58 protein-coding genes, 1 tRNA gene and 2 pseudogenes (1 of these 61 running past the window's edge) are annotated in these 54,143 nt (G+C 61.3%); 21 read left to right on the top strand and 40 right to left on the bottom strand.

Features of this window, described 5'->3' with window-relative positions; genetic code table 11:
• The 4 genes in view from ccoP to ccoN are tightly spaced (at most 12 nt apart) and all read right to left on the bottom strand, a layout consistent with a single transcriptional unit that may run on beyond the window.
• Positions 1-718 carry the 5' portion of a cytochrome-c oxidase, cbb3-type subunit III gene (ccoP, locus tag NKI20_RS22730; protein WP_352607419.1) on the bottom strand. Its footprint begins 146 nt before the window's first position, so only the first 718 of its 864 coding nucleotides appear in the window; the start codon lies at positions 716-718; its stop codon lies beyond the left edge, outside the window.
• 2 nt (positions 719-720) lie between these two features.
• The gene (locus NKI20_RS22725) at positions 721-870 is read right to left on the bottom strand and encodes a CcoQ/FixQ family Cbb3-type cytochrome c oxidase assembly chaperone (protein ID WP_023759205.1); all 150 of its coding nucleotides are present in this window, start codon (positions 868-870) and stop codon (positions 721-723) included.
• 12 nt (positions 871-882) lie between these two features.
• Positions 883-1,614 (bottom strand): cytochrome-c oxidase, cbb3-type subunit II, encoded by a 732-nt coding sequence (gene ccoO / locus NKI20_RS22720; RefSeq protein ID WP_352834452.1) that lies wholly within the window; start codon positions 1,612-1,614, stop codon positions 883-885.
• A gap of 11 nt (positions 1,615-1,625) precedes the next feature.
• Positions 1,626-3,236 carry a cytochrome-c oxidase, cbb3-type subunit I gene (gene ccoN / locus NKI20_RS22715; RefSeq protein WP_023759204.1) on the bottom strand — a complete coding sequence of 537 codons (1,611 nt, stop codon included), beginning with the start codon at positions 3,234-3,236 and terminating at the stop codon, positions 1,626-1,628.
• A gap of 252 nt (positions 3,237-3,488) precedes the next feature.
• Between ccoN and NKI20_RS22710 the strand changes: the two genes are divergently transcribed.
• Complete coding sequence (locus NKI20_RS22710; protein WP_023759203.1) at positions 3,489-3,905, top strand: hemerythrin domain-containing protein; 417 nt, start codon at positions 3,489-3,491, stop codon at positions 3,903-3,905.
• Here NKI20_RS22710 and NKI20_RS22705 read toward each other — a convergent pair.
• Positions 3,902-4,630 carry a Crp/Fnr family transcriptional regulator gene (locus NKI20_RS22705; RefSeq protein ID WP_352834448.1) on the bottom strand — a complete coding sequence of 243 codons (729 nt, stop codon included), beginning with the start codon at positions 4,628-4,630 and terminating at the stop codon, positions 3,902-3,904. The two genes, NKI20_RS22710 and NKI20_RS22705, sit on opposite strands and share 4 nt — an antisense overlap.
• Before the next feature lie 156 nt (positions 4,631-4,786).
• On the opposite strand from NKI20_RS22705, the gene hemN reads away from it, so the two are divergent.
• The gene (hemN, locus tag NKI20_RS22700) at positions 4,787-6,136 is read left to right on the top strand and encodes an oxygen-independent coproporphyrinogen III oxidase (protein ID WP_352834476.1); all 1,350 of its coding nucleotides are present in this window, start codon (positions 4,787-4,789) and stop codon (positions 6,134-6,136) included.
• 14 nt (positions 6,137-6,150) lie between these two features.
• Here the strand turns inward: hemN and NKI20_RS22695 are convergent, their stop codons facing one another.
• From NKI20_RS22695 to NKI20_RS22675, 5 genes are all read right to left on the bottom strand, one after another.
• On the bottom strand, positions 6,151-6,582 hold the full coding sequence (locus tag NKI20_RS22695; RefSeq protein WP_023759200.1) for a potassium channel family protein: 432 nt from the start codon (positions 6,580-6,582) through the stop codon (positions 6,151-6,153).
• Positions 6,583-6,677: 95 nt separating this feature from the next.
• Positions 6,678-7,127: a group III truncated hemoglobin gene (locus NKI20_RS22690; RefSeq protein WP_352607409.1), complete on the bottom strand. Its 450-nt coding sequence runs from the start codon at positions 7,125-7,127 to the stop codon at positions 6,678-6,680.
• A gap of 20 nt (positions 7,128-7,147) precedes the next feature.
• Positions 7,148-7,954, bottom strand: coding sequence for an SUMF1/EgtB/PvdO family nonheme iron enzyme (locus NKI20_RS22685; protein WP_352834443.1), 807 nt, complete (start codon positions 7,952-7,954; stop codon positions 7,148-7,150).
• 134 nt (positions 7,955-8,088) lie between these two features.
• The gene (gene nirK / locus NKI20_RS22680; protein WP_352834440.1) at positions 8,089-9,192 is read right to left on the bottom strand and encodes a copper-containing nitrite reductase; all 1,104 of its coding nucleotides are present in this window, start codon (positions 9,190-9,192) and stop codon (positions 8,089-8,091) included.
• A gap of 237 nt (positions 9,193-9,429) precedes the next feature.
• Positions 9,430-9,876 (bottom strand): pseudoazurin, encoded by a 447-nt coding sequence (locus NKI20_RS22675; protein WP_352607403.1) that lies wholly within the window; start codon positions 9,874-9,876, stop codon positions 9,430-9,432.
• A 242-nt stretch (positions 9,877-10,118) separates the two neighbouring features.
• Here NKI20_RS22675 and NKI20_RS22670 point away from each other — a divergent pair, with 242 nt between their 5' ends.
• The gene (locus tag NKI20_RS22670; protein WP_352607490.1) at positions 10,119-10,823 is read left to right on the top strand and encodes a Crp/Fnr family transcriptional regulator; all 705 of its coding nucleotides are present in this window, start codon (positions 10,119-10,121) and stop codon (positions 10,821-10,823) included.
• Between the two features lie 2 nt (positions 10,824-10,825).
• Here NKI20_RS22670 and NKI20_RS22665 read toward each other — a convergent pair whose 3' ends face one another.
• From NKI20_RS22665 to NKI20_RS22650, 4 genes and pseudogenes are all read right to left on the bottom strand, one after another.
• Positions 10,826-11,035: a DUF1858 domain-containing protein gene (locus NKI20_RS22665; RefSeq protein WP_352607401.1), complete on the bottom strand. Its 210-nt coding sequence runs from the start codon at positions 11,033-11,035 to the stop codon at positions 10,826-10,828.
• Positions 11,036-11,128: 93 nt separating this feature from the next.
• Positions 11,129-11,466, bottom strand: a pseudogene (locus tag NKI20_RS22660) (DUF779 domain-containing protein).
• Between the two features lie 64 nt (positions 11,467-11,530).
• Positions 11,531-13,048: an aldehyde dehydrogenase gene (gene adh, locus NKI20_RS22655; RefSeq protein WP_352834435.1), complete on the bottom strand. Its 1,518-nt coding sequence runs from the start codon at positions 13,046-13,048 to the stop codon at positions 11,531-11,533.
• A gap of 145 nt (positions 13,049-13,193) precedes the next feature.
• Positions 13,194-14,162, bottom strand: a complete 969-nt coding sequence (locus NKI20_RS22650) for a GAF domain-containing protein (protein WP_352834432.1) — start codon at positions 14,160-14,162, stop codon at positions 13,194-13,196.
• A 558-nt stretch (positions 14,163-14,720) separates the two neighbouring features.
• On the opposite strand from NKI20_RS22650, the gene dusA reads away from it, so the two are divergent.
• Positions 14,721-15,710, top strand: coding sequence for a tRNA dihydrouridine(20/20a) synthase DusA (gene dusA, locus NKI20_RS22645; RefSeq protein ID WP_352834429.1), 990 nt, complete (start codon positions 14,721-14,723; stop codon positions 15,708-15,710).
• Between the two features lie 16 nt (positions 15,711-15,726).
• Here dusA and NKI20_RS22640 read toward each other — a convergent pair whose 3' ends face one another.
• Both NKI20_RS22640 and NKI20_RS22635 read right to left on the bottom strand, forming a co-directional pair.
• A complete protein-coding gene (locus NKI20_RS22640; RefSeq protein WP_352834426.1) occupies positions 15,727-16,431 on the bottom strand; it encodes a TIGR02281 family clan AA aspartic protease in 705 nt (234 codons plus the stop codon).
• A 7-nt stretch (positions 16,432-16,438) separates the two neighbouring features.
• Positions 16,439-16,672: a DUF1289 domain-containing protein gene (locus NKI20_RS22635; RefSeq protein WP_352605133.1), complete on the bottom strand. Its 234-nt coding sequence runs from the start codon at positions 16,670-16,672 to the stop codon at positions 16,439-16,441.
• A 197-nt stretch (positions 16,673-16,869) separates the two neighbouring features.
• On the opposite strand from NKI20_RS22635, the gene NKI20_RS22630 reads away from it, so the two are divergent.
• The gene (locus tag NKI20_RS22630) at positions 16,870-17,868 is read left to right on the top strand and encodes a nicotinate-nucleotide--dimethylbenzimidazole phosphoribosyltransferase (protein WP_352834471.1); all 999 of its coding nucleotides are present in this window, start codon (positions 16,870-16,872) and stop codon (positions 17,866-17,868) included.
• Positions 17,869-17,901: 33 nt separating this feature from the next.
• Here the strand turns inward: NKI20_RS22630 and NKI20_RS22625 are convergent, their stop codons facing one another.
• On the bottom strand, positions 17,902-19,422 hold the full coding sequence (locus NKI20_RS22625; RefSeq protein WP_023759186.1) for a sensor histidine kinase: 1,521 nt from the start codon (positions 19,420-19,422) through the stop codon (positions 17,902-17,904).
• A gap of 74 nt (positions 19,423-19,496) precedes the next feature.
• Between NKI20_RS22625 and NKI20_RS22620 the strand changes: the two genes are divergently transcribed.
• From NKI20_RS22620 to NKI20_RS22605, 4 genes are all read left to right on the top strand, one after another.
• Entirely contained in the window at positions 19,497-20,117 is a 621-nt protein-coding gene (locus tag NKI20_RS22620; protein ID WP_352834421.1) for a thermonuclease family protein, read from the top strand.
• Between the two features lie 43 nt (positions 20,118-20,160).
• On the top strand, positions 20,161-20,772 hold the full coding sequence (locus NKI20_RS22615; protein WP_352834418.1) for a glutathione S-transferase: 612 nt from the start codon (positions 20,161-20,163) through the stop codon (positions 20,770-20,772).
• Positions 20,712-21,392 carry a uracil-DNA glycosylase family protein gene (locus NKI20_RS22610; protein ID WP_352834415.1) on the top strand — a complete coding sequence of 227 codons (681 nt, stop codon included), beginning with the start codon at positions 20,712-20,714 and terminating at the stop codon, positions 21,390-21,392. Before NKI20_RS22615 ends, NKI20_RS22610 begins: the two co-directional genes overlap by 61 nt.
• Positions 21,393-21,589: 197 nt before the next feature.
• Positions 21,590-22,081, top strand: coding sequence for an Lrp/AsnC family transcriptional regulator (locus NKI20_RS22605; protein WP_023759182.1), 492 nt, complete (start codon positions 21,590-21,592; stop codon positions 22,079-22,081).
• 28 nt (positions 22,082-22,109) lie between these two features.
• Here the strand turns inward: NKI20_RS22605 and NKI20_RS22600 are convergent, their stop codons facing one another.
• The gene (locus NKI20_RS22600) at positions 22,110-22,676 is read right to left on the bottom strand and encodes a DUF3299 domain-containing protein (protein ID WP_502898150.1); all 567 of its coding nucleotides are present in this window, start codon (positions 22,674-22,676) and stop codon (positions 22,110-22,112) included.
• A 311-nt stretch (positions 22,677-22,987) separates the two neighbouring features.
• On the opposite strand from NKI20_RS22600, the gene NKI20_RS22595 reads away from it, so the two are divergent.
• Positions 22,988-24,343, top strand: a complete 1,356-nt coding sequence (locus NKI20_RS22595; RefSeq protein WP_352834408.1) for a DUF7986 domain-containing protein — start codon at positions 22,988-22,990, stop codon at positions 24,341-24,343.
• 59 nt (positions 24,344-24,402) lie between these two features.
• On the opposite strand, the gene NKI20_RS22590 is transcribed toward NKI20_RS22595, so the two are convergent.
• The 11 genes and pseudogenes from NKI20_RS22590 to moaA form a co-directional block, all read right to left on the bottom strand.
• Positions 24,403-25,104, bottom strand: a complete 702-nt coding sequence (locus NKI20_RS22590) for a DNA alkylation repair protein (RefSeq protein WP_352834405.1) — start codon at positions 25,102-25,104, stop codon at positions 24,403-24,405.
• 9 nt (positions 25,105-25,113) lie between these two features.
• Complete coding sequence (locus NKI20_RS22585) at positions 25,114-25,983, bottom strand: NAD(P)-dependent oxidoreductase (protein WP_352834402.1); 870 nt, start codon at positions 25,981-25,983, stop codon at positions 25,114-25,116.
• A gap of 112 nt (positions 25,984-26,095) precedes the next feature.
• Complete coding sequence (locus tag NKI20_RS22580; protein WP_352605147.1) at positions 26,096-26,917, bottom strand: ABC transporter permease; 822 nt, start codon at positions 26,915-26,917, stop codon at positions 26,096-26,098.
• Positions 26,914-27,633, bottom strand: coding sequence for an ABC transporter permease (locus NKI20_RS22575; RefSeq protein WP_352834398.1), 720 nt, complete (start codon positions 27,631-27,633; stop codon positions 26,914-26,916). The genes NKI20_RS22580 and NKI20_RS22575 overlap by 4 nt, the downstream gene beginning before the upstream one ends.
• A gap of 80 nt (positions 27,634-27,713) precedes the next feature.
• Positions 27,714-28,499 carry an ABC transporter substrate-binding protein gene (locus NKI20_RS22570; protein WP_352834395.1) on the bottom strand — a complete coding sequence of 262 codons (786 nt, stop codon included), beginning with the start codon at positions 28,497-28,499 and terminating at the stop codon, positions 27,714-27,716.
• Between the two features lie 157 nt (positions 28,500-28,656).
• Positions 28,657-29,166 (bottom strand): molybdopterin-guanine dinucleotide biosynthesis protein B, encoded by a 510-nt coding sequence (gene mobB, locus NKI20_RS22565; protein WP_352834468.1) that lies wholly within the window; start codon positions 29,164-29,166, stop codon positions 28,657-28,659.
• A 9-nt stretch (positions 29,167-29,175) separates the two neighbouring features.
• Positions 29,176-29,793, bottom strand: a pseudogene (gene mobA / locus NKI20_RS22560) (molybdenum cofactor guanylyltransferase MobA); the annotation flags it as partial.
• Between the two features lie 56 nt (positions 29,794-29,849).
• Positions 29,850-30,770: a DMT family transporter gene (locus NKI20_RS22555; RefSeq protein ID WP_352834392.1), complete on the bottom strand. Its 921-nt coding sequence runs from the start codon at positions 30,768-30,770 to the stop codon at positions 29,850-29,852.
• 121 nt (positions 30,771-30,891) lie between these two features.
• The gene (locus tag NKI20_RS22550; protein ID WP_352834389.1) at positions 30,892-31,251 is read right to left on the bottom strand and encodes a hypothetical protein; all 360 of its coding nucleotides are present in this window, start codon (positions 31,249-31,251) and stop codon (positions 30,892-30,894) included.
• Between the two features lie 135 nt (positions 31,252-31,386).
• A complete protein-coding gene (locus tag NKI20_RS22545; protein ID WP_352834386.1) occupies positions 31,387-31,860 on the bottom strand; it encodes a hypothetical protein in 474 nt (157 codons plus the stop codon).
• A gap of 57 nt (positions 31,861-31,917) precedes the next feature.
• Positions 31,918-32,913: a GTP 3',8-cyclase MoaA gene (gene moaA, locus NKI20_RS22540; protein WP_352729690.1), complete on the bottom strand. Its 996-nt coding sequence runs from the start codon at positions 32,911-32,913 to the stop codon at positions 31,918-31,920.
• A gap of 198 nt (positions 32,914-33,111) precedes the next feature.
• On the opposite strand from moaA, the gene NKI20_RS22535 reads away from it, so the two are divergent.
• Together NKI20_RS22535 and NKI20_RS22530 are read left to right on the top strand one after the other, a co-directional pair.
• Complete coding sequence (locus NKI20_RS22535) at positions 33,112-33,465, top strand: gamma-butyrobetaine hydroxylase family protein (RefSeq protein WP_352729688.1); 354 nt, start codon at positions 33,112-33,114, stop codon at positions 33,463-33,465.
• A gap of 127 nt (positions 33,466-33,592) precedes the next feature.
• Positions 33,593-34,204 carry a pyridoxamine 5'-phosphate oxidase family protein gene (locus tag NKI20_RS22530; protein ID WP_352834382.1) on the top strand — a complete coding sequence of 204 codons (612 nt, stop codon included), beginning with the start codon at positions 33,593-33,595 and terminating at the stop codon, positions 34,202-34,204.
• 19 nt (positions 34,205-34,223) lie between these two features.
• Here NKI20_RS22530 and NKI20_RS22525 read toward each other — a convergent pair whose 3' ends face one another.
• Complete coding sequence (locus tag NKI20_RS22525; protein ID WP_023759169.1) at positions 34,224-34,676, bottom strand: MarR family winged helix-turn-helix transcriptional regulator; 453 nt, start codon at positions 34,674-34,676, stop codon at positions 34,224-34,226.
• A 47-nt stretch (positions 34,677-34,723) separates the two neighbouring features.
• Between NKI20_RS22525 and NKI20_RS22520 the strand changes: the two genes are divergently transcribed.
• Positions 34,724-35,632, top strand: coding sequence for an alpha/beta hydrolase (locus NKI20_RS22520; protein WP_352605163.1), 909 nt, complete (start codon positions 34,724-34,726; stop codon positions 35,630-35,632).
• A 13-nt stretch (positions 35,633-35,645) separates the two neighbouring features.
• Here the strand turns inward: NKI20_RS22520 and NKI20_RS22515 are convergent, their stop codons facing one another.
• Positions 35,646-36,041 (bottom strand): rhodanese-like domain-containing protein, encoded by a 396-nt coding sequence (locus NKI20_RS22515; RefSeq protein WP_352605165.1) that lies wholly within the window; start codon positions 36,039-36,041, stop codon positions 35,646-35,648.
• A 53-nt stretch (positions 36,042-36,094) separates the two neighbouring features.
• A complete protein-coding gene (locus NKI20_RS22510; protein ID WP_352605167.1) occupies positions 36,095-36,709 on the bottom strand; it encodes a TetR/AcrR family transcriptional regulator in 615 nt (204 codons plus the stop codon).
• A 100-nt stretch (positions 36,710-36,809) separates the two neighbouring features.
• Here NKI20_RS22510 and NKI20_RS22505 point away from each other — a divergent pair, with 100 nt between their 5' ends.
• Both NKI20_RS22505 and NKI20_RS22500 read left to right on the top strand, forming a co-directional pair.
• Positions 36,810-37,556, top strand: coding sequence for a 3-oxoacyl-ACP reductase family protein (locus NKI20_RS22505; RefSeq protein ID WP_352834376.1), 747 nt, complete (start codon positions 36,810-36,812; stop codon positions 37,554-37,556).
• A gap of 208 nt (positions 37,557-37,764) precedes the next feature.
• Positions 37,765-39,642: a L,D-transpeptidase family protein gene (locus NKI20_RS22500; RefSeq protein ID WP_352834373.1), complete on the top strand. Its 1,878-nt coding sequence runs from the start codon at positions 37,765-37,767 to the stop codon at positions 39,640-39,642.
• A 3-nt stretch (positions 39,643-39,645) separates the two neighbouring features.
• On the opposite strand, the gene NKI20_RS22495 is transcribed toward NKI20_RS22500, so the two are convergent.
• Positions 39,646-40,128 (bottom strand): hypothetical protein, encoded by a 483-nt coding sequence (locus NKI20_RS22495; RefSeq protein WP_352834465.1) that lies wholly within the window; start codon positions 40,126-40,128, stop codon positions 39,646-39,648.
• A 360-nt stretch (positions 40,129-40,488) separates the two neighbouring features.
• The gene (locus NKI20_RS22490) at positions 40,489-40,746 is read right to left on the bottom strand and encodes a PepSY domain-containing protein (RefSeq protein ID WP_352605175.1); all 258 of its coding nucleotides are present in this window, start codon (positions 40,744-40,746) and stop codon (positions 40,489-40,491) included.
• A gap of 468 nt (positions 40,747-41,214) precedes the next feature.
• Here NKI20_RS22490 and NKI20_RS22485 point away from each other — a divergent pair, with 468 nt between their 5' ends.
• Entirely contained in the window at positions 41,215-41,724 is a 510-nt protein-coding gene (locus tag NKI20_RS22485) for a cupin domain-containing protein (protein ID WP_023759154.1), read from the top strand.
• Positions 41,725-41,840: 116 nt separating this feature from the next.
• On the opposite strand, the gene NKI20_RS22480 is transcribed toward NKI20_RS22485, so the two are convergent.
• Together NKI20_RS22480 and NKI20_RS22475 are read right to left on the bottom strand one after the other, a co-directional pair.
• A tRNA-Val gene (locus NKI20_RS22480) sits at positions 41,841-41,915 on the bottom strand.
• A gap of 139 nt (positions 41,916-42,054) precedes the next feature.
• Complete coding sequence (locus tag NKI20_RS22475) at positions 42,055-42,738, bottom strand: phosphoglycolate phosphatase (RefSeq protein WP_352605179.1); 684 nt, start codon at positions 42,736-42,738, stop codon at positions 42,055-42,057.
• A gap of 426 nt (positions 42,739-43,164) precedes the next feature.
• Here NKI20_RS22475 and rpiA point away from each other — a divergent pair, with 426 nt between their 5' ends.
• The 3 genes from rpiA to gor all read left to right on the top strand — a co-directional run bounded on the left by rpiA (position 43,165) and on the right by gor (position 45,987).
• A complete protein-coding gene (rpiA, locus tag NKI20_RS22470) occupies positions 43,165-43,896 on the top strand; it encodes a ribose-5-phosphate isomerase RpiA (protein ID WP_352834368.1) in 732 nt (243 codons plus the stop codon).
• Positions 43,883-44,482, top strand: a complete 600-nt coding sequence (locus tag NKI20_RS22465) for a DUF2059 domain-containing protein (RefSeq protein ID WP_023757794.1) — start codon at positions 43,883-43,885, stop codon at positions 44,480-44,482. Before rpiA ends, NKI20_RS22465 begins: the two co-directional genes overlap by 14 nt.
• Positions 44,483-44,595: 113 nt before the next feature.
• A complete protein-coding gene (gor, locus tag NKI20_RS22460; RefSeq protein WP_352834364.1) occupies positions 44,596-45,987 on the top strand; it encodes a glutathione-disulfide reductase in 1,392 nt (463 codons plus the stop codon).
• A 63-nt stretch (positions 45,988-46,050) separates the two neighbouring features.
• On the opposite strand, the gene mgtE is transcribed toward gor, so the two are convergent.
• Together mgtE and NKI20_RS22450 are read right to left on the bottom strand one after the other, a co-directional pair.
• Positions 46,051-47,415 (bottom strand): magnesium transporter, encoded by a 1,365-nt coding sequence (gene mgtE, locus NKI20_RS22455; RefSeq protein WP_352834361.1) that lies wholly within the window; start codon positions 47,413-47,415, stop codon positions 46,051-46,053.
• A 270-nt stretch (positions 47,416-47,685) separates the two neighbouring features.
• Entirely contained in the window at positions 47,686-49,578 is a 1,893-nt protein-coding gene (locus NKI20_RS22450; RefSeq protein ID WP_352834358.1) for an ABC transporter ATP-binding protein/permease, read from the bottom strand.
• Positions 49,579-50,179: 601 nt separating this feature from the next.
• On the opposite strand from NKI20_RS22450, the gene NKI20_RS22445 reads away from it, so the two are divergent.
• Positions 50,180-50,626, top strand: a complete 447-nt coding sequence (locus NKI20_RS22445) for a hypothetical protein (protein WP_352834355.1) — start codon at positions 50,180-50,182, stop codon at positions 50,624-50,626.
• A 36-nt stretch (positions 50,627-50,662) separates the two neighbouring features.
• Here the strand turns inward: NKI20_RS22445 and NKI20_RS22440 are convergent, their stop codons facing one another.
• Together NKI20_RS22440 and NKI20_RS22435 are read right to left on the bottom strand one after the other, a co-directional pair.
• A complete protein-coding gene (locus tag NKI20_RS22440; protein ID WP_352834353.1) occupies positions 50,663-51,343 on the bottom strand; it encodes a DsbA family oxidoreductase in 681 nt (226 codons plus the stop codon).
• Positions 51,344-51,359: 16 nt separating this feature from the next.
• Complete coding sequence (locus NKI20_RS22435) at positions 51,360-53,180, bottom strand: extracellular solute-binding protein (protein WP_352834350.1); 1,821 nt, start codon at positions 53,178-53,180, stop codon at positions 51,360-51,362.
• Between the two features lie 232 nt (positions 53,181-53,412).
• Between NKI20_RS22435 and NKI20_RS22430 the strand changes: the two genes are divergently transcribed.
• The gene (locus NKI20_RS22430) at positions 53,413-54,042 is read left to right on the top strand and encodes an invasion associated locus B family protein (RefSeq protein ID WP_352729659.1); all 630 of its coding nucleotides are present in this window, start codon (positions 53,413-53,415) and stop codon (positions 54,040-54,042) included.
• The last annotated feature ends 101 nt before the right edge of the window (positions 54,043-54,143 follow it).

Raw genomic sequence — 54,143 nt, 5'->3', positions numbered from 1 at the left:
AGATGGCATCGGTCAGATCCGGGGCGCCGAGCTCCTTGTTGCCCTTTGCATTGTCACCGTGACAGGCCACGCAGTTTTCCGCAAAAACCTTGGCGCCAGGCGCCAACATCGATTGATCGCCAACGGTTTCGGACAGGCTGGCCACATAGGCGCTGACCTGTTTGATCTGGTCGGCGGTGATGATGTCGCCAAAGGCCGGCATTTCTGAAAGGCGCGTATCCGGATCGGAAACGAAGCGGATGCCATGCGTGACCGTCTGTTGGATCTGATCCGTCTTGCCGCCCCACAGCCAGTCGTCGTCATTGAGGTTGGGGAAGCCCTTGGAGCCCTGGGCGCCGGAACCATGGCACTGGACGCAATTGACCTTGAACGCGGCTCCACCCGCTGCGACGGCGAATTCGCGGAGCGTATCGTCTGCCGCGATCTCCGAAACACTCTTCGATTGTATCGCGGCGACATATTTTCCCTTCGCCGCTTCAGCCGCCGACAGCTCGTTCTTGACTTCGTTGCGGCTCGAATAGCCGAGAACGCCCTTTGTTGCCGAATGCAGCAAAGGCCATGCCGGATAGGCGACGGTGTATCCAATCGCCCAGACAATCGTGATGTAGAACGTTATCACCCACCAGCGCGGAAGCGGGTTGTTCAACTCACGGATGCCATCCCATTCGTGGCCGGTGGTCGAAACGCCAGAGATTTCATCGATGTGCTCGTCGCTCATGATCACTCGTCCTCAAGGGGAATCCGGGCAGCTTCGTCGGCAAGCTTGCGGCTGCCGGGGCGTAGGGCAAAGGCGATCGCGCCGACAAAGAAAAGGGCCATGGCGACCAGCCCCCAGCTGTCGGCGAACTCTCGCATCAAATTGTAATCCATGGATAAAACTCCTCAGCGGTAGCCGGCGGCTTCGTCATAATTCTTGAAATCGACCAGCGTGCCGAGCATCTGCAGGTAGGCGACCAGCGCGTCCATCTCCGTCACCTGTTGCGGGTTGCCGTCGAAGTCGCCGATCTTGGCCTTTGGGTAGCGGGCCTCGAGGCCGGAGGTGTCGGCGTTGGGATCGGACTGCGCCATCAAATCGGCGTTCGCGTGTGCGACCATGTCATCGTTGTAGGGGACGCCTACACGCCTGTTGGCAACCAGGTGCGTCGAGAAGTCCTTCACCTCGATCGGCGTGTCTTTCAGGAACGCATAGCTCGGCATGATCGATTCAGGCACCACGGAACGAGGGTCCGTGAGGTGCTCGACATGCCAAAGATTGGAGTAGCGGTCGCCAACCCGGGCAAGGTCCGGGCCGGTACGCTTCGATCCCCACTGGAAGGGATGGTCATACATCGACTCGGCCGCCAGGCTGTAATGCCCATAGCGCTCGACCTCGTCACGGAACGGGCGGATCATCTGGCTATGGCACAGATAACATCCCTCACGCACATAGATGTTGCGCCCAACGAGCTCGAGCGGCGAATAGGGCCGCATGCCTTCGACCTTCTCGATCGTATTGTCGAGGTAGAAGAGAGGTGCGATCTCGACGATGCCACCCACGGTGACGACGAGAAGTGAACCTACGAGTAGAAGCGTGGCGTTCTTCTCGATCAGCGCGTGTTTGTCCATCAAGCCCATTTTCTGGCTCCTTATTCGGCAGGCTGAAGGGCGGGAACGGAGCCGGGCATCGGCTCTTCCTCGCGCTGGTATCCAAGGATGGTCATGGCGATGTTCCAGGCCATGATCAGGGCGCCGGAGAGGTACATGGCTCCGCCGATTGCGCGCATCACATAGTAGGGGTGCATGGCGGCGACCGTTTCGGCGAAGGAGTAGACCAGGAAGCCCTGCTCGTCGTATTCGCGCCACATCAGGCCCTGCATGATGCCGGACACCCACATGACCGAGGCGTAGACGACGATCCCGAGGGTCGCCAGCCAGAAGTGCCAGGTGACCAGCCGCAGCGAATAGAGACGGTTACGGTTCCAGAGCTTCGGCACCATATAATAGAGCGCGCCGAACGAGATCATACCAACCCAGCCGAGTGCGCCCGAATGGACGTGTCCGATGGTCCAGTCTGTATAATGCGACAGCGAGTTGACCGCCTTGATCGACATCATCGGACCTTCGAAGGTCGACATTCCGTAGAAGGCAATGGCCATAACCATCATGCGGATGATCGGATCGGTGCGGAGCTTGTCCCAGGCGCCCGACAGCGTCATCAGGCCGTTGATCATGCCGCCCCATGACGGCATCCACAGCATGATCGAAAACACCATGCCGAGCGTCTGCGCCCAATCGGGCAGGGCGGTGTAGTGCAGGTGATGCGGTCCGGCCCAGATGTAGAGAAAAATGATCGCCCAGAAATGAACGATCGACAGGCGGTAGGAATAGACCGGCCTGTTTGCCTGCTTGGGTACGAAATAATACATCATGCCGAGGAAGCCGGCGGTCAGGAAGAAGCCAACGGCATTGTGGCCGTACCACCATTGGGTCAGGGCGTCCTGGACACCGGAAAAGGCGGAGTAGCTCTTGGAACCTAGGAATGAGGCCGGCATCGACAGGTTGTTGACCACATGCAGCATCGCGATGGTGACGATGAAGGAGAGGTAAAACCAGTTGGCGACATAGATATGCGGCTCCTTACGTTTCAGGATCGTGCCGAGGAACAGGATGAGATAGGCGACCCAGACGATGGTCAGCCAGATATCCACATACCATTCGGGCTCGGCGTATTCGCGGCTCTCTGTGATGCCGAGCAGGTAGCCGGTCGCGGCCATAACGATGAAGAGCTGGTAGCCCCAAAACACGAACCAACCGAGATCGCCGCCGAATAACCGGGCGCGGCAGGTGCGCTGGACGACATAGAGGGACGTGCAGAGCAGCGCATTGCCGCCGAAGGCGAAGACGACGCCCGACGTGTGCAATGGCCGCAGGCGGCCGAAGTTGAACCAGGGCTGAATGTTGAGATCGGGGTAGGCAAGCTGCAACGCAATGACGACGCCGACCAGCATCCCGACGACACCCCAGAACATGGTGGCGATGGCGCCATAGCGGATTGGCCCATCCATATAGGCGGACGGGTCGATCGGAGCGGCGACCTTGAAATTCGTGTTGCGGATGAGGATGGCGACAAAGCCGAGCAGCACAAAAAACAGCACCCACATATGCTGCCGGAATGGCTCGTCCGCACCGAACCCGGCTGCCACAAGAGCCCCGAATGTGAACAGGCCCAAAGCGAAGATTTGCGTGCCGAACTTCATGACCTGTCCCCGACCTCCGATACCGATGCGCGGACGCCAATCCGCTTGACACCAATTCAGCAGTCGCGTTGTCGCCGCCTTGATCCAAGTCAAAGCCATTTGTTTTTGGATTGGGCAGCGTTGCTCGCGCAAACGATCAGGAGACAGTTTTTGAACAGGGAGAGGGAGCCGGGATCGACACTGTTCGAGACGAGCCGCGACGGCTCGATACTGACAGTTCGATCTGACAGAGAAGCGGTCCCGGCGACGCTGATGAAACGTGCGCATCAGGAAAAGCTGCAGCTCTGCGATGCCTTGGAAAGAATAGCCGACACCCTGCCCAGGGTCGACTGCCTGTCATGTCTGGCTGCAGCCAATGCGATCGTTCCGCTATTGCGCAACGTTCACCAATACGAAGAGACGGTCATCTTTCCGGTCTACGAGGCTGCTTCGACCAGCAGCGATGCCAACCGTGCTTCAATTCGTCGATTGCGTGCCGAACATGTCGAGGACGAATGCTTTGCCGGCGAGGTGACTGAAATCCTGCTGGCCATCGGCCATGGCGAGACAGTCGAGAATGCCGAGGCTATCGGCTTCATGTTGCGTGGCTTCTTCGAAGGCTTGCGCCGGCATATCGCCTTCGAACGCGAGCACGTCCTGCCGCTGATCGGGGTCGTCGATGCCGGTTAGGCGCCGGAGCGGCGTTCCAGCCGGCTCATGTTCTCCACAGTCACGTGCCGGTTGTTGTCGATCCGAATTACGCTGTCTGTTCGCAGCCTGGTCAGTTGGCGGCTGACCGTCTCGATCGTCAAGCCGAGGAAATCGGCGATGTCGGCGCGTGTCAGCGGCAGGTCAAAGCTTGTCGACTCGGCCGCTGCGTCAACTGCGGGATCGATATTTCTGGCGATCATCAGGAGAAAGCTCGCCACCTTTTCCGAAGCACTCTTGCGCCCCAGCGTCACCATCCAGTCGCGTGCTTCGTCCAGTTCGTTGAGCGTCTGCTTGAAGAGACGATGCTCAAGCTCTGGCGATTCCTTCATCATGCGCTCGATGGCGGCCTTTGGAAAAGAACACAAGGAAACGGTGGTTGCGGCCTCGGCGTTGATCGCACTTTCCGTCTTGAAGGGCCTGCCCAGGAAATCGGGGGCGAACTGCAGGCCAACAATCTGCTGGCGTCCATCCGAAAGGCTCTTGGTGAGCTTCACCACGCCGGAAAGCACATTGGAATAGCAGTCGACGGTCTCTGCATCACCGATCAACTCCATGCCCGGTTTGACCTGTTGTTTGGACGAGGTCTTGGCGAGCCCCACCAATTGCTCGGGATCGAGTGCGCCGCAAACGCCGCGATGCCGTGCCTCGCACGACTGGCAAAGCACTGGGATGCCGGCACTGTGAACGTCCTGGCGCACCGTCATCTTGATCGTCCAATGGGTTCCATATGCCGACAACGTAGCATCGGCGGAGAAAAAAGCCTTGCGGCAGTTTGTCTGCAGGGGGCTTTGACCGAAATCAAGGCCGCCGGCGACCAGTGTGACCAGTGTCGCGCCATGCAAAGAGGATCGGATAGCGACATGCGGCCAGAACTAGTTGCCAGGCTCGGTGAGAACGTTCCGCGCTATACCAGCTACCCGACCGCGCCGCATTTTCATTCAGGTATCGATGCCGCCGTTTGTCGTGGCTGGATGCAGGCACTCGACAGCGGTGACGAGATCTCGCTCTATCTGCACATTCCCTACTGCGATAAGCTTTGCTGGTTCTGTGCCTGCCATACGAAGCAGACCCGCCACTACGAACCAGTGAGGATCTATCTTCGCTCATTGCATGCCGAGATCGCCACAGTCGCCAGTCTTGTCGCAGGCAAAGGTCGCGTGCGGGCAGTTCATTTCGGCGGTGGCTCGCCGACGATGCTCAAGCCAGACGACATGGTGGCGCTGGCAACCGTCTTGCGTAACAGCTTCGATTTTCTTCCCGACGCCAAGATCAGCGTCGAAATCGAACCCAATGACATGGACGAAGCACGCCTCGATGCGCTCGCCGAAATAGGCATGACGCGAGCGAGTCTCGGCGTGCAGGATTTCGAACCGAAAGTGCAGAAAGCGATCAACCGCGAGCAAAGCTTCCTGCAGACCAAGGCGGTCGTCGACGGCGTTCGTTCGCGCGGCGTCGAATCGGTCAATCTGGACCTGCTTTACGGGTTGCCGCATCAGACCAGGGAGAGTGTCTGTTCCACCGTGGCGCAGGCGCTGACTCTGGAACCGGACAGAATGGCACTCTTCGGCTACGCGCATGTGCCCTGGTTCAAGAAACACCAAACGATGATCGACGAGGCGTGGCTGCCCGGTCCCGCGGAGCGGTTTGCTCAATCGCAGCTGGCGGCACGGGTGATCGTGGACCGGGGATACGAAGCAATCGGCCTCGACCATTTCGCCAAACCGGGCGATGCCCTGGCGCTTGCAGCCCGCGCAGGAACTCTGCGCCGGAACTTTCAGGGCTACACGGAGGATCGCTGCGAAACATTGATCGGGCTCGGGCCGTCATCAATCAGCCAGTTTCGGCAGGGCTATGCACAGAACATGCCTTCGACCAGCGAATATGCACGCATGGTTGAAGCGGGAGGGCTGTCCGCTGTGCGGGGTATCGAGCTTTCCGACGACGACCGCGTACGCGGCTGGGTAATCGAGCGGCTGATGTGTGACTTCGCCTTCTCGGCGATCGAGTTGGTTGAGCGCTTCGGCCAAGCCGGCCAAAGCCTTCTCAGCAAGGCAAGTACAACAGCCCTCCATGATCCTGCGCGGTTGCTCGAGCTTGATGGCGACAGTTTCGTCGTGCCGGCGGAAAGTCGCCCCTTTGTCAGAAGCATCGCGGCGAAGTTCGATAAATATTTCGAAGCCGGCAAAGCCAAGCATTCGGCCGCAGTCTGAATTATCGCCTTGGGTCAGAAATGCTCGCCGGCCTTGAACGGACCGATGCGGGTGCCTGCCGCAATAAGATAGGCGGTCGACCAGCCGATAAGCAGGAATCCGTTCACGCCCTCGAGCGCCGCCAGGACACGCCACTCGTGAGCGGGCACGATGTCGCCATAACCGACGGTCGAAAAGGTAATGGTCGAAAAATACAGTGCGGTTTCGAAATCGGCGAAGATATCAAGCAGCCTGTATAACCCCGCCCAGAGCCAGACCTCCGCGGTCATGACGGCAAAGAGCCCCATCACCACGCTGATCATTGCGACGATACGGCTGCGGCGTCCGTGCATACGAAATCTGGCGACCAGGTGCCCCATCGCATGGGTAACGGCCATCAGGCCAAAAGTGTGAACCAGGACCGTCAGGCTTATGACGATCGTGCCGACGAAGAGATTGAGAGCCATGCAAGGAAATTACGAATTCCGAGGACAATTTCCTTGCGCAAAATCAAACCCGGCACTGGCCTTTGAAGTGCCGGCCCTGTTTCGCCAAAACCAGCCTATTGGCTGCCGTCGGTCGCGGCGGGGGTGAGGCGAAAGAACATCGCGAGCTTCAAGCTTGTCGCTATCCGTTCGGCGCGATCGACAAACACCGCCGCCGTTTCGGGGGCAAAGAGGTCGGCTGCCGTCCGGCCGAACAGGGCCAGCCAGATCTCGAAGTCGGCCTCGGTAACATCCTTGAGCTTGAGGTGCGCCGGCACCGGCCGTCCGTGATAGTCGCCGCTTTTCAGGATGACCGAACTCCAGAAGTCCGTCATTTTCTCCAGGTGGGGCTCCCAGTCGCCGGTGATCTCGCGTGCGAAAATCGGCCCGAGCCGCTCGTTGCTCCTGATCTTGGCATAGAACTCGCGGACTAGTTTTCCAATTGACCCCCGATCGACGCCAGCATGGTCCAAAGGCTGTTCCGCGACGGGGCGCGCCCGATCTGTCAAAGCTGATTTCGATGTCATCATGACTCTTGTCTATGTTGTCAGGATAATCCGAGGCGCCGAAGGGTAGCTTGCACAAGACTGGGCCGATCGCGGACCAGCCGGAAACCCAGATTGTCGGGCGGGGTTCCAACCGCGCAGCCGCCGCTCTTGCCGTCGCGGATGAAGTTCGACATGTAAGTGCGGTGGAAGCCTTCCACAACATGCACTCCGCAATTGTCTATCGAACTCACAACGCCCACGCCGTCGCTGGCCATGGTTGCATGGATGTAGCAAGTCGACGTCCATTCCCAGATGTTGCCGGCAACGTCCGCCACTCCCTTGGAGTTGATACCAAAGTCCCCCTGGACCCTTGGTTCAGGATCCGGCTTGCGTCCGAGCGCCGTTTCGATGCGGTATTGAGCGAGCCAGCGCAGCGCCGGGTTGTTCGGGTCGCTTTCATCACTCTCTATGTCGCCCCGGAACCGTTCGCCGGCGGCATACGCCCACTCGACGTCCGTCGGCAGCCGCCATGTCTCGCCCGTGCGGGCTGAAAGCCACGTCGCATAGGCTTCGGCATCGATGTGGCTGACGCCTGTGACCGGAACGTTGCCGATCTTGCGCGGGTCGGCCGGCTTGCAGGCGCCGTCCGCCACGCAGTGCTCATACTCGGACAGGCTCACCTGGTATTTCATGATCTCCAGTGGAGCATTGATGGATTCCAGCGCGACAGGCGCCGCGACGGGGTGGTTCTTCTTGAGGAATTCGCCCGGCTGTGGGTGATCGAAACTGCCGGGCCCGAGGACCACCACGTCGCTCATGGCTACCGGTGGCGGGACCTCGAAGGAATTGTCGAGCGCATGATTCATGCCTAGGCCTATCAGCGCGGCAGCTCCAATTGTTCCGAAGGTGAAGACAGGATCGAAGGACATGGCATCAAGTCCGCCGCGAGTGGAACCCTTCGGCTTTGCCGAAGGGTTTCCACCGAGGATCGGATCTCCGTCTACGAGGCAATTGCCTTGGGCGCTTCGACCTGCATCATCAGATCGTCGTCCCACGTTCCTTCGACCGTGAAGTGCGCGGTCGCCCCGAGTTCGACTGCCTCGATCAGATTGTGGTTTACATAGGCATAGATGCCCGGCTGCAGGAAGGTGTAGAGTGCCGAACCTGCCGACCCGCCACGGATGAACCATGTTTCCAGATCCTTGGACGGCGGGTTCGCGAATTTGCCCTGTTCCCAGACATAGTCGCCATGACCGCCGATCAGGTGCGGTCGGGTATCGCGATTGGCTTGGGAATGGACGATCAGAACGGTTTCGCCGACCTTGGCCTTCATGGCGTTCGCGCCGGTCAGCGATCCTGCCTTGCCGTTGAACACGACATGGGTCGGGATCAGCCCGCGCATGACCTTGACGGTGTCGTCGTAATTGTCGCCGGCCGAGTCGTACTTCTTGAATTTTCCCTGCTCGTCGCGCGGGATGTAGAAGTCGTTTTCGCCGATGTAGTAGATGTGGTCATAGCGGATAGGCTCGCCCTTGTCGTTCTTGAGGCCGTCCCGAGGCAATATCATCACCGCACCGCTCATCCCCGACACGACGTGCCACGGGATCATCGCGCCGCCGGGCGCGCAATGGTAGACGAACGTGCCGGTGCGGGTGGCCTTGAAGCGCAGCGTGACCTGCTCGCCGGGATTGATCAGCGTCAGCCCGCCGCCGCCGAGAGCGCCGGTAGCTGCGTGAAAGTCGATGTTGTGGGCAAGCGTGTTCGTGTCGGGATTGATTAGCGTGAGCTCGATATAGTCGTCTTGATGCACAACCATCAGAGGGCCGGGAATTGAGCCATTATAGGTCATGGCATTGAGCTGCGTTCCATCGGCATCGATGACGATCGGCTTTTCTTCGATCGTCATGGTGAATTCGACGACTTTTGGACCACCCTTGGCCACCTGCTCGTGAGCGTGGACAAATGGCGGCGCCACCAGGGTGACCTTTTCGCGCGGCAATCCCGCGACTTCCTTCGAGCTCGCCACTGCCGGCATTGCGACAACGGCCGCGGCAGCGGCGGCGGTAAGGACAGATCCTAACAAAGCTTCGCGTCTCGTGAGCATTTCCATCTCCTTGGCTATCGCTACTTGATGGGCTCAGAATAAACTGCGTACTGGCCAAGTCTTTGCGTTAGCGCAAATCCAATGTCTTTCGCAGGTTTCTAGTTTGGAGACGCTGTGCGGCGAAGCGACGCCGCGGCGCGCAGTGCCAAATAAAACAGGCCGGACAGACCGCTCCCCGGTCCGTCCGGCCTCTGCTCCGGAACATTGCGAACCGGAGCGGCATCCATGAAGACCAGGTCAGTTAGCAGTGACCTTGGTTGCTTCGGCGAACAGGTCGGCGAATACAGGTTTGGCTTTTCCGATCTGCTTCACGGCTTCCGCCGCCTCAAGATTGACGGGCTTGCCGACGACGATCAGCGCAACCATGCCCATGCCGTAGTGCGGAGCGCATTTGACACCGTAGACCCCTTCCTTGGTAAGGGTGACCGTTATTTCCTCACTGGCTTTCCCCTTGAACGCTTCAGCACCGTCCGGGATCATTCCCTTAATGATCTCGGCATTGTGGGACTTGTCGGTCGGCACGAACTTGATCGTGTCTCCAGGCACCGCCCGGATAAAGGCAGGCTGGAACACCATCGAGCCTTTCTCTCCCTTGTTCAGCATTTGCACCACGTGTTCTTCGGCATTTGCGGAGCCGGCTATGGTAAGGAGGGCGATGGCCGCGGCAATCAGAGGCAGTTTCATAAGGGAAGTCCTTTCTTGAGTTCGTCACGGTATCGACCGTGCCCCTTTCTAAGCCGCCGGACGATCTGGCGATTTGCGCTGGCGCAAACTCTTGAGCAAAAAAAAACTGCGCTTGGGTTCCCATGCGGCGTCGCGCATGCACGTCACAATGCACGTGCCCCTTGCCGCCCGCCTGTCGCCATGGGAACACTCTCGATCAGACCGGTTGGGTGCCTGATAGTCGGATTCGGGAGGGGACAGAGTTGGCTAACCTCGATCGCTCGCTGATTGCCGGGCTTTCTGCCTTTGAGGGCGTGGCCGTCACGGATCTCGACCGCATAGTCGGACAGGCCAGATCGCTCCGGATTGCCAAGGACCAACCTGTATTCGAGCAGGAGCAGGAAGCACATTCCTTTTTCCTGCTGCTCGACGGACATGTGCGCGTCGTGAGATCGATGCCTGACGGCCAGGAGGTTATTGTGCGCTACATCAGTCCGGGTGAGTTGATGGGTATCGCCCACGCGCTGGGCCGCACCACCTATCCGGCAAATGCGATCGCTGCCGTCGACTGCGTGGCTCTTGCCTGGCCAAGCCAGCTATGGCCGACATTCGCAATGGATTTCCCGAGCTTCAGCGCTAACACTTACAAGACCGTCGGCAGCAGGTTGCAGGACGCCCATACCCGGGTCATCGAGATGTCGACCGAGCAGGTGGATCAGCGCGTCGCCCATGCCCTGCTCAAGCTGGTCAAGCAGACGGGCAGGAAGACCGAGGAAGGGATTCTGATCGACTTCCCGATCTCACGCCAGGACATAGCCGAGATGACGGGAACGACGCTCCATACGGTGAGCCGGCTGCTCTCGGCATGGGAGGAGCAGGGATTGGTCAAAAGCGGGCGCCAGAAGGTGACCGTGGTCGAACCTCACCGGCTCCTGCTGATCGCCGAAGGCCGCATAGAGAAAAGCTAGCCTCAGTCGGTGTTTTCGATCGCGGTCTGCAAATCGCTGCTGAGTTGTTCCTCGTTCAGATGATGCTCCCGTGCCGCGTCGGAAACGGTGTGGAATGAGGCGATCGGGCAGCCGACGCAAAGCATGCCGTGCTGGAGCACGACGCGGATGGCCGCTGGAAAATCGTGCATTATTTCGTCCATCGTCGCGTCGTCGGTGAGTTTGCGTTTCATGACGCTTTGCCCGCGTTTGCAAGCGGACATGTTGCGTCGGCTTTGCGAGATGCTCGTTGCGCCAGGACAAACAGCAAGCAGCCCGATGCACAATCACATCGGAACGGCGCAGATAGTCGACCGCGTCAGGAACCGCTTTCCCCGTCCATTGTCGAGCGAGAACATGCCGCCGTGACCAGGCACAATGTCGATGAAGAGATCGGTATGCTTCCACGCCGCGAATTGCGGAGCGCCGATATAGAAGGCGCATTGCCGATCTCGCCGAGCAGCACATCCTGGTCGCCGACGATGAACCCCGCACGCGGATAGCACATGGGCGAAGAGCCATCACAGCAGCCGCCGGATTGATGAAACAGCACCGGGCCGTGCTCGGCGACGATTTCGGCGATCAGTTCAAGGGCCGCCGGTGTCCCGGTGACCTTCGCTCGCATGGTGATTTCCGATTTCCTTTGGCGCGGCCCGTCACGGAGCCGCGCCAGTGAGTCAAAGCGCCGATCAGAAGAAGCCGAGCTTTTTCGGGCTGTAGCTAACCAGCATGTTCTTGGTCTGTTGGTAGTGATCGAGCATCATCTTGTGCGTCTCGCGGCCGATGCCGGACTGCTTGTAGCCGCCAAAGGCCGCATGCGCGGGATAGGCGTGGTAGCAGTTGGTCCAGACCCGGCCGGCCTGGATCGCGCGGCCGAACCGGTAGGCGCGGTTACTGTCACGGGTCCAGACACCGGCGCCGAGGCCGTAGAGCGTGTCGTTGGCAATTGCCAGCGCTTCGTCGTCATCCTTGAAGGTGGTGACCGAAACCACGGGCCCGAAGATCTCTTCCTGGAAGATGCGCATCTTGTTGTGACCCTTGAACACCGTCGGCTTGACGTAGTAGCCGCCGGCCAGATCACCAGGCAGAACGTTGCGCTCGCCGCCGGTCAGTAGTTCGGCGCCTTCCTGGCGGCCGATGTCGATGTAGGACAGGATCTTTTCCAACTGCTCGGACGAGGCCTGGGCACCGATCATTGTTACCGGATCGAGCGGATCGCCCTGCACGATCGCCTCGACGCGCTTGAGGGCACGTTCCATGAAGATATCGTAGATCGATTCATGAATGAGCGCGCGGCTTGGGCAGGTGCAGACTTCGCCCTGGTTCAGCGCGAACATGACGAAGCCTTCGATCGCCTTGTCGAAGAAGTCGTCATCTTCGGCGACAACGTCCTTGAAGAAGATATTGGGCGACTTCCCACCCAGTTCGAGTGTGACGGGGATCAGGTTCTGGCTGGCATATTGCATGATCAGCCGGCCCGTCGTGGTCTCGCCGGTAAAGGCGATCTTGGCAATGCGCGGCGAGGACGCGAGCGGCTTGCCGGCCTCAAGGCCGAAGCCGATGACGATGTTGAGCACGCCCGGCGGCAGCAGATCGCCGATAAGATCGGCCCACAGCAAGATGGCGGCCGGTGTCTGTTCGGCAGGCTTCAGGACCACGCAGTTTCCGGCGGCAAGTGCAGGAGCAAGCTTCCAGCACGCCATCAGCAGCGGGAAGTTCCAGGGGATGATCTGGCCGACCACGCCGAGCGGCTCGTGGAAATGATAGGCGACGGTGTCATCGTCGATTTGCGAAAGGCTGCCTTCCTGTCCGCGCACGGCGCCGGCGAAATAGCGGAAATGATCAATGGCGAGCGGCAGGTCGGCGGCAGTCGTTTCGCGGATCGGCTTGCCGTTGTCCCAGGTTTCGGCGCATGCGAGGAGATCGAGGTTCTCTTCCATACGGTCGGCGATGCGGTTGAGGATAAGCGAGCGCTCTGCCACGCTGGTGCGCCCCCAGGCGTCCTTGGCGGCATGGGCCGCGTCCAGGGCCGCCTCGATGTCGTGGGCATCTGATCGCGCCACCTCGCACAGCAGCTGACCGTTCACCGGTGAGAAGTTCTCGAAGTAGCGGCCGGAGTGCGGCTCGGCCCATTTGCCGCCGATGAAATTGCCGTAGCGCTTGTCGAAGGGCGCCTTTACCGGACGTGAAAATTCAACCTTGTTCATGTGTCTTCCTCCCGAAGCTGACGTCGCGGGTTGCGACGCTTGGAAAGAGACTTGCGATCTCCCACCGCCATTGTCACTGCGTCGGGGACGGTGGGCGGACGGGATGTGTCGCAGAATTGCGACACTCACGCGAGGATTCGAATGGTCAGTGAGACCTGTGGACGTCCAGGCGGTTGAGCTTGCGGTGAAACGTCGCGCGGCTGATGCCGAGCGCCTGGGCCGCGGCCGAGACATTTCCGTCCGCCCGCGCCAGCGCACGCTGCAGGACGCCACGCTCCGCCTCGGCGAGGACTTCGGGGCCGTTCTCGGCCCAGCCGAGCAGATCGGCTGCGGGCATCGGCTTGTCGAAACACCGTTGCGTAATTCCAATCGCGAGGCGAGCCGAACGTGTCGCACCGACCACGAGGCCGTCCGCGTCAACGGCGATCAACGCGCCGGAACCCTTGTCGGGCACCGGCGCCAGAACGATTCGTGCCTTGGGGAATGCCATCTTGAAGGTCTCCGCCTCGATCCGACGCGCGGCATCGACCACGGCCATCGAAATAAGATTGGCAAAGGCTTCAGTGAGGTCGGCCCGGCAGGAGGACACGTCAAGCGCGGCTGCAAGCTCTCCCTGGTGATCGTAGATTGGGGCGGTGCAGCAACTCAGCCCGGTGTTGCGCGTATGAAAATGTTGGTCGCGGTGGATCGTTAGCGCGCGCTGTTCAACCAGGCAGGTGCCGATACCATTGGTGCCCTGGCTTTCCTCGTTCCAGACGGAACCAGTCCACAGACCCCAGGAATGAAACGTCTCGTCATCCACGGGCGCGCCGCGCCGTTCGACGGGAACGCCGTCGCGATGGGCGAGCAGGACGCAGCATCCAACGCCGCCCACTGCGAGATAGAGCCGGTCCAGGCTTGATTGAGCAGCCCGGACGAGTGGCTCGATGTGTTGCCGGACCTCTCCCAATTCCGCCTCTGTCAGATAGCGTGGCGGGCTGCAATCGGTCGGATTGAGCCGATGCAAGCTGGAAGACCGTCGCCAGGAGGCCACCAGCGCGGACTTCGCCGCCGTGTCGGACGCGATCGCGGCCTGAATGCGGTCGGCATGATGACCGGATAGATCCTCGCCCATGCTTATCCTCCCAAAACCCCGACTGCTCCGTCACATCCCAAACCAGTGTCGCGCCAGGTTCCGCTTTCAGTCAGCGCACTGTCAATTCGACGGAAGGAGCAGAAAGGGGGAAGAACATCCTTTCATGTTCTCGTGTCTGTCAGCGACATTTAGCCAATCGACAGTCGTCCTCGCCGAAGCATTCTCGCGCATGCACCCTTCGGTCGATGCTCCCAAAGCCTAGCGACATGCACTGAACATTCTTTGATCGAAAGCAAAGTCCGCGCGGATTTTGCCGCACTCGTGCCTAGGGTAAGCTGAGGAGCACTCATCGGCGCGATATTAAAAGCTGCCGCCTGCGGAAAGCCTTTCGGTGGCCCCGTGGGCGGATGGCTCTCGAGATCTCGCAAGCGGGCATGCACGCACCCGTGCCCTATGTGCGCAGTGGAAACTTCGTGATAACCAGTGGCTTTCAGTTACGGCGATGCAATCGTAAAATGCCCGACCTTTGGACGGGTGCCTTTTCCCACCCAATCGGGAATTGGACTGCCCAAGATCAAAAAAGACAATGACATTAGTATGATATACAGCAAACTTGCCATTGCCCCGATGATGGATTGGACGGACCGGCATTGCCGGTTCTTTCACCGCCAGCTGACACGCCGTGCGCTGCTCTACACCGAGATGGTGGTGGCCGACGCCGTCATCCATGGTGCGCGTGAGCGACTTCTCGGCTTCGATGAGACGGAACATCCGGTCGCGTTGCAGCTCGGCGGCTCCGATCCGCAAAAGCTTGCCGAGGCGGCGCGCATCGGCGAAGCTTTTGGGTACGACGAGATCAACCTCAATGTCGGCTGTCCGTCGGACCGTGTTCAGTCGGGTACGTTCGGCGCCTGCCTGATGAAGGTGCCTGACCTCGTCGCCGACTGCGTCGCTGCGATGAAAGCGGCTGTGACAATTCCCGTCACCGTCAAATGCCGCATTGGCGTCGACGAGCAGGACCCGGAGCCGGCGCTCGACGCGCTGACGGACGGTGTTTTCGACGCTGGCGCCGACGCGCTGTGGGTGCATGCGCGCAAGGCATGGCTCGAAGGGCTGAGCCCCAAGGAAAACCGCGACGTTCCGCCGCTCGACTATGACAGGGTCTATCGACTGAAGGCCAGAAACCAGAACAAATTCATTGGCATCAATGGCGGAATTCAGTCGATTGATGAGGCGCAGGCGCATCTCCGTCATGTCGACGGCGCTATGCTTGGCCGCGCCGCCTACCACTCGCCCGGCATTCTGGTCGGCGTGGACGCCGCCTTCTACGGCGCCAAGCCCGACACGTTCGATTTCGCCGCGCTGATCGACGTCATGGCCGACTATGCGGCACGTCATATCGAGCAGGGCGGGCGGCTTGGCCATGTCACACGTCACATGGTCGGGCTGTTCCACCGATTGCCGGGGGCGCGCCGCTACCGCCAGATCCTGTCCACCGAGGCGAACCGGCCCGGAGCCGGACCGGACGTGCTGAAGACGGCCTTTGCCGCTGTCGAGCTCAGTGGAGTGGAAGCCGAAGCGGCCTGAGTTTGAGAGCCGGAGCTCAATCCCTGAGGATCATGCGGTCGCCGCGCACATCGAAGCCCGACAGCGAGCCGATGAAATTCATGCCAAGCAGGCTCTGGCTCAGCATGCCGGGTGCGGCGATCATCACCGGCATGTCCTTGCGCGTGATGCCGCCGATCGCAATCTGATCGGTTCTCACGGCCGCGGCGCGTGCTACGCCGTTGGCGGTCGAAACTGAAATGGTGTAGTTGAGCGCCGCTGGATTGAATCCGGCGGCTTGCGCGTCTTCCGACGTCAGCACCGTGCTGGTCGCGCCGGTATCGACTATCGCTCGAACCGGGTTGCCGTTGACCAGGATACGCGCTTCGAAATGGCCGTTGTCCGCCTTGTCGAGCGTCACCGTGGCGTGACCGTCTTCGACGCCGAGCGCCAGCGGGCTGCCGGGGACCAGGCCTGCCGTCACGCGGCTGGCGACATCCTGCAGTTCATAGCGGTATTGATAGCCGGCGATCAGCGCGAGCACGATGGCCGCCCAGGCGCCGAGGTTGCGGGCCATGGCGCCCAACGGCCGGCCCGAGCGAAGCAGGCCGGCGCCGATCAGGACGCCGAAAGCGCCAAGCCAGATCAGCCGGCTGAAATCGTAGTTCTCGACGCCGAGCGTACTGCCGGCAGAATCGTTGAGCATGAGCAGGACTGCTCCCACCCCGGTCGCTGCCATCAGGATCCAGAAAAGCCGGCTCATTAGCACCTCACGAAAGCGCGTCGCGTTCGCGCGCCACGCGGCTGCGGCGCGTTTCCCGGCGCGGTCGGCGCTCGATCGTTTCCAGCCGGGCCGGCAATTCGGCCATGACGCTGCGGCGCGTTTCCGGCGTCATCCCGATCCAGGCACCGATTTCCTCACGCGTGCGACCGCACCCGAAACAGAAGCCGGTTTTCATATCGATCGAACAGACCAGGATGCACGGGGATTCGATGGCCGTCATGACTTTCTCTTGAGGTTTCCATCCGGAATCCTCGTTCCATCTCCACATGGTGCAACCGCAGAGCCAATGCAAGCCCTTGCGATGGCGCCCTTGGCGGCCAGCCTTGCGGCAAATTCAGGACCATGATCCAGGAGGTTGTGCCGACGACGCAAGGCGGCTATGCCGCTCACCTACTCCAGGGAATGATCGCCAACGAGATGACCAGCGCGCTGCCTTTCGACGATTTTCGCAACCTGTTGGCCAATCTGCCGGCGGCCGACACGACGGCCGGGGCCCGCGTGCGCACGCTGTTCGCCAAGGCCGACAAACCAGGCAATTCGCTCGGCCGCATCGAGGACATCGCCGCGTGGCTGGCCGCCTGGAGCGGGCGGGCTCCGCCAGCCGTCACAAGACCGCTGATGGCGGTCTTTGCCGGCAATCACGGCGCCACACGCCACGGCATTTCGCCACGCCCGGTGGCGGCGACTGCCAACGCGGTCGAACTTTGCGCGGCCGGAGGTGCGGCGATCAACCAGATCTGCATTGCCAACGATCTCGGGCTGAAGATCTTCGATCTTGCCCTGCACATTCCGACCGCAGATATCACCTGTGATGCCGCGCTCGACGAGCGCGACTGCGCCGCCACCATGGCTTTCGGCATGGAAGCGATCGCCGGCGGCACCGATCTTTTGTGCCTCGGCGATCTCGGCGTCGGCAACTCCACGGTCGCTGCAGCTCTGTTTGCGGCGTTGTTCGGGGGCAGGGGCGTAGACTGGGTCGGCCCGGGGTCGGGCGCCGATGCGACGATGCAGGCGCGCAAGGCAGACGTGGTCGATGCTGCGCTGGCCTCTCACGGTAGCCATCTCGGCGACCCGCTCGAGGTGATGCGCCGGGTCGGCGGCCGTGAGTTCGCAGCGATTGCCGGCGCCATCCTTGCCGCGCGCATGCAGAAGATCCCAGTGCTGCTCGACGGGCTTGCCGCAACGGCCGCCGCAGCGGTGCTGCATACCGCCAACCCCGCCGCGCTCGACCATTGCCTGCTTGCCAGCCTGTCGCCAGAACCTGCACACGCCCGGGCTGCTCAACGCCTCGGCCTGCGCCCGTTGCTTGATCTTGGCATCAGCCATGGCGAAGGGGCAGGGGCCGCCCTTGCCGCGGGTCTGGTCAAGGCCGCCGCGCTGACCAGTTCGGGCATGGCGGCTGCGGTACGCGGCTAGAGAGACCGGCACACCGCATCTCAACAGCTTCGACTATCGCCGCCGAGCTGCTACCGCCGCGGTCGGCAGCGCCGGCAATTCTTCCATTACCCGGCTCAGCGGGAAGATGGCTATCGCCTCTGTCCCTTCGCGCAGCCTGGAATGAAGTTCGAACTCTCCGCCATGCATGGCAAGCAGGCCTTGAACGATCGGCAGGCCAAGGCCGGTTCCCTGCTCGGCGCTCTTGATGGCGATCGAGCCCTGGCCGAAGGCGGAAAGCACAATCGGAATTTCGTCTTCCGGTATGCCTGGCCCATTGTCCTTGATCGAAATGTACTGCCCGCCGCCCGCCGTCCAGCCGACGCGGACACGAATCTCGCCTCCGGTGCCGGTGAACTTGATGGCATTCGACAGAAGGTTGAGCGCGATCTGCCGCACCGCCCGCTCATCGGCGAACAAGCGTGGCAATTCATGCTCGAAATCCTGGACGATGCGTATATCCTTATTGCGCGCCCTCAGCTCCATCATGTGGCAGCAATCCTCGACGATACCGAGCAGCATCACGGGCTCTTCATTGAGCTGGTAGCGGCCAGCCTCGATGCGCGACAGGTCGAGGATCTCATTGATCAGGTCGAGTAGATGCTGGCCGGATTCGTGCACGTCGTGGGCGTAGTCGCGATAGGTGGGGTTGCTCATCGGTCCCAGCACCTCGTTCGACATCACCTCGGAAAAACCGAGAATGGCATTGAGCGGTGTGCGCAGTTCATGGCTCATCGAGGCGAGGAACCGTGATTTCGCCAGATTGGCATCTTCGGCCCGCCGCCGCGCCTCGTCCGACATTGATTTCGCCGTCTCCAGTTCGGCGATCAGCGCGTCCTTTTCGGAGCGGAACGACAACAACATCAGGGACGAGCGGTTGAGGTGACGGGCGACATAGGCGAAGAAGGGCAGCGACACGACCAGCAGCCCGGCCATGATTACCTCGATCGGGATCCATAGCTTGACGCCGCCATAAGCGTAGAGTGCCACCGGGACGGCAAACGTCGCCAACAGCGCTCCGCCCAGGGACGAGGTCATCACCGCGGTCGCCGCCATGGCGAACAACAGCACCACGGCCTTGACGACGTGGAACGGGTCGACCGCGCAGACGCTGCAGCCAAGCCGGACGAACCATGCCCAGCCGAGACCGCACAGGAAATGGCCGATCAGGAATTCCCGTCGTGTTTGCAAAGGGTTGAGCTCGGAAGCTTCAGTGCGCTCGATGCGCCGCGCCATGAAGGCGACGATGGTGTAGCAGGTCAGCATGAACAGGGCCCAGAGGCCGATCTCGTTGCCGACGCCGGCCAGCCGGCTACCCGCCGCGATCACCAGAACGAGAAGCGGGACGGCGATTGCGCCGCTGGTCATCGCCCGGGCGTGGAGTTTCAGAAGTTCGCGATCGAAATCGGGATTGCCTGCCTGCTGCGAAAGACGGTCACGCGTCTTGCGCACCGCGCGTGCCACATCGCTGTTGCGATGAGGTTTCCTGCGGTCCACAATGAACTTGTCCGCTGTGTTCGAGCGTTGCAAGGGCATCAAAACTTCAATTATGCGAGCAGCGGTTTCCAAGTGTTAAGCTACGTTCGAATGATTAACCAACCGTTTGCCATATGAGCCGTTCATGGTCGCCAAGGCGGCGCCGACCATACTTTGCGCGACCCCGAAGCCTGTGGCGCCGGCTGGTCGATTACGGGCTTACCGCCATCATTCTCGGGCTGTTGATCCTGCTGGCGGCCCGCCTCGACCGCGTGGAAACCCGCAAGACGGAAGGTGCGGCTATCGTCATTGACGGCGATTCGATCACGCTCGGTGCCGAGCGCATCCGTATGCGCGGCATCGATGCTCCGGAATATACGCAGACCTGCCGCAGGAACGGCACCGATTATCCCTGCGGCACGCTTGCGCGCCAGTCGCTGGTGCGCCTGATCGGTGGCCAGCTCGTCTCCTGTACCGGCTGGCAGCGTGACCGCTATGGCCGGCTTCTCGGCAACTGCAACGCCGGCGGAAAGGACCTCAACCGGGCGCAGGTCGAGGCGGGCTGGGCGGTTGCCTATGGCGACTTCGAAAGCGAGGAAGCCACGGCCCGTGAGGGAAGGGCCGGCATCTGGGCCGGGACGTTCGACCAGCCCCAGGACTGGCGCGATAGCCATCACGGCCAAGTCGTCGAGAGAAAGCATGGCGCACTGGCATCGATTGGCGACGCCGCGCGCGAGATTTTTCGCTTCTGGTGATCCGCATCGTGTAATTGGACCGCGAACGAATGGGAGGATGGAGATGAAGCTCTTCGACGGTGGCCGGGCGCCCAATCCACGACGGGTCCGCGTTTTCCTCGCCGAAAAAGGCATCACGGTTCCGCAGGTAGCCGTCGACATGGGTGCTCTCGAGCACAGGCAACAGGCGATCAGCTCTCGCAACCCTTTGCAACGCCTGCCGGTGCTGGAGCTCGACGACGGCACCATCATCACCGAATCCGTCGCCATCTGCCGCTATTTCGAGGAACTGCATCCCGAACCAGCCCTGTTCGGCCGTGGCGCACTCGGCAAGGCGCAGGTCGAGATGTGGCAGCGACGGATGGAGTTCAACTTGCTCAGCTGCGTCACGCAGGCGTTTCGCCACATCCATCCGGCCATGAAGGAATGGGAAATCCCGCAGATCCCCGAATGGGGCGAGGCCAACAAGCCGAAGGCCGTGCAGTTCCTCAAACTGTTGGATGTTGAGCTGGGCAATCGAGAATTCATCGCCGGTGACAGCTATTCGATCGCCGATATCACCGGCCTGATCGCCGTCGATTTCATGAAGCCGGCACGCATCAAGATACCGGATGAATGCACAAATGTGCTGCGTTGGCACCAAGCCGTCTCCAGTCGTCCGAGCGCATCAGCCTGAAAATGACTGTCGAACTCGACAGGCTCACTGCCAAGATTCGCGCTTGCCGCATCTGCGTGGAGAATCCTGTCGGCAAGCCGTTGCCGCACGAACCGCGTCCGGTGCTGCGACCCTCGTCCAGCGCCCGCATCCTGATCGCCAGCCAGGCGCCGGGGACCAAGGTGCACCTGTCGGGCATGCCGTTCACCGATGCTTCCGGCGACCGCCTGCGCAGCTGGCTGGGCGTGACGAGCGACGAATTCTACGACATCGAAAAATTCGCGATCGTGCCGATGGGCTTTTGCTTTCCCGGCCAGGACGCCAAGGGTGGAGACCTGCCGCCGAGGCGCGAATGCGCACCGGCCTGGCGCGCGCCCTTGATGGCTCTGATGCCACGGATCGACCTGGTGCTGACGATCGGCATCTATGCACAGTCCTGGCACATGGGTGCCGAGCGCCGGCCCTCATTGACGCAAACAGTGATGGACTGGCGCGCGCTCTGGGAGAATTCCGTCGGGCCGAAAGTGCTGCCGCTGCCCCATCCGTCGTGGCGAAATACCGGCTGGCTCAAGAGGAATCCCTGGTTTGAAATGGATTTGCTGCCTTTCCTGCGGTCGGAAATCCGCTATCGCCTTTGTTGACCTTTCGGCAAGAAATCACCCGATTTTTGCCCGATTGGCAGAATTTCTTTCTTGTGAAAGGTCGAAATAAGGGGGAGTATAGCCAAACTATTCCCAAAGCGCGTCGCGCCCGAGGGCACGCGACGCGCTTTGAGTTTTACGCATGTCGCTATCCCAAACCGCTACCACTTTGGGCGACACGCACCAGGGAGCACGCAATGGATCGCCTCGATAGAAAAATTCTCCGCCTGTTGCAGGAGGACGCGACACTCGCGGTCGCCGATGTCGCCAAGAAAGTCGGGCTGTCGACGACGCCTTGCTGGCGGCGCATCCAGAAGCTCGAGGAAGAGGGCGTCATCAAGCGGCGCGTCGCCATTCTCGACCATGAAAAGATCAATGTGCGCGTCACCGTCTTCGTGTCGATCCGCACCAATTCGCATAGTCATGAGTGGCTGAGGCGCTTCTCGGAAGTCATCCAGGAGTTTCCCGAAGTGGTCGAGTTCTACCGGATGAGCGGCGACGTCGATTATCTCTTGCGCGTCGTGGTTCCGGACATCGCTGCCTATGACGCGTTCTACAAACGGCTGATCGCCAAGATCGAGATTCGCGACGTGTCGTCGTCCTTCGCCATGGAGCAGATCAAGTACACCACGGAAATCCCGCTTGACTACATGGTGCTGGACAAGGAGTCGGGCGCCAACGCTGCCTGAGCTGACCCCTTGCGCAAGGTTTTTCCGCTTAATCTTTCTTTTTGTTGAGGAAACTCCAGGGAGAATTTACTGGCAGCGTGACTGTGTCCGGCACGCTGTCGGCAGCGACGACCTCTGCCTTGCGGACGCTGTAGCCCGACTGGATGACGCTGACGCCGTCGAGAATGAACAGCTGGCTCTTCTCCATCTCCGGCTTCAGCGCACCGGTGACAGCGACCGGCTGATAAGCTTCCGACATCTTGTAGGGGTGAGCAGGTGTGACCAGTACGATCTGGTTGGGCGGTGGCGTCGGCATGTGGCTGCATGCGCCAGTCCACGGCACCAGCAGGAACTGATAGACAAGGTCGCCGTCGCGATCGACGGGCAATGCATAGCCGGCCAACTGAATGCTTTTGTCCTGCAGATCGAGGGATAGCGTCTCGCCGTGGTCCGGCAATTTTGCCGCGATCATCGGCAACCCGACGTTTTCAGCGGCCGCTTGCGCAGCAGGGCGCAGATCCTTCCAGAATATGTGCGCGGTCTCCGCCGAGGCATCGCCGATGGAAACAGCAAATGCCGCAGCCAGGACCGCAACTGATTTGAGGCGATTGTTCATGGACTCCATTCTTCGCCAAGCTGCTGCCCGCATCGAGTCAAACCGTCGTGATTCGAGCGCATTTTTGCAGATCCCGGATCGCGCTGCGCCATCAATCCACATTCTCGCTCGCAATTCGATCGCCGTTGTGGGGTAGCGCTATCGGGGCCTTGCCAGCGACCTCGCGGGAAACGGGACACGAATAAATTGCTTGGGAAAGAGCCGAAAATGGCTTGCCCGGTCGCGACTGCGGAGCAGAAAATAGATCGGCCATAGGATGCGAACCGTGCGCGTCCGTGTCCACCGACCTCGCCAGAACATGGAGAAGTACCATGCCAGCCAGCGATGATCTCAAGGGGCTGATGAAATTCCTTACCCGTGAGCAATGGCGCGAATGTTTCGAAGAGGTGCTCGACGACCATTTCGGCCCAGTTCTCGAAGCCTACGACATGGATTTCGAAGACCTCACCGAAATCCTCGGCGAGGTTTGGGCAATGACCGTTTGGGGCTGCGCCTTCGAGGACTTTCTGAGCCTGGACTTCGAGGGTGAACCCGGCAACATCGTCGATGACTATGTCAAGCGTCGAGGCTGGAAGGAAAATGCGCAATCCAAGGCTTATATGATGGCGTTACGGACGTCCGTCATGAGCCTGTATGAAGTAAGCAACGTCGTGCCTGGACAATCTCTTGTGGCGCGTGACCTTATCCGCGGAGGTGAACCTATCAACGTTAGCGAGGGCACCGCCACGAAGATGTTGAAACAGTGGGATAAGATCGCTGCACGGGTCGTGCCTGTCATGGGCAAAAACGTCCTTGCGGGCGGTGTCTTGCCGTTCACGCCGCAGGCTACGGAAGCATTGTTCGACGGACTGCGCGGCGCGTTCGGGAAAAGAAATGCAAAGAAGCTGCCCGCGTTGAGGAATGAAGAGCTGCAGGCGGCGGCATCCATGTTCACACTGTCATGGTTGTTTGACACCCTCAATAGGATGATGGAGAGACCGACGCTACGAAATAGCGATGGCGATGACATCGTATTCCATGATGTCCGCTTTCCCTTGGCATCGGGCGTGGCGCCGGAAGAGATTGCTTCTCGATTGAACACCATTCGGGGGATGTCACAAGAAAACGCGAACTTCTGGAACTGGCTGGAAGAGACACCACAAGGCAGAGACAAGCCAAAAGCGGCGAAGGCACCTACAATCGACATCACGGCGGATAGCGGTTCGTGTGTGCTGGGCAATGCCGAACTGAAGGGGCGCTTCCTCCATCTGTCCACCAACTCCGCAGAGCGAGCTGCAAGAGGGACGGCCTTGGTTCGCCAAGCCCTCGGCGATCTAGCGCGGACCCCCCTCACTGAAATCCGCACTGTCGAGCAGATGTTGGCCGAACGATCTGGCAAGCATGTCGAAACGCCGTCATCGAGTGCGCCACCAGAAATCGCCGAACAGGGCGTTCACGAGTTCTTGGATCGGCATTATCTGGAAACTCTTGATCAGCCCGTCGCAATGTTGGGGAACAAAACACCGCGTCAGGCCGCCAAAACCCCGGCCGGCCGCCGAAAGGTCGCCGATTGGCTGAAGTATCTCGAAAACCAGACAGCCAAACAACCAGACCCTGTCAATCCGATGGCTACCTATAGTTTTGAATGGATTTGGAAAGAGCTCGGCCTTCGGGACCTGCGTCAATAGTGCGCTGCCATTTGCTCATCCATCGATGCACCATCGGCGCGAACTGATCGCGTCACGCGTCAGCCTTTCTTGGCGATCCGCTCGAACGTCTTGGCATTGGAAAGTTCGTTGACAGCGTCCTTGCCGATCCAGCGCGCGGTCCTATCGGTCGACTGCGCCAGTCGTTCGGCGACGGCAAGCGCGGCGCCGTGCATAGCCATCGATCGTTTGCCGATCGATCGAAGCGCCCAGTTCACGGCTTTCTTCACGAAATTGCGGCTGTCGGTGGCATGCGCTTCGATGATCGGCAGGAAGGCGAGGAAGCTTGTCTCTGGTTCTTTCTTCCGGTGAACGGCAGACCATGCCATCATCGCAAAGGCCGTGCGCCGAACGAATTCCCGTTCGTCGGCCGCGAACTCGCCGATCAGTTCCTTCCAGGCGTCGGTGTCGACGAAGAGGTCGGAGACGCCGTCGACGATATCCCAGGAATCGAAAGACGCCGCCCATCTCCTTGCATCTTCAGCAGAAAACCGCTGCGGGTCAGCCGTGACGGAAGCGATGAACTGCGCCTCCACGATACCCGTCTCCCACAGCTCGAAGGCGCGCTCGTGGTTGCGTTTGATCTTCCTGGCGATCTGCCGCTGTACGCCATGCGTTATGCCAAGGGCGCGGTCGATCCTGATGCCGTAGCGCAACATGCCGAGGCGGTTCTCCTCCGAGCCAATGGCGCGCAGATGGTCGACAATTTCCGCGGCACTGGATTGAGGCGAGAGTTCCGCCATCGCAGAAACCTATTTTTCCAGCCGCGCCAGCAGCGAGGACGTATCCCAGCGCTTGCCGCCCATTGCCTGCACATCCTTGTAGAACTGGTCGACAAGCGCAGTCACCGGCAATTTGGCACCGTTGCGGTCGGCTTCCGCCAGACAGATGCCGAGGTCCTTGCGCATCCAATCGACGGCGAAGCCGAAATCATACTTGCCGGCATTCATCGTCTTGTGGCGGTTCTCCATCTGCCAGGAACCGGCCGCGCCCTTGGAGATGACCTCGATCACCTTCTCGATGTCGAGCCCGGCCTTCTTGCCGAAATGGATGCCTTCGGCCAGCCCTTGCACGAGGCCGGCGATGGTGATCTGGTTGATCATCTTGGTGAGCTGGCCAGCACCGGCCGACCCCATCAAGCCAACCATGCGAGCAAAGGCATCTATGACGGGCCTGGCTCTGTCGAAAGCGTCCTGCTCGCCACCGACCATGACGGTCAGGAGGCCATTCTCGGCGCCGGCCTGGCCACCGGAGACCGGCGCGTCGAGGAACGAAAAGCCGCGTGCTTGCGCCGCCGTCGCCAGCTCGCGTGCGACCTCGGCCGAGGCCGTGGTGTTGTCGATGAAGACCGAACCCTTCTTCATCGTCTGGAAGGCTCCGTCCGCGCCCGTCGTCACCGAACGCAAATCGTCGTCATTGCCGACGCAGGAAAAGACAAAATCCTTGCCCTCGGCGGCCTGCGCCGGCGTCGCCGCAAGGCTGCCGCCGTGCTGGCCTACCCAATGCTCGGCCTTGGCCTTGGTGCGGTTGTAGACGGTGACGTCGTGCCCACCCTTGTTCCTCAAGTGCCCGGCCATTGGATAGCCCATCACGCCAAGACCCAGAAATGCCACGGATGCCATGAGCTTACCCTTCAGAATGGAAACGGAATTTGCTGCGAAAGCTCTAGGCCCTGCGCCCAATTCGTCAAGACGCGTGTGACCAGATCGACTGGTGCAGCCAATTTGAAAATGGTCAGCGTTTCAGGTGAACGGTGATCCGGCGCTCGATCCATTCAACGCCATGGCGCAAGATCTCGACCATCACCAGATAGACGAGAGCGACCCAGATATAGGCCTGAATGTCGAACGAGTTGGCGAAGGCGAGCTTTGCATTGCCCATCAGATCATAGACCGTGATGATGGCGACGATGGCGGACGCCTTGACCATCAGGATCAGTTCATTGCCATAGGGACGCAAGGCAACGATCAAGGCTTGGGGCAGGATGATCTTGCGCAATGTCTGCAGTTTGTGCAGGCCGAGCGATGCTGCCCCTTCCCATTGCCCACGAGGCACGCTCTCGATGGCGCCGCGTAGAATCTCGGCCTGGTAGGCGGCAGTGTTGAGCGAAAAGGCAAAGACGCCGCAATTGAACGCGTCCTTGAAAAAATCCCAGAGGCCAACCGACTGCAGTTCGACCCTGAACGAGCCTAATCCATAATAGACTAGATAGGTCTGAACCAGCAGCGGCGTGCCACGGAAGAAATAGACATAGCAATAGGCGAGGCCGGACAGAATCCGATTGCTGGACATGCGCCCATAGGCGACAGGCACCGAAAGCATTGCGCCGAGGACCATCGATATGGAAACCAGCGCGAGCGTTACCCCAAGCCCTCGCAAATAGGCGGGCGCATATTTGGCGAAGAAATCGGCGTTCCAAGCGATGACCAGATAGCTGACGATGCCAGCGCCGAATAGGATCCACAGGCAGACCAGCGCATAACCGGCAATACGCCTGCGCGGCCAACCCCGCGCCTGGGGCGGCGGCCGTTCGACCATGGCGGCTGTAGCGCTCATCGCTGCGCCTCCCGCCGGCCAAGCGAACGCAGAATTGCACCGGTGGCAAAGGACGACACGACGGCGAGGCCGAGAAACACCAGCGAGGCCACGCCGAAGAACAGGAAAGCGTGCTTGGTAACGCGGGCGGCAATGCTGGCGTTGCGCAGCGTCTCGGCCAAGCCGACGACTGACACCAGGGACGTGTCCTTGAGCAGGCTTAGCCAGCAGTTCTCCAGTCCGGGAAACGCGATGCGCAGCAGCTGCGGCACGATCACCTTGCGCATGGTCAGCCAGTTGGAAAGCCCGATGGCGTAGCCGCCCTCATATTGGCCCTTCGGTATGGCGCGGAAGGCCGAAAGGAAAACCTCGCTGGCATAGGACGAGAAGATCAGCGCGAGCACGATCATGCCGGCGACGAAGCTGTTGACGTCGATGGTGGCGTCCGGCCGGAAATACCTGACGAGATGCTGCAGCAGGATCGGCATGCCGAAGAAGAACAGGAAAAGCGTCACCAGTTCCGGCAGGCCGCGAAAGACCGTGGTGTAGATGTTGGCGGCAAGGCGCAGCGATGGTTCTTCGGACTGCTTGGCAAGAGCAATGAAAAAGCCGATCGTCAATCCGATTGGCAACGTGGCAAGGGCAAGCGCAACGGTGATCAGTGCGCCATAGGCGATATCGTCAAGCCAGCCATCGGGTCCCCAACTGAGAAGTGTCCATATGCTCTGGGCTGGCATCGACAGGTCTTATCTCCACGGCGTTCCCGAACGAATAGAAAGACGGCGAAGAAGTTCCCCGCCGTCTTCACCCTAGTTTATCAGGACTCGGCGCCGTAGACGTCGAACTTAAAGTACTTGTCGTTGATTTCCTTGTATTTTCCATTGGCGCGGATGGCGTCGATGGCCGTGTTGAGCTTGTTGACCAGGTCGGTCTCGCCCTTGCGCACGGCAATGCCGGCGCCTGGCCCGAAGATCTCGACTGGTTGCGGCGACGGCTGGCCGAGGATCTTGCAGCATGCGCCGTCGGGCGAATCCAGCCACTGCTGCAGCACGACGATATCGTCCTCGATTGCGTCGAGACGACCATTGGCAAGATCTGCCTGCTCCTCGGGGCTGCTCGGATAGCCCTTGACGGTGCTGTCGGTGTAGGTCTTCGAGGCATAGTTGAAATGCGTGGTGGTGGTGGCCACGCCGATGGTCTTGCCGGCGAGATCTTCCTTGGTCACGCCTTTCAGCGTGCTGTCCTTCGGCACGGCGATCGCCGACGGCGTGTTGTAGTATTTGTGCGAGAAGTCGACCTTCTCCATCCGCTCTGGAGTGATCGACATCGAGGCGACGATAGCGTCGAACTTGCCTGCCTGAAGAGCGGGAATGATGCCGTCCCAATCCTGGGCGACGAAGGTGCACTTGACCTTCATTTCATCACAAAGCGCCTTGGCGATGTCGATGTCGAAGCCGACGAGTTGGCCATCGGCGGTGAGGTTGTTGAATGGCGGGTAGGCGCCTTCGGTGCCGATCCTCAGGGTCTTTTCCTGGGCCTGGGCTACGCCGAGCGTCAACAGCGCGGCCGAAGCGGCGAGCGCGATACGCAGTGCAATACGCATGATAATCCTCTCTTTATGGTCCCGGCCGTCGTTCCAAACGGCTCTGTGGGGCGGTGCTTTTGGCCGCCCGCTGGCGCGATACTCCCACTCTTTCCGAGAAAAAAGCAACTGCAAAACCGCAAAAACGGGGAAGGCTATTCTGCCGCTGCGTCAGCGCTCAAGCAACGAGCCCAGTGGTGCGCTCAATGAAGTCGGCTATCGACTTTGCATCGTCGAGATCGAACACCGGCAGGGGACCGCCTTCAGCCGCAAAATCGGCGGCGACGGCGACGATGTTGGGATCACTTGCCGATAGTGGCGTGCGGTCTTTCGCGTCCAGCCGGCGGGTTTCGATCTTGCGGTGGGCCTCGCGCTTGTAGCCCTCGACCAGCACCAGGTCGCAAGGCGCGAGCCGTGATAGAATCACCTCCAGCGTCGGCTCATCCTCACCACGCAGTTCGTGCATCAGCGCCCAGCGGGTTCCCGACACGATCGCGACTTCCGTGGCGCCCGCCTGCCTATGGCGGTAGCTGTCGGCACCCGGCTTGTCGATGTCGAAATCGTGGTGCGCGTGTTTCACCGTCGACACTTTCCAGCCGCGCCGAACAAGTTCGGCGACCAGTTTTTCCGTCAATGTCGTCTTGCCGGAGTTTTTCCAACCGGTGATGCCGAAGACGCGTCTGTTCATGATTTCATGCTGCAACAGACCTTCGGCAGCGACAAGATCATCAGGCTGGTTGATGTTGAAGAAAGGGTCGACCGGGTGGCCCGCCGACTGAAGAAGCGGGAATTCCACCTCGACGAAGCCGTGCCGGTCGATGAAAGCCGAAACCCGCCTGATATCTTCATCGACCAGAAAGTGCCGCAGGGCGTCGCGACAGTCCGTCGGCCAGAGCGCGAAGGTCGGGTGCCGCTTGCCGCCCGAGCAAGCGACGACAATCGAAGCTGGACTTTGATCGGCGGCGGCCGCCAGTCGATCGACAAGATCCAGCGGCAGGAAGGGCGTGTCGCCGGCAGCGGTGACGATCGCCTTGCAAGCCGTGTTGGCCGCGGCCCATTCGAGGCCAGTCAGGATTCCGGCAAGCGGCCCGGCAAAGCCGGTCACCGTGTCGGCAAGCACCGGCAGTCCAAGGCGCGAGAACCGCGCCGGATCGCCGTTGGCGCTAAGCGCGAGAGGGCCGATCTGCGGGCCAAAGCGCGAGATGACCTGGTCGAGTACACAACCGCTGCCAAGCGGCAACAGGGTCTTGTCGCCACCGCCCATCCGTCTCGAACGGCCGCCGGCCAGAATGATCCCCGCAACATCTCGCTTCATGCCATCGAGCCTGTACGCCTGCCGCCGAAAATCACAAGAACCTTCAAATGGCTTGGCTAGATTCCGTCGGGAACCATTGCCGGTCCGGTGCTTTCGGCGACGATCTTTCGCCTGCCGACCACTCGTTCGCGGTAAAGCGCGTAGAGGCCGGAGCCGATGATGATGGTGGCGCCGATGATCATCGGCAGATCTGGAATATCGGCGAAGATGAACAGGCCAAGCAGGATCGACCAGATCAGGGCCGTATAGCGGAACGGCGCGATGAAGGAGATGTCGCCCGAGCGCATCGCCATGATGATGAACTGGTAACCGATGAGCACCAGCACGGCGGCCAGGGCCAACAGGGCGGTGCTGTTGCCCGCCATCGGTGTCCAGCCCCCCATCGGCAACAACAGCGCCGCGCCGACGACAGTCATGGCAAGCGCGGTCGCCGTCGACACCAGCAGGGTGGGAATAGCCTTGGGAATCCGCTTGGTGCTGAGATCGCGCACCGCACAACAAGCGACGCTGGCCAGTGCCGACAGCGAGTAGATGCTGAAGCCTTCGAAGCCAGGCCGCACGATGATCAGCACGCCACCAAATCCGACGGCGATGGCCAGCCAGCGCCGCCAGCCGACAGCCTCGCCGAAGACGAGTGCCGCGCCCATCGTCACCGCCAGCGGCAGCGCCTGTAGCACCGCCGAAACATTGGCGATCGGCAAATGGGCGAGGGCGACGAGAAAACTCACCGTTGCGCCGGCTTCGCTGATCACGCGCATGGCCACCAGCGGCTGCAGCATCGACCCGGGGCGGGCAAGCGCGCCGCGCTGCCAGGCGAGCAAGCCGACGAAGAGCGAAGCGAACGCACCGCGGATCAACATGACTTGCGCCATGTTCATCGATTGCGACGAGTATTTGGTGATGGCGTCGTTGAGGGTGAAGCCGGCCATCGCCACCACCATGAACAACGCGCCGCGAAGATTTGGAGACAGGGGCAAGACGACTACCGGTTCTGTTTTGCAGCAAGCCTGTAACAGCCGGGCATGAAACAGCAATAACAAAGGGCTGGGCCACAGCCTCGTTTGTGGCCCTGGAGATCGCCTGCAATGGCGGCAGAACTTACTTCTTCGGCGTCAGCACCTCGGTGCCATCGCCTTCCTTGCCGGCGATCGTCCACAGGCCGTGCAGGGAGCCGTCGTCCATCACCTTGTAGACGACAAGGCCGATATCCTTGTCCATGACATAGCCGGCGGAGAAGGCGTCATCGTTGCGCATGCAGATGCCGTCGGAAGACGAGCCGCCCGTCTCCCAGTGGATCGTGCAGGTCGTTCCGCTGGTCAGCGCGATGGTTGCCTCGCCGCCATAGGCCGAGCCGTCGAAGTTGGTGCCGGCGACCGTATAGGTGCCGCCGATCGACTGGGCGGCCGCTGGCACGGAAGCGAGGCCAAGCAATGCAAGAGAGAGAAGGAGTTTGCCCATGGTCTATTCCCCCTGTTGGATGAAACCGTCCCAAGCGGAAGGCTAGGCCGGAACGGACCATCGGTAAATCAGCAGAGCATTCGCGGGTAAAGATTTGTTCGCGGTGTGGCCGAAATGCTCACGGTCACGAAACGCTCATGGCCCCTTGAGACTGCCGGCGATGGCACCCACCAGCGAGTCGTATTTCGACTTGAGGGCCGGCGGGTAGTCGATCCAGACCGTGCGGATGATGCCATCCCTGCCGAACAGGCGCCGCTCGTAAAAGATCTTTCCGTCCTTCATCCCAGACAGCACCGCCCAGTCCTTGCCGGACTTGCTGTAGGTGACCTTGTAGCCGGCTTCATCGCTGGCCTTCTCGGCAGCCACAAAACCCTTCGGCGTCTCATCGTCGATGTTGCGGATGCCCGAGCAGATCAGGCTGGCGCCATCCGTGCTCAGCCATACCTGTCCGTCGCCATTGTCCGGCTCGGGCTGGCGATGGTTTAAAATCTCGTGGGGTAAGGTGCAGAGGGTGCGTAAGCGCTGTTTCACATTGGGGGACGGTGCGGCTACCGCACGGGCCGCCGCACCTGCCATGACAAACGCCGGGAATAAATAACGCCGTTGCATGTCGCGCCTCGAAGCAAATGACCTCGGAAGCGATCTTGCCTGAATTTCACGAAAAGATCAGCCGCCGGTGACGCTCATATGGCGTGACACCGATGGGCGGCTGGTGCGGCGGTCGATGATGAAATCATGGCCTTTCGGCTTGCGGCCGATCGCTTCGTCGATGGCCTCGGCGACCAGTTCGTTGCCTTCGGAGGCCCGCAAGGGCGCGCGCAGGTCGGCGGCGTCCTCCTGGCCGAGGCACATATAGAGCGTGCCGGTGCAGGTCAGCCGGACGCGGTTGCAACTCTCGCAGAAATTATGCGTCATCGGCGTGATGAAGCCGAGGCGTCCGCCGGTTTCGGCGACATGGACGTAACGAGCCGGCCCGCCGGTCTTGAAGGGAATGTCGGTCAGCGTGAACTGGCGTTCCAGCGACGCGCGCAGCAGCGACAGCGGTAAATACTGATCGGTGCGGTCGGCGTCGATCTCGCCCATCGGCATGGTCTCGATGACCGTCAAATCCATGCCACGGCCATGCGCCCAGCGCATCATCTCGGGCAACTCGGCGTCGTTGAAATCCTTCAGCGCCACCGCGTTGAGCTTGACCTTCAGCCCGGCCGCCTGCGCGGCATCGATGCCTTGCATGACCTTGTCGAGGTGGCCCCAGCGGGTGATCTTGTGGAACTTGTCGGCGTCGAGTGTGTCCAGCGACACATTGATGCGCTTGACGCCGCAATCAGCGAGTTCGGCGGCAAAGCGCGAAAGTTGCGAGCCATTGGTGGTCAGCGTCAGTTCTTCCAGCGCGCCGCTTTCGAGATGCCGCGACAACTGGCGCACCAGATGCATGATGTTCTTGCGCACCAGCGGCTCACCGCCAGTGAGCCGCAATCTCCTGACGCCCTTTTCGATGAAGACGCTGCACAGCCGGTCGAGTTCTTCCAGCGACAGCAGGTCCTTCTTCGGCAGGAAGGCCATGTCCTCGGCCATGCAATAGGTGCAGCGGAAATCGCAGCGGTCGGTAACCGACACCCTGAGATAGCTGATCGTGCGACCGAATGGGTCGATCATGTCCATGCTTCGAGCGCTTCCCGTGGCCGTGAGCGGCATCGTTATATACCGCTATGTGATACGATCCAGCCTGTCATTCAAGATAGCGGTTGTTGATCTTTCGCAACATCCCTGCGCCGACATAGCATGTCGGTCGGCATCAAACAGCCTTTTCCCGTTTGACGAAGCGGCGTAGGGAAGGATGGATAATACGGATCGAACAGCATGACCGCACCGAAAGAACTCCGGGTTTCGAAGGACCGCAAAGTGCTGTCCGTCACCTTTCCCGATCATAGGCCGTTCGAACTGCCGGCGGAGTTGTTGCGCGTCGCCTCGCCATCGGCCGAGGTGCAGGGCCACTCGCCCGAACAGCGTGTGACGGTTCCCGGCAAGCGCAATGTCAAGATCCTCAAGATCGAGCCGGTCGGCAACTACGCCGTGCGCATCACCTTCGACGATTTCCACGACACCGGTATCTTTACCTGGAACTACCTGCACACGCTCGGCCACGAGAAGGATGCACGCTGGGACGCCTATCTGGCAGAGCTTGCGGAAAAGGGCTTGAGCCGGGACCGCTAGAGGCGACGAGATAGAGCATAATGTCGTCCGAAAACCCCTCACACTTTTTGGAACCATGCTCCTGTCGTTGTCGTCAAGGCGTCATCGAAGTGGAGTAGCGCCGACGAAGGTTTTGGAGACGAAAACGATGTCCGTCATCACCACAGTCGAGCAGCTCGAGGCGCTCTATGGCGTTCCGGGCGAGGCCTCCCTGGTCAAGGAACTCGACCGTGTCATTCCAGAATACGCCGCTTTCATCGAGTCCTCGCCGTTCGTCGCGCTGGCGACGAGCGGGCCGGAGGGGCTTGACTGCTCGCCGCGCGGCGATCTCGCCGGCTTCGTGCGCATCCACGATCCGAAAACCCTGATAATGCCGGACCGTCGCGGCAACAACCGCGCCGATTCGCTTCGAAACATCATCCGCGACCCGCGCGTCGGCCTGCTGTTCCTGGTGCCGGGCTCCGGCACGACGTTGCGCGTCAATGGTCGCGCTCATATCACCACGGATACAACGCTATGCGCGTCGTTCACGGTTGAAGGCAAGGCGGCGCGATCGGTAACCGTTGTCGACATCGATTCGGTCTACTTCCAATGCGCCCGCGCCATCGTCCGCTCCGAACTCTGGAATCCGGCGAGGCATGTCGACCCGAAGTCGTTGCCGTCGCCCGGACAGATCCTGGAAATCACCAGCCGCAAGAACATCGATGGCGACACCTACGACAAGGAATGGCCGGAGCGGGCGAAGAAGACGATGTGGTAAGTTTGGGCTGAGAGGGCGGTCACGCCTCCTTCAGCACCTCATAAATCTTGCGCATCTGCTCGCCGATCATGTCGCATTGTTCCGGCGTCGACTGGCTCATCGCCTTCTCGATCAGCGCCATGTGCACTTTCAGCGCCTGCATCAGCAGCGCCTCGCCGGCCTCGGTGAGCGCGAGCCGCAGGATGCGCTTGTCCTTGTCGTCGCCTTCGCGGCGCAGCAGGCCACGCGCCTCCAGCTGCGGCAGAAGCATGGTGATGTTCGAGCGACCGACGAGCAGCTTGCGGGCAAGGTCGTGCTGCGACATGCCGGGATGGCGGTAGAGGTTCATCAGCACATCGAGCTGCGCCGGCTTCAGGTCGAGCGGCCCCAGCTTCACCGCCAGCGTGCGCTCAAGCACATGGCAGGCGCGCGCCACCGCGACCCAGTTGCGAAAGCGCGGGTTGTCCCAAGGTAGCTCTTGTTTATTGTTCATCTTTGAACTATTATGTTCATGCTTGAACGTATGGATGGATTCTCACTATGGCATCATTCGGGCTGAAGGTCATCCGGGGCGTGTTTGGTGCGGCCGAGCGTGTCGCTCCGCGCCTGATCGGGCGCGCGGCGTTCGAATTGTTCTGCCGCACACCGAACGTCAAGGCGCTCAGCGACGGCGAACGGCGCGCAGTCGATCGCGCTGCCGAGTTCATGACCGAGGCGCGCCATCACCGGCTCAAGACCGCGACCGGCTGCGTCATGGTGCACGAGTTCCGGCCGGAGCCGGGCGGGGCAGCCGTTGGCACGGTGCTTGTCGTGCATGGCTGGCGCTCGCGCACCGAATATATGCGCGCGTTGATCGAAGGCTATCGCGCCGCCGGTTACAGGGTGGTTTCCATTGATCTGCCGGGCCACGGCCAGTCGCAGGGCAGGCGGCTGAACATGGTCAATGCCGTTGATGCGGTGCGGGTTGCCGGTGAGTGGTTCGGCCCGTTCGTGGCAGCGGTCGGTCACTCCTTCGGCGGTGCCGTCGCCGCCAATGCCGTCGCCGGTTCGGTCAAGAACATCCCGCCGCTGGCGGCCGGACGTCTGGTGCTGATCGCGGCGCCAAGTTCCCTGCCGGCGATCTTCGCCGACTTCAGCCGCATGCTCAATGTCGGTCCGCGCTCGCAAGCCGCAATGGCGGATCGTGTCCAACATCTTTCCGGTCGGCCGTTGCACGAATTCACCGGCGACCGTCAGCTCGCCCAGGCGCCGGTCCCGACCCTGGTCATCCACGCACCGGACGACCGTGAGGTTTCGGCCGATCACGCAAGGCGCTATGCCGGCGCCGGCGGTCATGTGCGGCTCTACTGGGCAGACGGGCTCGGCCATCGCCGCATTCTTGCGGACAAGGGTGTGATCGAACGCGCGGTCGGCTTCGTGGCGCATCGCGAGCCGTCGCTGCTGCATTGACCGGCGATCGAAATTATTTCTTCTTCTCGCCGGGTTCGACCGGCAGTCCGGCCGCCTTCCAGGCGGTGTAGCCGCCAAGGATATGCTTTACCGGCGCAAGCCCCATGTCCTGCGCCGTCTTGGTGGCCAGCGCCGAGCGCCAGCCGCCTGCGCAGAAGAAGACGAAGCTCTTTCCCGAGGCGAAGAACGGCTTGTGGTAGGGGCTTTCGGGGTCGATCCAGAATTCCAGCATGCCGCGCGTGACATGTTTGGCGCCGGGAATCCGGCCGTCGCGCTCCACTTCGCGCGGATCGCGCAGATCGACGAAGATGGTGTCTTCATCGTCGAGCAGCCCGGCTGCTTCCTCGGGCGAAACCACCTCGATCTCGGCGTTCGCCTCGTCCAGCAGTTCGCGATAACCCTTCTTCACGCCTTCATCCCTCCGGCTTGCTGGCGAATTTCGAGCACACCAGCCGGCGTTTGTCACGCCGCATCGGTTGCGGCCATTGTCTTCCAGGCCGCCATGGCCCCGGCCACCGTTGCCAGCAAGGCATCGTGCGAGGCGCCGTCGCGGGCCTGGATCGACATGCCGTGCTGAACCGTGGCGAAGAAAGTCGCGGCGGCGCCGCAGTTGAAATCCGCCGGCAGTTCACCTTCGGCAACGCCGCGCTCGAGACGCTTCTGCAGGGCGATGTGGTTTTCGGCGCGGCGACGGCGCAGATCGTCGCAGATGGCGCCGCGGCTGGAGTCCTTATGCAGCGCGCCGAGCGCGATCAGGCAACCCTGCGGGCGATCGGTCTGCGCATAGGCTTTCGCCGTCAGGCACAGGAATTGTTCGATCGCCAGCCGCGCGGTCGGTGCTTTCTCCAGTGCCAGCCAGATATCGGCTCCCTCCGTACGCGAATAAAGGTCCGTTGCCTCCAGGAACAGCGCCTCCTTGCTGCCGAAGGCTGCGTAGAGGCTGGGCGAATTGATGCCCATGGCGGCGGTCAGGTCGCTCATCGATGCGGCTTCGTAACCACGGGTCCAAAAAACCTCCATCGCACAGCGTAGGGCTGCGGTTCGATCGAAGGTGCGGGGGCGGCCTCGTTCCGACATGGTGCTCGTTTCTGTGACGATCGATACATAATTCAGTTGACGTGGCTGGGCAAGGCTGACAGATATTTATGTGCCGATCATTACAAAACGGAGAAAGTCGATGTCATCCAGCAAGTTGAACGGCAAGGCCGCGCTCGTCACCGGCGGCAGCCGCGGCATCGGTGCGGCGATTGCGCGACGGCTCGCGGCCGACGGCGCCAGTGTCGCGCTGACCTATGTGCATGGTGAAGAGCAGGCCCGTGCTGTTGTCGCCGATATAGAGGCCAAGGGTGGCCGCGCCATCGCGATCAAGGCCGACAACCGCGATGCCGCGGCGATAGACAAGGCCGTCGATGACGCCGTGACCGCATTCGGTCGGCTGGACATTCTGGTCAACAGCGCCGGCATCTGGCGCGCCGCACCGATCGATACGCTGTCACTCGCCGATTTCGATGAAACCATGGAGGTCAATCTCAGGGCACCGTTCATCGCTTCCAAGGCAGCAGCCACGCATATGGGCGAGGGCGGCAGCATCATCTCGATCGGCAGCAACCTTGCCGAGCGGGCGACCGACAGCAGCCTCACAGCCTATTCGGCCAGCAAGGCGGCCCTTGTCGGCCTGACAAAGGCGCTGGCGCGCGACCTCGGTCCACGTGGCATCACCGCCAATGTCGTTCATCCCGGTTCGACCGACACCGACATGAACCCGGCCGATGGTCCGCATGCCGAGCACCAGCGCCAGAAGATGGCGACGCCGCGATTCGGCAGGGCCGACGACATCGCCGGCATGGTTGCCTGGCTGGCGGGCCCGGAAGGCCGATTCGTCACCGGCGCCGCGCTGACCATCGATGGCGGCGCCAACGCCTGATCTGCAATGGATTTCCCGGCTGGACGCAAACACCCCGCTCCAGCCGTCACGATGTTGTGAAACCGTTCTGCAACAGACGTTCCAAAATTTATGAAAGCTTAACGAAATCGGTATGAATCAGCATAGTCGCGCCTTACATCCGCCATGCGGTGAGCGAGACGATCTAGCGTGCGGAACGGGAACCGGTTGCGGCCGGAGCGGGTGATCCATGAAATTCCTCGGAAACAAGGCAGCTGCGGTGCCGCTGATGGCGATCACGGCAACGCTCGCTTTCGGTATCCCGCAAGCAGGCGCGCAGGGGCTGTTCGACATGCTTTTCGGCGGCGGCGTCAAGCACGCGCCGCAAGGCGAGTTTCCGCCGCCGCCGAAAAACAAGCCGAAAGTGCCGGGCGGCGGTGGCAGCGTGAGAATCAGCGGCCCGTCCTATTACACCTACAAGGCCGATCGGCTGGTCCGCGTCGACTTCTCGGCGCTGGCGGCGAAGCCAGGGCCGGCGGTGCCGCAGGATGCGGCTTTCGTGCCGTCAGTGACCGTTGCAGCGTTTCGCGATGCCGTTGCCAGCTTGGGTGATTACGAACTTTATGCCGAGCCCGATATCGCCAAGGCGCTGATCGCCTATTACTCGGCCAATCCGGATTTCATCTGGGTAACAGGGACCAGCCTCAACAGCCGAGCACAGGATGCTGTTCGGGTGCTTGGCGAAGCTTCAAGCTACGGCCTCACGCCGGCCGACTATACGGTCGAAGTGCCCGCCGTAGCTGCGTCGACGGCCGACCCCAATGCCCAATTGAAAGAACTCGTCCGTTTCGAGATGGCGCTGTCGGCGCGCGTGCTTCGCTATGCTCATGACGCCCAGAACGGCCGCGTCGAGCCCAACCGCATGACCGGCTACTATGATTTCCCGGCCAAGCCCCTCGACTTGCAAGGCGTGCTGAAAACGTTGGCGCATACCCAGGAAGTGCGCACCTATCTCGAATCGCGGCATCCGCAGAATGCTGAATACCAGGCGCTGCGCGTCGAACTGGAATCCCTGCAGGCAAGTGCGGAAAACGACATCGTCGTCGACCCCAAGCTGTTGCTGAAGCCGGGCGAAACCAGCCCCGAACTGCCGAAGCTGCTGACTTTGATCGCGCGCAATCTCGATGACGAGACGGGCGGCGCCTATGGCGAGATCCTGTCCAGGCTGGCCACCAGCGAAGTCTATGACCCGGAACTCGTTCCAATCATCAAGGCCGTGCAGCAAAAGGCCGGCATGAAGGGCGATGGTGTCATCGGCCCGCGCACCGTTGCGTCGCTGGCGGGGACATCCAAGGCCGACAAGCTGCTGAAGGTGGAAGTGGCGCTGGAGGAACTGCGCTGGCTGCCTTCCGATCTCGGCAGCCCGCGTGTCTTCATCAACCAGCCGGCCTTCACGGCGAGCTATATCGACAATGGCGAGGAAAAGCTGAAGACGCGCGTGGTCGTCGGCCGGACCACCAACCAGACCGCCTTCTTCTACGACCAGATCAAGCAGGTCGACTTCCATCCCTATTGGGGGGTGCCGCAGTCGATCATCGTCAACGAAATGCTGCCCAGGTTGCGCAACGATCCCGGCTACCTCGACCGGGCCGGCTACGAAGTGACGGATTCGCAAGGCAATCGTATTCCTTCGTCAGCGGTCGACTGGGGCGCCTATGGCGCGAACATCCCCTACAGCGTGCGCCAGCAGCCGAGCGAGGCCAATGCGCTGGGCGAACTGAAGATCCTGTTCCCCAACAAGCACGCCATCTACATGCACGACACGCCGCAGAAATCCTTCTTCGAGCGTGACATGCGCGCGCTCAGCCATGGCTGTGTGCGGTTGCAGGACCCGCGTGGCATGGCGGCGGCGGTGCTCGGCACGTCGGTGGACTATATCGCCGAGAAGTTGAAGCACGGCCACGCGACCGAAAACGTGACCCGCAATATCCCGGTCTATGTCGCCTATTTCACCGCATGGCCTGACCTGTCCGGCAAGGTCGAATATTTCGACGACGTCTATGACCGCGACTCGCGGCTGAAGCAGGCCCTGGACGCCACCGAGGCGGTGCGCTCACCGTCGAGTTAGTTTTTAGCGCTCCAGCAGCGGTCGCCGGAAGCCGGCGTCCCGCCCGGCGATCAGCCAATAGAGCAGCCCGGCGACAAGGCCTGCGGCGGCGATGATGCCGATGTCGACCCAGCGTTGCGGATCCATGTCCTCCGGTACGCTTGGCCAGATCAGGGCGAAGCCGGCGACCGCGGCACCGGCGCCGAAAACCATGTGCAGCAGGACATTGCGCAGCGAGAAGAACTCGGCGATCAGCGCGAAGATCAGCGTCTGTAGCGCGGTCACCACAATCGTCAGGAAATAAACGAACATGCCGAGCGGCGGCACCACCAGAACCGCTATCGGCGAGACGCCCATGACGTCGAAATAGTTTGGCGAGTTGGGCAAGGAACTGAGCACGGCATAGATCGCCGCGATTGAGATCAGGCCGACCAGCACCGCCACGAGATAGCCGGCCAGCATCATCAATATGCGCTTCATCATGTGCTTCGCCGTCGCCATGCCCATCCCCAACGCGGCGCAGTCAACCGCCATAGTCAGCCATCAAAGACGATCTGGCGCAAGGGCAGGCAGGGCAATCGCCTCAGACGAGCAACCGTTTCCAACTCGTGGTGGATGTCAATTGTCGAAGCCGGCGCCGCCCCTCATTGTCCTATCGGACATTTAGTGCGGCGCGAAAGGGCTGGCCGCAATGCCGGTACCATCCTTGCAACGTTGGTGATTGGTGCAATCGGCGGCGAGCGTCCCTCTCTCCGTCACTATACGGGGAAAGGATGCCGGCAGGCGGGTGAGGGGCGGCGCCAGACCCGGAAAGGCCGATGGGAACGGCCAATGAATTCGCGTCCGAACGGCCTTCGACGACAGCCCTTACTTCGGCTCGGCCGTTACCGGATCGTAGTTGATCTCCACCTTCGCCTTGTCCGCCGTGTAGTAGGTGACGGTGTAGGCGCCGCTGTCCCAGTCGACCTCCTTCACATAGAGAAAGCCGTCGCGCTTTTCGACCTTGGCGAGGATCTCCGACAATTTCTTGGCATTGGGTGGCGGCAGCGGCGTATCGTCCGCAGCAAAGGCCGGCCCGCCGGCAAGAAGAACGGCGACGCTGGTCGCCAGCAGAAGTCTGGACATGGCTTTCCCTCAAAGGTTGCGACGGAAGGAAACTCGCTGGTGCCTTGGTTTGTTCCCCGGCGGGAATAAATGACGATCCAGCCTGCCGATTAACAGCTGCCCAACTGGTGGTCCGAAACTGCGCAGGTGCTTTGCAAACAGTGACATTTTAGAAATATAGATGGCACTTTACTTCATCCCGGATTGCCCGTCGTAGTCCTTGCGGACAGCTGGCAGTGGAAAACCTGGCAACGCACCGGCCCGTGCTTCCATCACGCCGAACAAATTCCGGGGAGAGCGCTTGAGTTTCTGTCGAAACCGTCACGCATTGCGCCGCAATGGCAAATTGGAGGCCGCTAACACCGTGATCGAAGAGCATCCACACAGATGACACAATGGATGTGCATAGTTGCTGCTCGGAAGACGACGCTTTGTTGTTGGCCGACCGCGTCTTCGTGCCGTCCCGGTGGACATTCCATGGAGGCATCAATGCAGTTGAATATCAGTACTCCAGGTGAATTGAGTTTCGATCGCGCCGTTCAATGCGCTGACGTTTCGATCAGCCCGTTCGGCGAGCGCTGTCACGTCCGAGCCAGCGGCTCGGGAGGCACTTATTCAATCTTCGACTATCGGGCGCCGCCCGGGTTCGGTCCCGCCAAGCATCTGCATCATCGGGAAGACGAATTCATTGAAGTGCTGGACGGCAGGATTGCGGTGTGGACCCCGGAACGGACTTTCTCTTTGGCCGCCGGAGACACGGTTCTACTGCCGAAATCCATTCCGCATACCTGGCGCGGCTTTGGGCCCGATGCCGTGCATCTCACTATCAGCGTGGTGCCAGGGGGGTTCGAACGGTTCTTTTCGATGGTCGAGGAACGCCAGCTCACGACCGACGACCATGACGGTCTCGGCGCCGTTGCGCGGGAACTTGGGCTCGATGTACTGGGGCCGCCATTGTCCGACGAAGAGGTGGCGGCAATCGTCGGCCCGACGGATTGAGGCGGATGCAGGTGGTTGCCGCTCCGATCATCTTCAGCGACGGCCTTGCGGGCACAGCCTTGCGGTGACGGTGTGGACGGCTCGCTTTTGTTGACAGCAATTTCAGTAAGGAAAAATGGTGGGCGATGCAGGGATTGAACCTGCGACCCCACCCGTGTGAAGGGTGTGCTCTCCCGCTGAGCTAATCGCCCGCTCGTTGCCCGAAGGCCAAGCGAGCCGCGATATAAGGGAGGCCGGCGGGTGAAGTCAAGGCGGTGTCCGGCGTTCTGACAAGGAACGGATTTGCTGTCCTTTCAGCCCTGTCTCCGACCGACGCCGGCCGCTTTCCGGTCACTGTCCGGCAGCGGCGATCAGCTTTTGCGCCAGATCGAGTGTCAGGGCGTCGAAATGCGAGATCACAGCCGACGGTTCGAATTCGCGCACGTGGCGGTCGGTGTAGCCGAAATCGACTGCAACCACAGGAATGCCGGCCGCTTTTGCGGTGTCGATGTCGGTTTGCGAATCGCCGACCATGAGCGCGCGATGCGGGTCGCCGCCTGCCAGCTTGATGGTCTCGGTGAGGTGGCGCGGGTCGGGTTTGCGGAAGGCGAAGGTGTCCTGTCCGGCGATGGCAGCGAAATGCCTGGTCATGCCGAGCGCCTCGATCAGCGCCAGCGAGTTGGCTTCGTATTTGTTGGTGCAGATGGCCAGGATATAGCCGGCGGCCTCGAAGCGCGCGATGGCTTCGACGACGCCGGGGTAGGGCCGTGATTTACCGGGGATGTTGAGGGTGTAGTGATCGAGGAAAAGCTTGAGCAGCCGGTCGTGCTCCTCGACATCAAGCGATCGCCGCTGGGCGGCGTGCGCCCGCTCGATCATCACGCGGCCGCCGTGGCCGACAAAGCGCCTGAAGCCGGCCTCGTCGACCGCCGCGATCTGGCTGGCGGCAAGGCTGTGGTTCAGGCTGTCGAGCAGGTCCGGCGCCGTATCGATCAGCGTACCGTCAAGGTCGAACACGATGATCGGGCGGGTCATGGTCTGTCCTGGGCCAAGTTCATGCAATGGGCAGGCGATAGCGGCTGCGGCGCGTCAAGGCAAGCTCACTGGGCAAGCTCACTGGGCAAGCGCACGGGGCAAGCGCACGGGGCCAGCTTGGTCAGGGAGATATCGGGCGGAGCATTTCGCGGCGAGCCGCCAGAAACGGAAAACCCGCCACGGCGGCGGGTTGTTGGCGCAAATCAGCACCATAGGCAAATATGTAGCACAGCTGCCGTCACCGGGTCAAGCGCTGCAGGAAATAATTCCTAATATCCATCGCCCGTGCGTCGCCCGCTGACCGCGCATGAACAACATCGAATGCGATGCTGCACATCATCGGGGCACGCAGCGGCCAGGGCTTTGACCGGACCGGCAAAGATGCTACGAGCCCCCAAACGTCAGGGTTCCGGGGCAGCAAGCGACATGGATGCAAGGCAATTGAAGGTCGAAGCCGCACGGGCGGCACTCGCCCATGTTAGCGACGGCATGCGGCTCGGCATCGGCACCGGCACCACGGCCGAAGAGTTCGTGCGGCTGCTCGCCGACAAAGTCGCCGGCGGCATGACCGTCATCGGCGTGCCGACTTCGGAGCGCACCGCCTTGCTTTGCCGCGAGCTTGGCGTGCCGCTGTCGACACTGGAGGAAACGCCCGAACTCGATCTCACCGTCGACGGCGCCGACGAGGTCGACCCGGAACTGACCTTGATCAAGGGCGGTGGCGGTGCGCTGCTGCGCGAGAAGATCGTCGCCGCGGCATCGCAGCGCATGATCGTCATTGCCGATCGCTCGAAGATGGTCGCCACACTCGGCCGTTTTCCCTTGCCGATCGAAGTCAATCCGTTCGGCCTGCGCGCAACCGAAATCGCGATCGGCGCCGCGGCTGAAAAGCTCGGTCTTTCCGGTCCGGTCACATTGAGGATGACGGGGGAGCAGGCTTTTGTTACAGACGGCGGCCATTTTATCCTCGATGCATCTTTTGGCCGCATTCCGGATACAAGAGCGCTTTCGAATGCTCTCCACGCCATTCCGGGCGTGGTCGAGCACGGTCTTTTCATCGGGCTGGCGTCAGCGGCCATCATCGCCGGCGGCGACGGTATCGAAACTGTCCATGCCGCCCGAAAACCAGGGAGTTCTATCGATCATGATGTTGCATAACCGGGTTCGCAGCCTTTCCATCCTTCTGGCGGCCTCAGCCGTTTTCGCCTTCTCGTCGCCAGCGTTTTCGCAGGATGTGACGGAATCGCACCTGAAGGCCGCCCGTGCCGCGGTAGCCGCGATCCACGCGACCGACCCGTTCGACAACATCTTGCCGCAAGCAGCCGCCGCGCTTGAATCGCAGCTCATCCAGAAGAATCCGGACATGCAGGAACTAATCGGCAAGACGATCAGCGAGAAGGCTCTGGCGCTTGCTTCGCGCCGCGCCGACCTCGAGAAGGAAGCAGCACTCGCCTACGCAAAAGTGTTCTCCGAAAAGGAACTGACCGACATCGCCAACTTCTACAATTCCGATTCGGGCAAGAAGCTGCTCGATAGCGGCCCGACGGTGACACGCGACCTGGTCAAGGCAGCCGACATCTGGCAGAACGGTGTCGGCCGCGACCTCGCCCAGCAGGTCGGCGAGACATTGGCTGCGGCCGCCAAGGCAAAGGCGCCTGCAGCGCCTGCCGCGCCCGCGGACGGAGCCGCGCCGGCGGATGATGCCGCACCCGCCGATGGTGCGGCGCCCGCGGACAACAACTGACCCCACCTTCAAACGGCCTTTCGGCCATCAGCAAAGCCCGGCTTGTCCGGGCTTTTCTTTTGGCGTTTTGCGGCCTACCTGTCTCTCAAATTTCCGAAGCTCGAGGAGCCGTCATGGCCGGTTACGACTACGATCTTTTCGTCATCGGCGGCGGCTCCGGCGGAGTGCGCGCGGCTCGCGTGGCGGCGGCACTCGGCAAGCGGGTCGGTATTGCCGAGGAATACCGTTTCGGCGGCACCTGCGTCATCAGGGGCTGCGTGCCGAAAAAACTCTATGTCTATGCCTCGCAATTCCCCGAGCATTTTGCTGACGCCGCCGGCTATGGCTGGACGGTGCCGCAAGCCAGTTTCGACTGGCAGACGCTGGTCGCCAACAAGGATCGCGAGATCAGCCGGCTGGAGGCGATCTACAAGCGGAATGTCGAAGGCCCCGGCGGCGAGACCTTCCATTCGCGCGCCACGATCGTCGACCCGCATGTCGTGCATCTTCTCGGCGAAGACCGTACCGTCACATCAGACCAGATCCTGATCGCAACTGGTGGCCGCCCGGCTGCGCATCCGGCGTTGCCGGGCCACGAACATTGCATCTTTTCCAATGAGGCTTTCGACCTCAAGGAGCTGCCGAAGGCGATCATGATCGAAGGCGGCGGCTACATCGCGGTCGAGTTCGCCAACATCTTCCACGGTCTCGGCGTCGACACCACGCTGGTCTATCGCGGCAAGGAGATCCTCAGCCGATTCGACATGGACCTGCGGCGCATGCTGCACGAGACGATGGAAAAGAAGGGAATAAGGATCCTCTGCCATTCGGTGTCCGAGTGGGTGCGCAAGCGGCCGGACGGCCGGCTCGACGCACTTCTCAGCAGCGGCGAGGTGCTGACGGTCGACCAGGTGATGCTGGCCATCGGCCGCATCCCCAACACCGAGAATATGGGGCTGGAAGGCATCGGCCTGGAGATGACCAAGACCGGTGCGATCGCCGTCGACCAATACTCGCGCACCAATTTCGACAACATCTGGGCGATCGGCGATGTCACCAACCGCGTGCAACTGACTCCGGTGGCGATCCATGAGGCGATGTGCTTCATCGAAACCGCCTTCAAGGGAAATCCGACCGCGCCCGACCACGACACGATCGCCACGGCCGTGTTTTCGCAGCCCGAGATCGGCACCGTCGGCCTGTCGGAGGACGATGCGGTCAAACGGTTCCCCGACATCGAAATCTACCGCGCCACATTCCGGCCGATGCGGCACACCCTGTCCGGGCGCGACGAGAAGATGCTGATGAAGCTGGTGGTCGATGGCGCGTCGAAGAAAGTGCTCGGCGGCCACATATTGGGGCCGGACGCCGGCGAGATGGCCCAGCTTCTGGCCATTCCGCTGAAGGCCGGCCTGACCAAGGACGATTTCGACCGCACGATGGCAGTGCATCCGACCGCGGCGGAAGAGCTGGTCACCATGTACAAGCCGACCTATCGCGTGAAGGGCGGCGAGCGAGTGGATTGACGGGCAAACCCCGGGCTTGAGGAACTCCGCCGCGGCACGGTCACGGCGGAGTTCAGGAAGCCGCTACAGCAGCGTGCCGCGCAGGATCACCAGCGCCACCGAGAAATAAATCACCAGCCCGGTGACATCGACCAACGTGGCGACGAACGGGGCCGATGCGCTGGCCGGATCGAAGCCGATGCGTTTCAAGGCGAACGGCAGCATCGACCCCGACAATGAGCCGAAGGTGACGATGCCGACCAGGGCCGCGCCGACCGTGGTCGCGATCAGCGGCCAATGCGGGCCGTAATCGTAGAAGCCCATATATTGCCAGAGCGCGATGCGGCAGATGCCGACCACGCCGAGCATGGCGCCGAGCACGAGGCCGGTGGGCAGTTCGCGCAACGCCACCCGCCACCAGTCGCCAAGACCGATCTCGCGCAATGCCAGCGCCCGGATGACGAGCGATGTCGCCTGCGAGCCGGAATTGCCGCCCGAGCTCATGATCAGCGGGATGAACAGCGTCAGCACGATCGCCTTCTCCAACTCGCCCTCATAGCTCTGCATGGCGTTGGCGGTCAGCATCTCGCTGATGAACAGCGCGCACAGCCAGCCGCCGCGCTTCCTGATCATGGCGAGGAAGCTCATCTTCATGTACGGCTCGTCCAGCGCTTCCATGCCGCCGAAACGGTGCGCGTCCTCGGTCGTCTCCTCGATCATCGTATCGATGATGTCGTCGATGGTGACGATGCCGAGGATCTTGCCGTGGTCGACGACCGGGACGGCCAGCAAATCGTATTTGGAGATCGTCTGCGCCAGGGTTTCGCGATCGGTGAGCGGGGTGACCGTCACCGGCGCACGATCCGGCGCCACCGTCATGATCGAATCGTCCGGCTCGCCGGTGATCAGCCGGCGCAGGCCGGTCGACCGCACCAGGAGCTGCGTTTGCGGATCGACGATATAGATCGCGTAGACGGTCTCGCGCGTCCGCTCGACCTTGCGGATGTAGTCTAGCGTGCGCCCGACGGTCCAGTTCGATGGCACGCTGACAAACTCCGTCGTCATGATCGATGCGGCGCTGCCTTCAGGATAGCCGAGAATGGCAAGCAGCGTGGCACGCAGGGGCGGCGCAAGCCCGCCGAGCAACTCGGAACGGGCCGGCTCGTCGAGCTCGCGCAGGATATCGGCGGCGCGGTCAACCGACATGGCGGTAAGCAGCCTGCCCGCCTTGGCGCGCGGCAGCGCCTCCATGAGTTCGGAGGCGCCGTCGAGTTCGGGCTGATCGAAGATCTCGACCAGCCGCTCGAACGTCACTTCACAAAGCAGTTCCGTCGCGGTTTCTCGCGGCTCCCTGTTCAGGGCCTCGACAATGTCGGCGACGTGATCATTGGCTAGGATACGGGCGATGGCGACGGCCTCGTCGCTCGCCACCGTGGTAAATTCGTTCATGGCTCACTCCTTGCCGTCCGGCAGGACATGAACCATTGGAGGTCACGTCCAGGCGGACGGCGGTTGCGTTCGACTGTGACTGTCGCCAGGCATGGCGCGGTGACCTTTCTGCTTGCGGGTTCGCGTTTGACTGTCTGCAAGCGGGCGCAACATAGAAGCGCGCCTTGCCGTGTCAATCGCGGTGAGGAGGGATAATACCGGCGAGCGGCCGAGATCGCGCGACTGTGATCGTCGGCAGCCGCATTGCGGCCAACTCAAGCCGCTGGGGCGCTATTTCTGCTTCAGCCGGCGCGAGAAGCGTAGCCACTTGTCCTCGACCGGCCTTGGCTGTGCGAGAATGGTTGTGAGCTCGACGGGCAAGGTCGGAACCAGCGGCTTCTTGGTGGCGACACCGTCGGCGATGGCGACGATGCTGTGATAGAATTCGCTGCCGGTGACCGATCGCGGCGCCACCGCCTCGTGCATGACGCTGATCACCGTGACATCGGGGCAGTTGTCCTTGATGGCCTGGTGGAAGGCAACCTTGCCATCGGGGTCGAGCGCTCCGGTCGCCTCGTCGAGGAACAGCAGACCCGGCTGTTGCAGCACGATGCGGGCCACCACCAGCTTCTGTTTCTGGCCGCCCGACAGGACCTGATCCCAGCTTTTGCCTTCGCGGTTTTCGTCGGCCATGTGCTCGATGAAATCGCCAAGCCCGGCCTTGTGCAACGCCGACGCGACCTGCGCGTCGCTATGGTCGTGGTCGGAGCCGGGCAGGCAGACCAGCTGTTTCAGCGACACCGGCTGCAGCTTGACCTCCTGGGCGGCAAAGAAACTCTTGACGCCTTCCGGGAAGACGATGGTGCCGCGGCCATAGGGCCACAGGCCGTTGATCGCCTTGATCAACGAGGTCTTGCCGCAACCGGATTCGCCTTTCAGGAAGGTCCATTCGCCGCGCCTGAAGCGCAGATTGGCGGCGCTAAGGAACGGCGTGGCATCCTCGCCCTGATGCGCCAGCTCCAATTTCTGGATGGTCAGGCCGAAAACCGCGTTCTGGCTGGCATACTGGAAGTCGGAGCGGCCGGTCTGGCTGTAGAATTCCTGCGGATGCTGGACATTCTCGATCGCGTTGGCCAGTTCGGTGACACGCTGGCTGTTGGCGCGCAGCGTGGCAATGGCGGGCATGACATGGATGAACCAAGAACACTGGCCGATCAGCGAATTGACCAGCTCGGAACCGGTTATGTAGCCCTTGAGGTCGAGGCCGTTGTGGATGAACGGCACCAGGCCAGGTCCGTAGGCGACAATGCGGGCGCCGATGAAATTGTAGATCAGTTCGAACGACATGTAGACCGTGTTGACGATGTTCAGCCGCGTCCAGGTGCCGTCGATATCGACATAGAGCCGGCCATGCATGGCCCTCTGTACGCCTTCGCCCTGAGACGCCGCGACATGGAAGCTGCGGCGCAGGAACGTCGTCAGCTCGCCGCGATAGCTGCCTTCCGCCTGCTGCATCCTGACGTTGAGGCGCTCGAGCAGGCTGCCGAGCTTGACCGCGATCCATGTGTTCAGCGGCACGTAGGTAGCGACGCCCAGGAAGGCGAGGACGGCGCTGCCATAGTTGCCGAGGAACTCCAGGCCTTTCACCTCGACGGAGTTTTCGAGCAGCTTCTGGCCGACGAAATAGAGCGAAGTGGCGACGCCAAGCACTCCCATGGCGAGGCCGATGGCGCCGCCGGTCATGTCCTTGATGGATTCCTGTACGCGCTGGTCGATGTTGTCGGGGGCCGGTGCGCCGCTGCCGGTTGCCGCATGCTGGGCATGGAAATGGGTATGATTGCCATCCAGCAACGCTTCATTGAAGCGACTGTCGAGCCAGCCGCGCCATTTGCGGTGCAATGTCGCCGAGACAAGATTGCGGATGCCGGTAAAGCCGGCGTCCTTGAGCAAGACCAGCAGCACGAGGATGCTGGCATTGACCAGCAGCGAGCGAAGCGGCGTGGTGTTGGCGGCGTCATGGAAGAAGGCGATCGAGTTGACCAGTTCGCCGGAGGCCTCGGCGAACCAGACACCGGCCTTGCTGGACAGCGCCGTGAGCAGCGCAATCACCAGCGTCAGTGTCCAGGCTTCCTTCCAGCGATCAGAAACCCAGTAGGCCCGCATCAGGCCCCAGAAGCTGCGCATCGACGATACCGGCGTCAGAAGCGATCGCCCTGAGGCATCGCGAGGTGTTTTTTCCGGTACTGACTCTTGCGATGGTCTACCGACCCGAATCACGATCCCGCCCAAACCTTTTTTCTTTTGTTACGGATGGTAACACCAATTGATCATTTTCCATTAATTTAAAACCCGGCCGACTGGATTACCCCGGCAGCCGTTGCCGTGAGGCAACAGAGTGCATGCTGAAATACGACGGCAACGGTCGGCAGAAATCAGGATATAGTGATTGATTTCAAGGAATTGACCTGCAGCGACCAACTGTCACGGCAGCTTCCCCTAGGGAAGGCAATCACACGGTTTTGTGAACTTGAAATCATGGCAACCGACCGATTTTCTCACTGCGGGTTGACCTGAGCACCCGAAAACTTGCCGTTCGTGATCTCGCCGGGCACGCCATCACCATCCTTTCCTGAGGCAGGAAGTGACCGGAATCATCTGAGCAGCGCATTCCCTTCTGTCGAGGAGCCAGGGGGAACTGCGTTTGACAATTCATCGTTCGGAATTGAACCTTGCCTGGCGTTGTCGATACCCATGTATGTCCGGTTCTCCAACAAGGAAGTTTCCAATGCTTGCACGCGCGGCCGCAATCCTGTCCCTCTTCGCCGGGCTGCCTCTGTTTGCCTGGGTACCTCCGGCGCACGCCGCCTCGCAGGGCATCCCGGCAAGCGCCGAAGGCCAGATCGAGTTCAACACGCCGTCCGGCAACATCGGCTGCATCTACACACCGAAGGGCGGCACCGGCACCTATGAGCCGCGGGACGGCGGCCCGGAGCTAAGCTGCTCGCGCATCGAACCGAGCTATATCACCATCATCCTCGGACCGAAGGGGCCGGCCACGCTGATCAAGAACCCGGGCGAGCAGGGTTGCTGCAGCGACGTCGACAAGCTTGGCTACGGCAACAGCTGGAGTGCGGGGCCGTTCTCGTGCCAGTCGTCAACCAAGGGACTGACCTGCACGGCCACGAACGGACATGGATTTTTTATCAGCAAGGCCAAGGCGACGGTGAAGTAACGCTGGCTTTTTCGGGAAGGCGAGGGGTGGCCGGCCTCAGCCGACCTTCTCCAATTCGCCACGCGCCTTGGCAGCCGCCACCTGACGAATGGCATCAGCCAGGGTATCGGCATCCTGCGCGCCCATGACCGCGTATCTGTCTTCGAGCAGAAAACACGGCACGCCTGTTATGCCCATGCGCGACGCGGTGGCGATCTCCGTGCGAACCGCCTCGACGTCGGCTTCCGTCGGCAAAAGCGTGGCGACCACGGACGCGTCCATGCCGGCTTCGCGCGCGGCTTCGGTCAACACGCCATGGTCGCCGATGTTGGCGCCTTCCTCGAAATTCAGCTGGAACAGCCGGCGCACAAGCCTGTTCTGCACGGCTTCGCCGGCAGCACCGGCCCAGCGGATCAGGCGGTGCGCATTGAGCGTGTTGGCCGCCACCTTGATGGCGTCGAAAGCGAAGGAAATGCCCTCGGCCTCGCCTAGCGGCTCGATGCGGTCGTGAATCTCGCGGATACGCACGTCGCTGCCGAACTTGGCCAGCATGTATTCGTGGCGATTCTTGCCCTGCGGCGGAATGGTCGGATCGAGTTGGAACGGGCGCCACCGGATATGCACGTCGATATCGCCGACAGCGGCAATTGCCTTGTCCAGCCGCTTCTGACCGATAAAGCACCATGGGCAGACGACGTCGGACACCACATCGACGGTGACGGCGTTCGGTTCGCTCATCTCGATCTCCTGAATTTCAGTTCGGTTTGCGCCACCAGGTCGGCAGTTGATACCCAAATATGGGCGTCGTTCGCGGATGTTCCAGGTAGTTCCAGTAGGCAATCCATTGCTGCGTGTTGTGCTGCATCGGCACCATGTAGTTGCCGGATATCAGCAGCCGGTCGAGAACACGAACCGCGGCGACATAATCCTCCTTCGTGCGGGCGCGCAGCATCGCTTCGATTGTCGCGTCCACCGCCGGATCGGCGACGCCGGCAAGATTGAACGAGCCTTCCGTCCTGGCCGCGGCCGAACTCCAACGCCCGGTCTGTTCGATGCCGGGCGACAGCGAATTGTTGAAGCCGCTCGAACCGACCAGAACCTCGAAATCGAAGCGCTGCTTGCGCGACTGGATCTGATCGCCGTCGAGGCCGCGAATGGTGACATTGACGCCGATCTTCTCCAGCGTGCGTTGGTAGATGCCGGCGAGGCGCTCCTCATCCTGCGAGGCGGTCAGGATCTCGAAGCCGAAAGGTTTGTCGTCAGGATCGAGCATCGTTCCATTCTGCACGTGGTAGCCGGCGCTCTTCAGCAGGTCGAAAGCTGCCTTCAACACGCGGCGATCCTGGCCGGATCCGTCAGTCACCGGCGGCCGGTAAGAGCCGTCCATCACATCGGCCGGCACGCGGCCGGGATAGGGCGCCAGAAGCGCCTTCTCCCTGTCGTCGGCCGGATGGCCGAGCGCGGAGAGTTCGGAATTCTGCCAGTAGCTCATCGTGCGCGTGTATTTGCCGCCGAACAGGTTCTTGTTGGCCCATTCGAAGTCGTAGAGCATGCCGAGCGCGCGCCGCACGACCGGGTTGGCGAATTTCTGCAGCCTCGTGTTGAACAGGAAACCGGTCACCACGGGCGGAATGCCGGTGTCGAAGGTTTCGGCAACCACGTCGCCCTTGTGGAACGCGGGAAAATCGAGATCGCGCTCGCGCTTTACCGGATCGCCGTCGTCGTCGATGGCGCAAAGCCCTTTCTTGAACGCTTCGAGCTTGGCATTGGCGTTGAGGAAATACTCTATGGTGATCTGGTCGTAATTGTCGAAACCGCGCTTGGCCGGGACATCCTTGCCCCAGTAATCCGGGTTGCGCTTGAAGACGATGCGCTGGCCGGGCTGCACCTGCGCGATCGTATAGGGACCACTGCCGATCACCGGCTTCAGCGTCGTCTTGTCGAAGGTTTCCTTGTCGAATGCGTGCTTCGGGATAATCGGCGTCAGCGCGATGATCAGCGGGAATTCGCGATCGGCCTTCTCATTGAAGGTGAAGCGTACGCTGTGGTCGCCGGTCTTTTCGAGCTTGGCGACCCTGGCCATGCGGTCGCTGTAAGGCGGGCGGCCCTTCTCCGTAAAGACGTCATAGCTGAACAGCACATCTTCCGGCGTCACCGGCTCACCATCGGACCATTTGGCCTTCGGGTTGAGGTGGAACTCGATGCTCCTGCGCTCGGGATCCATGTCGGCGGTCTCGGCCAGCAGGCCGTAAAGGCTAAACGGCTCGTCGTAGTTGCGCTGCATCAGCGGCTCGAAGACCAGATTGCCATAGATCGTATCCATCATGCCGCGCGCCGTCGTGCGCAGGCTTTTGAGGATGAAAGGGTTGAGATTGTCGAAGCTGCCGACGACGCAGTAGGTGATGTTGCCACCTTTGGGCGCATCGGGATTGACATAGTTGAAATGCGTGTAGTCGGGCGGCAGCGCCGGCTCGCCCTGCATGGCGATGGCGTGCTTCGGCTCGGATGCGGCCGGCTGATGCGAAAGTGCGAGAAACGATATCGCGGTGATCAGCCAAACAAGAACGCGGCCCATGACCGTCTCCTTAATGGGTCGGCTTGATGATTCGGTGCGCACCCTAGCATGACGCAGCTGCGCGCCGGCCAATCGTGCTTTCAACAATTGCTGACATCGGGCTGGATTCGACACCGCTTGCAGTGTAACACGCCCTCCGAAGTCATTCTGTTGCCTCATTTCGGCAACAGGTAGCTGGACCACACGGCACGAAGAAGCCGGTTCCGGGATCATTTGAGAGGAAGTGCACGACATGACGAGCCTGAACAGCAACGCGTACCGCCTGTCGGTCATGGCCGCTGGCGTGGTCGGCTTTCTCTGCGCAGGACTTCCCGCTGCTTCCGCACAGCAGCAACAGCAGATTCCGCAAGGCTGGTTCAAGGCCTGTACCAAGCAGGAAGACGTCGACATCTGCAATGTCCAGAACATCACCACCGCCGGCAACGGCCAGTTGGTCACCGGCGTCAGCCTGATCGAACTGAAGGGCAAGGTGAACCGCAAGGTGTTCCAGGTCACGGTCCCGACCGGTCGTCTGGTGCCTCCCGGCATCGGCCTGCAGATCGACACCGGCAAGGCGCAGAAGCTCGACTACGTAATCTGCTTTCCTGATCGTTGCGTGGCGGAAGTGCCGCTGACCGATCAGCTCGTCGCCGCGTTCAAGAAAGGCCAGGCGATTACGCTGACCTCCGTCAATTTCCAGAACCAGCCCAACCCGATCAAGGTCGCCCTGCAGGGCTTCAGCGGCGCCTATGACGGCCCGGCGCTGCAGCAGTCGGATATCGAGGACCGGCAGAAGAAGCTTCAGGACTTCGTCGCCAAAAACAACCAGGATTTCGCCAAGAAGCTCAAGGAAGAGCAGGACAAGGCGAAGACAGCCAACTGATCGGCCGATATCGCAGGCATCGGGTAGGGAGGCGCTTCGCAGCGCCCCCCTCCCACACCACCGTACGAGCGGTTCCGCATACGGCGGTTCATGCAGTTTGG

Origin of the sequence: Mesorhizobium sp. M0830 (genome assembly GCF_040319965.1) — a bacterium.
Classification (GTDB): Bacteria; Pseudomonadota; Alphaproteobacteria; order Rhizobiales; family Rhizobiaceae; genus Mesorhizobium.
This window is presented reverse-complemented; position numbering and strand designations above follow the sequence as displayed.

Excerpts from the sequence above, each read along its gene's own strand:
- NKI20_RS22530 (WP_352834382.1), top strand. The coding sequence starts at position 33,593 with ATGTCCGTCATCACCACAGTCGAGCAGCTCGAGGCGCTCTATGGCGTT.
- NKI20_RS22635 (WP_352605133.1), bottom strand. The coding sequence starts at position 16,672 with ATGACGGCCATCGAATCCCCGTGCATCCTGGTCTGTTCGATCGATATG.
- NKI20_RS22710 (WP_023759203.1), top strand. The coding sequence starts at position 3,489 with ATGAAACGTGCGCATCAGGAAAAGCTGCAGCTCTGCGATGCCTTGGAA.
- NKI20_RS22570 (WP_352834395.1), bottom strand. The coding sequence starts at position 28,499 with ATGCGTATTGCACTGCGTATCGCGCTCGCCGCTTCGGCCGCGCTGTTG.
- ccoN (WP_023759204.1), bottom strand. The coding sequence starts at position 3,236 with ATGAAGTTCGGCACGCAAATCTTCGCTTTGGGCCTGTTCACATTCGGG.
- dusA (WP_352834429.1), top strand. The coding sequence starts at position 14,721 with ATGATATACAGCAAACTTGCCATTGCCCCGATGATGGATTGGACGGAC.
- NKI20_RS22495 (WP_352834465.1), bottom strand. The coding sequence starts at position 40,128 with ATGGGCATGGCGACGGCGAAGCACATGATGAAGCGCATATTGATGATG.
- NKI20_RS22445 (WP_352834355.1), top strand. The coding sequence starts at position 50,180 with ATGCTTGCACGCGCGGCCGCAATCCTGTCCCTCTTCGCCGGGCTGCCT.
- NKI20_RS22725 (WP_023759205.1), bottom strand. The coding sequence starts at position 870 with ATGGATTACAATTTGATGCGAGAGTTCGCCGACAGCTGGGGGCTGGTC.
- NKI20_RS22690 (WP_352607409.1), bottom strand. The coding sequence starts at position 7,127 with ATGACATCGAAATCAGCTTTGACAGATCGGGCGCGCCCCGTCGCGGAA.
- NKI20_RS22435 (WP_352834350.1), bottom strand. The coding sequence starts at position 53,180 with ATGGGCCGCGTTCTTGTTTGGCTGATCACCGCGATATCGTTTCTCGCA.
- NKI20_RS22600 (WP_502898150.1), bottom strand. The coding sequence starts at position 22,676 with ATGAACAATCGCCTCAAATCAGTTGCGGTCCTGGCTGCGGCATTTGCT.
- NKI20_RS22575 (WP_352834398.1), bottom strand. The coding sequence starts at position 27,633 with ATGCCAGCCCAGAGCATATGGACACTTCTCAGTTGGGGACCCGATGGC.
- NKI20_RS22465 (WP_023757794.1), top strand. The coding sequence starts at position 43,883 with ATGATGTTGCATAACCGGGTTCGCAGCCTTTCCATCCTTCTGGCGGCC.
- NKI20_RS22430 (WP_352729659.1), top strand. The coding sequence starts at position 53,413 with ATGACGAGCCTGAACAGCAACGCGTACCGCCTGTCGGTCATGGCCGCT.
- NKI20_RS22580 (WP_352605147.1), bottom strand. The coding sequence starts at position 26,917 with ATGAGCGCTACAGCCGCCATGGTCGAACGGCCGCCGCCCCAGGCGCGG.
- mobB (WP_352834468.1), bottom strand. The coding sequence starts at position 29,166 with ATGAACAGACGCGTCTTCGGCATCACCGGTTGGAAAAACTCCGGCAAG.
- NKI20_RS22440 (WP_352834353.1), bottom strand. The coding sequence starts at position 51,343 with ATGAGCGAACCGAACGCCGTCACCGTCGATGTGGTGTCCGACGTCGTC.
- nirK (WP_352834440.1), bottom strand. The coding sequence starts at position 9,192 with ATGCTCACGAGACGCGAAGCTTTGTTAGGATCTGTCCTTACCGCCGCC.
- NKI20_RS22545 (WP_352834386.1), bottom strand. The coding sequence starts at position 31,860 with ATGCAACGGCGTTATTTATTCCCGGCGTTTGTCATGGCAGGTGCGGCG.
- hemN (WP_352834476.1), top strand. The coding sequence starts at position 4,787 with ATGCGGCCAGAACTAGTTGCCAGGCTCGGTGAGAACGTTCCGCGCTAT.
- NKI20_RS22605 (WP_023759182.1), top strand. The coding sequence starts at position 21,590 with ATGGATCGCCTCGATAGAAAAATTCTCCGCCTGTTGCAGGAGGACGCG.
- NKI20_RS22625 (WP_023759186.1), bottom strand. The coding sequence starts at position 19,422 with ATGCCCTTGCAACGCTCGAACACAGCGGACAAGTTCATTGTGGACCGC.
- NKI20_RS22695 (WP_023759200.1), bottom strand. The coding sequence starts at position 6,582 with ATGGCTCTCAATCTCTTCGTCGGCACGATCGTCATAAGCCTGACGGTC.
- NKI20_RS22705 (WP_352834448.1), bottom strand. The coding sequence starts at position 4,630 with ATGACGGTGCGCCAGGACGTTCACAGTGCCGGCATCCCAGTGCTTTGC.
- NKI20_RS22510 (WP_352605167.1), bottom strand. The coding sequence starts at position 36,709 with ATGTCGGAACGAGGCCGCCCCCGCACCTTCGATCGAACCGCAGCCCTA.
- NKI20_RS22590 (WP_352834405.1), bottom strand. The coding sequence starts at position 25,104 with ATGGCGGAACTCTCGCCTCAATCCAGTGCCGCGGAAATTGTCGACCAT.
- mgtE (WP_352834361.1), bottom strand. The coding sequence starts at position 47,415 with ATGAACGAATTTACCACGGTGGCGAGCGACGAGGCCGTCGCCATCGCC.
- NKI20_RS22630 (WP_352834471.1), top strand. The coding sequence starts at position 16,870 with ATGACCAGCGCGCTGCCTTTCGACGATTTTCGCAACCTGTTGGCCAAT.
- NKI20_RS22525 (WP_023759169.1), bottom strand. The coding sequence starts at position 34,676 with ATGAACAATAAACAAGAGCTACCTTGGGACAACCCGCGCTTTCGCAAC.
- ccoO (WP_352834452.1), bottom strand. The coding sequence starts at position 1,614 with ATGGGCTTGATGGACAAACACGCGCTGATCGAGAAGAACGCCACGCTT.
- gor (WP_352834364.1), top strand. The coding sequence starts at position 44,596 with ATGGCCGGTTACGACTACGATCTTTTCGTCATCGGCGGCGGCTCCGGC.
- NKI20_RS22610 (WP_352834415.1), top strand. The coding sequence starts at position 20,712 with ATGCACAAATGTGCTGCGTTGGCACCAAGCCGTCTCCAGTCGTCCGAG.
- NKI20_RS22615 (WP_352834418.1), top strand. The coding sequence starts at position 20,161 with ATGAAGCTCTTCGACGGTGGCCGGGCGCCCAATCCACGACGGGTCCGC.
- NKI20_RS22500 (WP_352834373.1), top strand. The coding sequence starts at position 37,765 with ATGAAATTCCTCGGAAACAAGGCAGCTGCGGTGCCGCTGATGGCGATC.
- NKI20_RS22585 (WP_352834402.1), bottom strand. The coding sequence starts at position 25,983 with ATGGCATCCGTGGCATTTCTGGGTCTTGGCGTGATGGGCTATCCAATG.
- NKI20_RS22490 (WP_352605175.1), bottom strand. The coding sequence starts at position 40,746 with ATGTCCAGACTTCTGCTGGCGACCAGCGTCGCCGTTCTTCTTGCCGGC.
- NKI20_RS22650 (WP_352834432.1), bottom strand. The coding sequence starts at position 14,162 with ATGGGCGAGGATCTATCCGGTCATCATGCCGACCGCATTCAGGCCGCG.
- NKI20_RS22520 (WP_352605163.1), top strand. The coding sequence starts at position 34,724 with ATGGCATCATTCGGGCTGAAGGTCATCCGGGGCGTGTTTGGTGCGGCC.
- moaA (WP_352729690.1), bottom strand. The coding sequence starts at position 32,913 with ATGGACATGATCGACCCATTCGGTCGCACGATCAGCTATCTCAGGGTG.
- NKI20_RS22620 (WP_352834421.1), top strand. The coding sequence starts at position 19,497 with ATGAGCCGTTCATGGTCGCCAAGGCGGCGCCGACCATACTTTGCGCGA.
- NKI20_RS22485 (WP_023759154.1), top strand. The coding sequence starts at position 41,215 with ATGCAGTTGAATATCAGTACTCCAGGTGAATTGAGTTTCGATCGCGCC.
- NKI20_RS22685 (WP_352834443.1), bottom strand. The coding sequence starts at position 7,954 with ATGAATCATGCGCTCGACAATTCCTTCGAGGTCCCGCCACCGGTAGCC.
- NKI20_RS22595 (WP_352834408.1), top strand. The coding sequence starts at position 22,988 with ATGCCAGCCAGCGATGATCTCAAGGGGCTGATGAAATTCCTTACCCGT.
- rpiA (WP_352834368.1), top strand. The coding sequence starts at position 43,165 with ATGGATGCAAGGCAATTGAAGGTCGAAGCCGCACGGGCGGCACTCGCC.
- NKI20_RS22475 (WP_352605179.1), bottom strand. The coding sequence starts at position 42,738 with ATGACCCGCCCGATCATCGTGTTCGACCTTGACGGTACGCTGATCGAT.
- NKI20_RS22450 (WP_352834358.1), bottom strand. The coding sequence starts at position 49,578 with ATGCGCAGCTTCTGGGGCCTGATGCGGGCCTACTGGGTTTCTGATCGC.
- adh (WP_352834435.1), bottom strand. The coding sequence starts at position 13,048 with ATGAACAAGGTTGAATTTTCACGTCCGGTAAAGGCGCCCTTCGACAAG.
- NKI20_RS22640 (WP_352834426.1), bottom strand. The coding sequence starts at position 16,431 with ATGAGCCGGCTTTTCTGGATCCTGATGGCAGCGACCGGGGTGGGAGCA.
- NKI20_RS22665 (WP_352607401.1), bottom strand. The coding sequence starts at position 11,035 with ATGAAACGCAAACTCACCGACGACGCGACGATGGACGAAATAATGCAC.
- NKI20_RS22550 (WP_352834389.1), bottom strand. The coding sequence starts at position 31,251 with ATGGGCAAACTCCTTCTCTCTCTTGCATTGCTTGGCCTCGCTTCCGTG.
- NKI20_RS22675 (WP_352607403.1), bottom strand. The coding sequence starts at position 9,876 with ATGAAACTGCCTCTGATTGCCGCGGCCATCGCCCTCCTTACCATAGCC.
- NKI20_RS22505 (WP_352834376.1), top strand. The coding sequence starts at position 36,810 with ATGTCATCCAGCAAGTTGAACGGCAAGGCCGCGCTCGTCACCGGCGGC.
- NKI20_RS22535 (WP_352729688.1), top strand. The coding sequence starts at position 33,112 with ATGACCGCACCGAAAGAACTCCGGGTTTCGAAGGACCGCAAAGTGCTG.